The 41,232-nt window shown below is 33.7% G+C and carries 24 protein-coding genes and 11 pseudogenes; 7 read left to right on the plus strand and 28 right to left on the minus strand.

What is annotated here, in order from left to right:
• Window positions 1–487: 487 nt before the first annotated feature.
• Complete coding sequence (locus FIM44_RS06955; RefSeq protein WP_140579535.1) at window positions 488–1,561, plus strand: tyrosine-type recombinase/integrase; 1,074 nt, start codon at window positions 488–490, stop codon at window positions 1,559–1,561.
• Window positions 1,562–1,640: 79 nt separating this feature from the next.
• Here FIM44_RS06955 and FIM44_RS06960 read toward each other — a convergent pair.
• The 8 genes and pseudogenes from FIM44_RS06960 to FIM44_RS08500 all read right to left on the minus strand — a co-directional run bounded on the left by FIM44_RS06960 (window position 1,641) and on the right by FIM44_RS08500 (window position 10,237).
• Window positions 1,641–2,323, minus strand: a pseudogene (locus FIM44_RS06960) (CAAX protease).
• Between the two features lie 72 nt (window positions 2,324–2,395).
• The gene (locus FIM44_RS06965; RefSeq protein ID WP_140579536.1) at window positions 2,396–3,658 is read right to left on the minus strand and encodes a type IV secretion system protein; all 1,263 of its coding nucleotides are present in this window, start codon (window positions 3,656–3,658) and stop codon (window positions 2,396–2,398) included.
• A gap of 1 nt (window position 3,659) precedes the next feature.
• Window positions 3,660–3,938: pseudogene (locus FIM44_RS08700) on the minus strand (hypothetical protein).
• A gap of 52 nt (window positions 3,939–3,990) precedes the next feature.
• Window positions 3,991–5,391: a hypothetical protein gene (locus FIM44_RS06970; RefSeq protein WP_140579537.1), complete on the minus strand. Its 1,401-nt coding sequence runs from the start codon at window positions 5,389–5,391 to the stop codon at window positions 3,991–3,993.
• Window positions 5,392–5,394: 3 nt separating this feature from the next.
• Window positions 5,395–7,560 carry a competence protein gene (locus FIM44_RS06975; protein WP_140579538.1) on the minus strand — a complete coding sequence of 722 codons (2,166 nt, stop codon included), beginning with the start codon at window positions 7,558–7,560 and terminating at the stop codon, window positions 5,395–5,397.
• A gap of 116 nt (window positions 7,561–7,676) precedes the next feature.
• Window positions 7,677–9,075, minus strand: a pseudogene (locus FIM44_RS06980) (hypothetical protein).
• A gap of 6 nt (window positions 9,076–9,081) precedes the next feature.
• On the minus strand, window positions 9,082–10,098 hold the full coding sequence (locus tag FIM44_RS06985; protein ID WP_140579539.1) for an ArdC-like ssDNA-binding domain-containing protein: 1,017 nt from the start codon (window positions 10,096–10,098) through the stop codon (window positions 9,082–9,084).
• Complete coding sequence (locus FIM44_RS08500; RefSeq protein WP_194148160.1) at window positions 10,091–10,237, minus strand: hypothetical protein; 147 nt, start codon at window positions 10,235–10,237, stop codon at window positions 10,091–10,093. Before FIM44_RS08500 ends, FIM44_RS06985 begins: the two co-directional genes overlap by 8 nt.
• Before the next feature lie 156 nt (window positions 10,238–10,393).
• On the opposite strand from FIM44_RS08500, the pseudogene FIM44_RS08955 reads away from it, so the two are divergent.
• From FIM44_RS08955 to FIM44_RS07005, 4 genes and pseudogenes are all read left to right on the plus strand, one after another.
• Window positions 10,394–18,825, plus strand: a pseudogene (locus FIM44_RS08955) (helicase-like domain-containing protein).
• A 266-nt stretch (window positions 18,826–19,091) separates the two neighbouring features.
• Window positions 19,092–19,748, plus strand: coding sequence for an AAA family ATPase (locus FIM44_RS06995; RefSeq protein ID WP_140579540.1), 657 nt, complete (start codon window positions 19,092–19,094; stop codon window positions 19,746–19,748).
• 78 nt (window positions 19,749–19,826) lie between these two features.
• The gene (locus FIM44_RS07000) at window positions 19,827–20,111 is read left to right on the plus strand and encodes a hypothetical protein (RefSeq protein ID WP_079296630.1); all 285 of its coding nucleotides are present in this window, start codon (window positions 19,827–19,829) and stop codon (window positions 20,109–20,111) included.
• Between the two features lie 31 nt (window positions 20,112–20,142).
• Entirely contained in the window at window positions 20,143–21,315 is a 1,173-nt protein-coding gene (locus tag FIM44_RS07005) for a hypothetical protein (protein WP_140579541.1), read from the plus strand.
• A gap of 24 nt (window positions 21,316–21,339) precedes the next feature.
• Here FIM44_RS07005 and FIM44_RS07010 read toward each other — a convergent pair.
• Window positions 21,340–23,252: pseudogene (locus tag FIM44_RS07010) on the minus strand (relaxase/mobilization nuclease domain-containing protein).
• Between the two features lie 110 nt (window positions 23,253–23,362).
• Window positions 23,363–23,515 (minus strand): annotated as a pseudogene (locus FIM44_RS07015) (relaxase); the annotation flags it as partial.
• Window positions 23,516–23,797: 282 nt separating this feature from the next.
• Here FIM44_RS07015 and FIM44_RS07020 point away from each other — a divergent pair.
• Together FIM44_RS07020 and FIM44_RS07025 are read left to right on the plus strand one after the other, a co-directional pair.
• Entirely contained in the window at window positions 23,798–24,112 is a 315-nt protein-coding gene (locus FIM44_RS07020; protein ID WP_000073112.1) for a hypothetical protein, read from the plus strand.
• Window positions 24,105–24,386, plus strand: a complete 282-nt coding sequence (locus FIM44_RS07025) for a type II toxin-antitoxin system RelE/ParE family toxin (protein ID WP_000921942.1) — start codon at window positions 24,105–24,107, stop codon at window positions 24,384–24,386. Before FIM44_RS07020 ends, FIM44_RS07025 begins: the two co-directional genes overlap by 8 nt.
• A 241-nt stretch (window positions 24,387–24,627) precedes the next feature.
• Here the strand turns inward: FIM44_RS07025 and FIM44_RS07030 are convergent, their stop codons facing one another.
• The 18 genes and pseudogenes from FIM44_RS07030 to FIM44_RS07115 form a co-directional block, all read right to left on the minus strand.
• Window positions 24,628–26,376, minus strand: coding sequence for a type IV secretory system conjugative DNA transfer family protein (locus FIM44_RS07030; RefSeq protein ID WP_194148159.1), 1,749 nt, complete (start codon window positions 26,374–26,376; stop codon window positions 24,628–24,630).
• Window positions 26,377–26,935: pseudogene (locus FIM44_RS07035) on the minus strand (hypothetical protein). It lies immediately after the preceding gene.
• Entirely contained in the window at window positions 26,936–27,226 is a 291-nt protein-coding gene (locus tag FIM44_RS07040; RefSeq protein WP_000159819.1) for a hypothetical protein, read from the minus strand.
• The gene (locus FIM44_RS07045) at window positions 27,223–27,678 is read right to left on the minus strand and encodes a hypothetical protein (RefSeq protein WP_000795431.1); all 456 of its coding nucleotides are present in this window, start codon (window positions 27,676–27,678) and stop codon (window positions 27,223–27,225) included. Before FIM44_RS07045 ends, FIM44_RS07040 begins: the two co-directional genes overlap by 4 nt.
• Window positions 27,675–28,615 (minus strand): annotated as a pseudogene (locus FIM44_RS07050) (CpaF/VirB11 family protein). Before FIM44_RS07050 ends, FIM44_RS07045 begins: the two are co-directional and overlap by 4 nt.
• Window positions 28,615–28,913: pseudogene (locus FIM44_RS07055) on the minus strand (hypothetical protein). The pseudogenes FIM44_RS07050 and FIM44_RS07055 overlap by 1 nt, the downstream one beginning before the upstream one ends.
• Window positions 28,910–29,173 (minus strand): hypothetical protein, encoded by a 264-nt coding sequence (locus FIM44_RS07060; protein ID WP_140579544.1) that lies wholly within the window; start codon window positions 29,171–29,173, stop codon window positions 28,910–28,912. Before FIM44_RS07060 ends, FIM44_RS07055 begins: the two are co-directional and overlap by 4 nt.
• The gene (locus FIM44_RS07065) at window positions 29,166–29,459 is read right to left on the minus strand and encodes a hypothetical protein (RefSeq protein WP_140579545.1); all 294 of its coding nucleotides are present in this window, start codon (window positions 29,457–29,459) and stop codon (window positions 29,166–29,168) included. Before FIM44_RS07065 ends, FIM44_RS07060 begins: the two co-directional genes overlap by 8 nt.
• Before the next feature lie 69 nt (window positions 29,460–29,528).
• On the minus strand, window positions 29,529–30,791 hold the full coding sequence (locus tag FIM44_RS07070) for a DNA type IV secretion system protein ComB10 (protein ID WP_140579546.1): 1,263 nt from the start codon (window positions 30,789–30,791) through the stop codon (window positions 29,529–29,531).
• A pseudogene (locus FIM44_RS07075) lies at window positions 30,791–32,322 on the minus strand (TrbG/VirB9 family P-type conjugative transfer protein). Before FIM44_RS07075 ends, FIM44_RS07070 begins: the two are co-directional and overlap by 1 nt.
• Before the next feature lie 63 nt (window positions 32,323–32,385).
• Complete coding sequence (locus FIM44_RS07080) at window positions 32,386–33,333, minus strand: VirB8 family type IV secretion system protein (protein ID WP_238699650.1); 948 nt, start codon at window positions 33,331–33,333, stop codon at window positions 32,386–32,388.
• A 116-nt stretch (window positions 33,334–33,449) separates the two neighbouring features.
• Window positions 33,450–35,483: a type IA DNA topoisomerase gene (locus FIM44_RS07085; RefSeq protein WP_140579548.1), complete on the minus strand. Its 2,034-nt coding sequence runs from the start codon at window positions 35,481–35,483 to the stop codon at window positions 33,450–33,452.
• 2 nt (window positions 35,484–35,485) lie between these two features.
• On the minus strand, window positions 35,486–37,909 hold the full coding sequence (locus FIM44_RS07090; RefSeq protein ID WP_140579549.1) for a VirB4 family type IV secretion/conjugal transfer ATPase: 2,424 nt from the start codon (window positions 37,907–37,909) through the stop codon (window positions 35,486–35,488).
• On the minus strand, window positions 37,902–38,168 hold the full coding sequence (locus tag FIM44_RS07095) for a virB3 type IV secretion protein (RefSeq protein WP_120898679.1): 267 nt from the start codon (window positions 38,166–38,168) through the stop codon (window positions 37,902–37,904). The genes FIM44_RS07090 and FIM44_RS07095 overlap by 8 nt, the downstream gene beginning before the upstream one ends.
• Window positions 38,169–38,471, minus strand: a complete 303-nt coding sequence (locus FIM44_RS07100; RefSeq protein ID WP_140579550.1) for a virB2 type IV secretion protein — start codon at window positions 38,469–38,471, stop codon at window positions 38,169–38,171. It lies immediately after the preceding gene.
• Window positions 38,468–39,991 (minus strand): toprim domain-containing protein, encoded by a 1,524-nt coding sequence (locus FIM44_RS07105; RefSeq protein WP_100974470.1) that lies wholly within the window; start codon window positions 39,989–39,991, stop codon window positions 38,468–38,470. Before FIM44_RS07105 ends, FIM44_RS07100 begins: the two co-directional genes overlap by 4 nt.
• Window positions 39,992–39,997: 6 nt before the next feature.
• Window positions 39,998–40,291 (minus strand): hypothetical protein, encoded by a 294-nt coding sequence (locus tag FIM44_RS07110; RefSeq protein WP_100974471.1) that lies wholly within the window; start codon window positions 40,289–40,291, stop codon window positions 39,998–40,000.
• Between the two features lie 20 nt (window positions 40,292–40,311).
• Window positions 40,312–41,090, minus strand: a pseudogene (locus FIM44_RS07115) (hypothetical protein).
• Between the last annotated feature and the right edge of the window lie 142 nt (window positions 41,091–41,232).

Below are 41,232 nucleotides of genomic sequence, written 5' to 3' on the forward strand. Positions count from 1 at the left end.
AATAAAAGAATAAAATCTAAAACGCTAAAAGCGTTTTTTACAATCAAACTAAAGAGCTTGGTTATAAAGCGATAACTTTTTAAAGAATAAAGAATGGAATTTTTAAGCTAAATCTAATCTACAAAATGATTACTTTGTTATTGTACCAAAAATCTACAAAACTAATCTTAAAGAATGCTTTATTTTCAATTAAAGCTCACATTCTTTTTTCTATTTTTCCTTTATCCTTTCTTTTTTTTTTGAAAACACTAATAACTACATGATCTAATATTACTTATTAAAAACAAAAACTTCTTTCCCTTTATTACAATATAATTATGCGGAAAATTTTTTCCACTTTCTGTTTAATTATCGTATTCATGGGAGCTCAAAAGCTTAAAATAATCTTAAATTTTTAGGCTATTTAATTCGTTATTGTTGCGAAAAAAGTCTCATTCTTAACCCTACAAGATGATTTTTATGGATTAAAAATAATTAAGGGAGAAAGATGAGTGATTGTAAAATGAGTAGGGTTAGTAGGGAATTGTTTAATAATATTAAGTCATTTTTACACCATAAGCTTAAAACAATGATACGCATTCAAAGCGTGAATGATTTACAATTGGTCTTAAAATGGCAGGATAGAGTTTTAGAGTGCCAAAGTCTTATCGCATTGAAAGAACTCAATCGCAAGCTTTATAATCAAGGCATTAGGCATACGATTATGATGCAAGGCTTGTTTTTGTTCTTTGAATATTTTGATAATAGAATTAAGCTCAAATCCTTGCACAATCTAGCAGAAGAACAAGTTATAGACTTCTTATTTGGATTAGCCAAAAACAGGAAGTCAAGCTCTATGGCTAAATATGTGATGTATTTAAGACAATTCTTTGATTATTTAGACAAAAAAAGAAACTATAGCTTTGATTTTGAACTTAAAAATCTATCGTTTGCCAAGAAAGAAACGCATTTGCCTAAACATTTGAATAAAAATGATTTTAAGGCTTTTATCCAAGCTCTTCTAAAATACCATCCCAAAACCAGTTTTGAAAAACGCAATCAGTGTATTTTACTGCTTATCGTATTAGGGGGATTAAGGAAGTTTGAAGCCTTAGATTTGGAGCTAAAAAACATTGCTTTAGAAAATAACCACTACCGCCTTTTAATCAAAGGTAAAAACAACAAAGAGAGATATGCTTATATTGAAAAAGAGTTTTTGCAAGTTCCTTTGAATGCGTGGCTAAGCGATACTAAACGATTAAAGAGTTTTAAGGGGCGTTTTGTGTTTAAGAAAGCAAAAAATAACACCACACAAAAAACTTGCTCTTTAAAGGGCTTTATCGCTAAAATTTTTAAGCTCTCTAATATTGATGTAAAATCTTATGGATTAGGTTTGCATCTTTTTAGGCATAGTTTTGCCACTTTTATTTATGATGAAACACAGGATTTGGTTTTAACTTCAAGAGCGTTAGGGCATAGTTCTTTGCTTTCTACTAAAATCTATATCCATACCACTCAAGAACACAATAAAAAAGTGGCTCTTGTGTTAGGGGGGTTATTAAGAAATGAAAAAAGCGAGTAGGTTTTTAAAAAATTTGATTTATTTTGATTTTTGGGTTATAATGCACTTACATTCAATGGGCTAACCGAAGCCCACCTTTTCACAAACCACTTAAATTTTCCAAGTCTTTATTTCCGATGCTTTTAATTAAATCATCTAAAAACAAGACGATTTTACTTGGTTCTACACTGATATTCATAGGCATTTTTGCCCTATCATTGTCTTTTAACCCAGTGAAATAAGTCGTAATGCGTGGGCGGTTGTTTGGTTTGGTTTTGAGTAAATTTTCCCAATGATACGTGCGATTTCTAATCGTCCATAGCAAGTTTAAAGCAATATGAACCTTTGAGGCACTAGATAATGGATTTTTTTATTGTTGATAAATAATGCATTTTTATTATTGGGGTAATAGGATTTGAAATTGATGTGCTTTAAATCTAATATTACCCCCTCTAACTTATAACAAAAAATAAGCCTGATCACTGCCCCTAAAGACATTTTAGATAAGATTAAAGAATGCGTGATTTCTTTTTTCTTTTCTTTTTGCTCATTCATTAAATTTGTTAAAGAATTTTCATTAAACACCCATTCGCTCCCTTTCATTTGAGTCAAGCAATAGTCTAAAGCGTTGCGTAAATAAATTTCTAAGTTAGAGATTTTAGGCGTGATAGAAGCAATGAGTTTTAAATTTTCTTTGTATTGCTCTAGGCTGTTATAAGTATCTAATCTGTCTTTGGATAGAATAAGCGTAATATTATTCTTGAAATATCGTAAATCTTGCATAATTTCTCTTAAGGTTTTTTGAAAAATTATAACTAAAAATAATTTTCAAAAATTGCCCTAAAATGGCCTTTATCATTTGCTATCTCTATGAGACTTGGGAAGTTCAATCGTCTCCACGCCCACTCTAACACCAGGATGTCCTGGCATGTCTCTCATGTTAGCCGTGGTGCTGTTTATCGTAGATTTTGCGTCTTTATAAGCTTCTAGCGTTCTGCCAAACGCTGAACGACCCACACTCTTAAGACTTCCAGCTATGGATCCAGCTCCAGCACTAGCCATTTGCACGCCCTGATATACAAAGCTTTTAGCATCCGTTAGACCACCTTGTGTGCCAAAGATAGCGTTAATCATTTCGGGGACTTTTTGAATGAATGTCAGTGAAATTCCTATTGCTACAATAATGCCAAATTTAGCCACTATTTCATTGCTCCCTCCCACTTTGATTGCGTATTGTAATGCAAAAGAGTTGAATAACACTAATAGCAACAATAAAGGCATGTAAAAAGTCAATGAAATAATCTTTTTCACATAAGACACTAAAAAACCTCTAGTCTGCTGAAAAAAACCTAGCGGTAACATAAAAATAACTAAAGACAAGTAAATAATTTTTTCTAAATAAGTCATAAAAACATAACAGAAAACTTTGAACAACAAAAACAATTCTAATCCTAAAATAGCCAATAACAAAACAGCTGCAATAAGAGTTTTTGGTGATAGCCCATTATTAATTGTGAAGTCTTCATATAGCTTATTCAAACTACTTAAAATTTGTCTGACATGGAATGAAATGTTAGCGTTAGTGATGCTGTGGTGCGTGTCTATATTCTTGTGTTCTCTTGCACTATTTGTTTGATATTCCTTAACCACATTAGAAATCCCAGCATTTAGCAAGTTAGCAGGCGTGTCAAAAATTTCTGTTACATGATTTTGAAAGGCAAAACTAGAGCGACCATTACCGCTACTAGAACCATCAGATTTAAAAGCATAATGATACAAAGAAAGGTATCCTACAAACACAAAAAGCATTAAAAAGGTTTTGATTTCAAATAAATCATTGTTTTGATAGCGTTTAAAGGAATGCAAAAGGATCAAAAGCACTCCTAAGACCATACCAAAAGGTTGGACAACATTGGCTAAAGGCTCGCCAATTCCCTTTAAGATCTTGTTAGAAAACGAAATAAAAAACCCAAGAATCTCGCTGTAAAGCCCATCTGCTTGTATAACTAAAGAATCTTGCTTATTGTAAAGTAAGTAAGCACCCGTTCCTATGACAGCTAAAGCACCAAGCACTAAAGGATTAGAAAGAAACGGCAAGGCAAGTAGTGGAGCGGCCATGTTATTTAATCTCCAACATTCTTCTATTTCTTTCACCAGCAGCTATTCTCATAGCAGCCGAGCAATCCACTTTATCGCCTCCTTTTTCAAAGCATTCGCTATCTTTTTTCAAAGCTTCTTCTATATGGTTTTTATAATATTCTTCCCTTTCTTTCACTTATGATAGATAATGAGCATGTTTCAAATCTTCTATTCTGTATTTTATAACATCCCAAAAAACCACCACTAAAATCCCTAAAATCCCTAACAAAATCCATGAATTTAATCTGCTTTTAAACATACAAAATCCTTTGTGAAATATTTGACTAATTTTAACACAATAACCCTTTATTTCAATACGGATTAAACGACTGAATATTATCAGAGCTTGGAGCTTCATTATTGCTATTTGAATTCACGCCACTTGCCTTTCCTACACTACCATTAGGGAAACCATAAGCGTCCAATTTAGCCCTATAGACTTTTTCTATTTCTTGTTGTTTTTGTTTAAGATTTTCTTGATGCTCTTTGTTATCTTTTAGAGCGTCAGTAGGAATAATATCTTCAAAATAGCCCATTTGTTGCTTGAATGCATAGCTTTGCATTTGTGCCATTAAACCTAGTGTCTTATTCATGAAGCTTAAATTTTGAGCGATTTCTAAAGCAGTTTCTACGCTTAATTGCTGAAATCGGTGTTTGTAGTCATTGAACACTTTAGCGGCTGCTTCACCTTTTTTACCAGCAATATCCCTACTATAATCTAAATTAAGCTCATCAAATTGCACTTTTAAGCGATTAACATTGAGTATGTTAGGGATGCACTCGCTTTTGCCATTTCTGTTTTCTTTTTTGCAATAACCTTTTTTAACATTCTCATCGTTAAACCCAAAAGTTTTAACACCCAACTCATTATCCATTTGACTAAACGCTCTATCTTGGGAAGCTACAGCAAGCTGTTTGACTTTAGCATACACATTTGAAGCGATTTGTCTTTTCAATTCTTCTTTTTCAGCTCTAAGTTTTTCATAAGCCGTATAGTCGTTATTGAGTAGAGCTAAAGTCATTTGGCTGTCTAATAATTGGATTTTTCTAGCCGCTTCTAAATTGCCTTTTTGAATGCAAATGTATTCTAATAAAGCTCTGCCTTTAAGTCCGGCTCCTAAATCGGTCGCTGTGCCTATTTGAGTGTTGCCTATGGCGTTAGCAAAATCCTTTAGAGCCTTTGTGTCAGCACTTTCTTTGCCCTTGCTCGTGAAAAATTGGTGTAAGTTTTTCTCTGTAGGACTTGCGTCCTGACTGACATCCCAATTGAGTTCAGGGCATTTTTCAGAGATTCGTTTGGCTGCAATTTGATTGCGTATATCATAGTTTTGCGCATTTTCTTTGATCCTTTCAGCATTGGCTTGAACTTGTTTGGCAAAACTTTGGATTTTTTCTACATACTGCATGGAATTGGGGACGCTTAAAATACTGCCTGTTAGAAATTGATTGGTTTTGTTCAAAACATCATTCACTTTGTTGATGGAATTAAGCGTCTGATTAGACCTATCTAATGTGTCTTGAGCGAGCTTGATCCTTTCAGTGATAGTGGCTAAATGTTTAGCCCACTTGCTTTCATCCCATGCTCTTTTAGCACCATTCCAAGCGTTCTGCGTAGGGTTATCCACAATCATAGCCACAGCGTTTAGGTGGTTTAAAGCAATCGCCAACAACAGAATAAGGGATTTTTTTAAAAAAGTCTTTAACGCTTTCATGCCTTATCCTTTAAAAGGCCTATAAATCAGTCTTTGAGCGCAAGAAATTTTATTATCATGCCAACGATACCAATTCTTACCAATTTTTGTTTTTTCACTCCAAATGTTATATTGAGAGCAAAAGCCTTCATTCTGATTAAGGTAGTAATTAGACCAATCAATATAGCCTTGCGATTGCTTAAGTTCATTATCCTTGTAATAGCCTTGATGGATTTCTACATACTTCAAATAATCATTACTCAAATTCAATTCGTTTTTTAAAACGCTTTGAGTCCTGTTGATGGTGGTTTGAGTGATGGTAAGATTATAGGTTGTGGGGCTTTCATTATCTTGGGCTGGGCGTAAATAAGGTTGAGTGGTTTGAGTGGTAGTGGTTTTGTAAGTGGCGCTCCAATCGGTGATGCTAGGATTAGTATGGAAATATTGCGGTTGGCAACGATTGACTCCATAAGGTTTTTGGCATTGTTCTTTCTCGCCATAATTTTTTCTTTCTATCTTAAAATAATGGTTTGTGGTCGTATCGCTTAAGACTTTAGAGCTGGACACACCCATCACATAAGGACTAACAACCGCACCACTTTTAATCCCTGCTTCAAAATTACAAGGCGTAACTTCTACCCATTCGCCATTAAGCTTGTTATAGCTTTTTAACATTGTAGGTCTTTTGGCTTCTAGTTTAGCGTCATTGTATTCCCATTGACCGCATGCAAATTCTTGATATTGTGAGCTCAATTGGGTAGCGATCCCACGATTTAAAATCTGTTGTTTGTTAGGATTGTTTGGATTATTGTAATACTGATCCACGATGGGCGTTAAGGTTTGTGTTTTATCATTTTTTTCATACCTAACAATCCTGTCTTGCACCCTTGCATAATCGCTGCAAGGCACAGCGACATGGATTAGATTATCCATCCCACGAAACACGATTTCAGTTTGGAAGGTCTGAGTTTTCCCCATACCATAACCTTTATCGCTCGTGGTCTGTAAGGCGCATTTGCTGTCATCTTTGTAAAGTTGCATGGCGTATTGAGCGCCTTGCAAATCCACACAACCACCGATATTTTGCGTTTTATTTTCCCTATCTATATAGTAGTATTGCGTTTGCTTGATAGCCTTACCGGCTTCAAAATCGTATCTATAAGCGCATTTAATGTCATCTCTTAAAGCGTTCATAGAAATACAAGAACCATCTTTAGCAATAACATCTAGTTTCATCGTGTTGTTGGGGCTTAATTCAGGCACTTTACAATACTGGCTGGAGTAATTGTTTTCTTGCGAGTTAGGATTAGTAGCGTTATTAGAACTACTGCCATTAGTTGGGCTAGTGGTGTTAGTAGGATTATTGGAATTGTTTGTGTCTCCATTACCAAAAGGAATAGGGAAAAGCCCCCCATTCCCTAACCCCCCACCACTTGAGCTACCATTATTAAAATGGTCATACCCTCCTGTGTTGTTGTTAGTAGAGCCATGATTAGTGAAATTGTTCTCATAACCCCCTACAGAGCCACCGCTTGAAGAGCTAGAGCCATTCACTCCATCCACACCTAACACGCCATCTGTATCAATACCACTGCCCACGGCATTATGATTTGAATTGTTTCCATTTGCACCACTACTCCCATTTATCCCATAGCCATTACTCCCATTTGTGCCATCTTTACCATTGATAGCGTTATCATTGGGGCTGTTAGGGTTGTTGCTAAAAGGCGTGTTAGCATACATGGGGTCATTGGTAGCGTTCGTTTGAGCGATGTTTTCTAGCTTTTGGTATTCTTCTTTACTAATACCTAAAATTTTAGCCACTTCTTCAGCATTCTCGCCTTTTAAAACAAGGAGAGTGGATTTTTTAATCTTGGCGTTAGGAAGTATCTTTAAACTAGTTTTAGCAGGGCTAGTCAAAGGAAACGATTGATTGTCTCTTAAAAGATTGGTGATTTCTATATCTATGCTGCTAGTTGCATTGTTTCTAAAATAAAACCCATGAGCTTCTACTTTAAACACCCTCTTGCCTAACACCACCCTGCTCTCTATCGCTCCATTAGGCAAATTAGCGTCAATTTCTTTAGTGGTGATAACACTCAAAGCGTAAGCTGGACTAAGCAAACCTAATAAAAACGCTCCCAGAATAAAGCAGGAAAATAAAAAATGGTTATATGAATAAGTTTTCATTTGTTTTTGTTCCTTTATTTTAATTCCATTAAAATCTTTAATCGCTTGAACTCGCATCATTAAGCGTAAATCACGACATTTGACATTGCTTAAAAAATTTTTGTGTTGATTTTTCATTAGCGCTCCATTCCAACATTTTTGGATTTAGTTTTTTTTTGAATACAAATAAGCGCTATACTCACTAGCATTACCGGTAGCGACTTTATAGGGAGTTTTGTTGTCGTAAGCTTGTGCACTAAATTTTTTGCCAACATAATTGCCATTAGCGTCCATTTGATTTTCAAACATGTCCGCTACAAGCTTGTTGTAGTCGGTATTTGAAGTTAAATCCGAATTTGAAAGCGAATGATTTTGTTTAGAGTTATTAGTTTTATTATTAGGCTCTTTTACATTATTTTGTCCTACATTATTTTGAGTGGTGCTATTTTCATTAAAATGAGATAATTTAGAATTATTTTGTGTTAATTCTTCACTCATAGAGGCGTTTTCTTTGCTCGCTTCTTTGCTTCCAAACTCCCATGATTTGAAAGTTCTTGCGTCTATTTCATTGTTTTCTAAAGCGGTGTTTAAAGCTTGTTCTTCGTTTGCATTTAAAGGCTGTAGTATTTCTTTTTCTTTTTTAGGTATTTTAAGTTTTTCAGCAATGTTTTCATTAAAAATTCCCAATGAATGATTATAAGTTCTAACTAAAAAACCTTCTGTTTTATTGATGGGCAAGTGTGCGATATTGTTTCTAATGGCATACTCAGTGGTCTTATTGATATTTTTATTGTGCAAAACCGCTTCTATTAGGCATTCTTGTAAAAATTCCTTATGACTAGGCATTAGATTGCTTTTTTTATTGTTGATTATCAATAAAAGCACTTGTATTTCTTCATTAGTCATGCCGTTTTTAGCTCTGTCTTTTAGAAATTTTTTAAATTCCTTATCGCTAAATCGCTTGTTAGAGCCTTTTTCTTTTTCATTAAAATGATTTTTAGCTTCTTCAACACGACTTCTTAAAACACTAACGCCTAAAGAGTGGTTAAAACCCAGTGTTTCTTTTGGTTCTTTTTCCTTGCTTTCCAGTTCTTCTTCTTTTGAAGTTTCTTTTTTGTCAAGGGGAACAAGTTCGCCGTTTTCCTTATTATCTTCATTGTTTTGCCATCCACTTTCTCTTTTTTGATCTCTAATAGGAGCAATCTCTTGTTTTTCTAATTTTTCTAAAGATCCAATGAATGCGTCTAATAATTCGCTTGAGTTTTCATCATTGTCAAGGTTGGGATCATAATCTCTATTGGTCTGATAAAATTCTAGTTGCTCTTTAAAAGAGAGGCTGTTTAACTCTTGCATGAATTCTTTGACTAACTCGTTATCTTGGGCTTTAATCATCTCATTTTTATCCTTAGCGAAAGCCAAATCTTTCATAAAGGCTTTCATCATGTCTTTAGACTTATCATTAGAACCAAACATCTCATACCAATACAGAAAAATGCTTTTAAGGTCTTTGAGATTTTTTCTTGCTTTGTCTATCATGATGGGTTACCTTTCAATACCGCTAGAAGCTTTATTTTTCTTTTGATAATAGCTTTGAGATTGAGAGCGTGTTTGGGTTTGTTGCTTTGTTTCATTTGCTAATTGATTGTATTTTTCATTTTTAAGCAGAGTGTAGCTACGCATCTTTTCTAATAAAGCTTCATTCCTGTTATCTGGAGACAAATCTCTGTGCAAATCTTCATAAATAATGTTTGTCTTGTCTCTTTTTTCTTGCGAATAATCTTTTTGATGGAAGAGCCTAGTCTTATAGGCATAGTTTGAGAGCTTGTCCAAGTTTAAAGGTTTGATTTTTTCCTTGTTAATGCTTGGAAACATTTCTACATTATAAACAAACTTGAATTGCGCTTGGGTCTCAATGTCTCTGTAGGCAGGTTTGAACACCTTTTGGCCATTTTCAATGACAGGAAACTGCTTGTGTTTAGGTTTTTTAGTGTTTTCATCAATCACTAATTCGCCATTATTATCCACTAAAGGCACAAGCTCTTTGTTTTTGATAAACATCAAACGAACAGGCGAGATTTCTTTATTTTGAGTGGCTTTAAAAATCGCATCTCTTTCTTCTTTGCTCGCTCCAAGCATTTTAGCTTCCTCTAAACTCACCCATGCATTACTTTTAAACCCCAAGCGGTTCTTTTCCATATCTAAAAGCATGTCGTTAAGATTGCAATAAGGTTCGCCGTTTAAAGCGTTATGTCCTCTTTCTTTGTTAGCCACTATTTCAGGCTTGTCCCAAAAAGGCGAGTTTTTTTCTTTCAAACCTTGAATAATCCTTGTTTTAAGATAATTGATTTGACCGGATTTAGCTTTAAGTAAAGCTTCTTTGCTTTCTGAATTATCTTGGGTTGCTTGGGTTCTTTGTGCGTTAGTTTCTTCTAGATTGTGTGAATAGTTTGAATTTTGTGGTGGCTCTTGCTTAAGCCCTCCCCTTTCTAATAAGATGTTTTGCAAATAATCAATCATGCCATTGATTTGCTCATCGCTTAAGTTGTTAAGATTATTCATCTTCTTCTCCTTGTGGGTTAGATTTTGCAAAATCTCTTTGAGCGATGTATTCTTCGTGTTGGGCTTCTATGCTCAATTCATCGCAAAACCCAGCTTCATAGAAGGCGTCTTGTTTTAATGTGTTTTCATTTTCTTGCATAATAGCTCCTTAAAAATATTGATGAGAAAAAACTTGCCATAAGTAAGGTAAATGAAAAAAGGCACATGGATTTTAAAAAATGCTCTAATTTTGAAAAAAATGTGCGTTTCTTTATTTCTCAAATTTGGTTTTACTTATAAAAATCTACTCTAAAGGATTACACATGCAAAAAAAAAGAAAGCTAAAAACCCACAACCGAATTTGTTTAGCATCTTAGATAATAGTGATATTGCCATAAGCAACCCTACTGAAGAATCAGGCAAGGCCAATGAAATACAAGAGCCACTCCCTTATGTCGTGAAAACGCAAATCAATAAAGCAAGCATGATTTCTAGAAATCCTATTGAATGGGCAAAGTATTTAAGCTTTGAAAAACGAGTATATAAGGATAATAGTAAAGAAGATGTCAATTTCTTTGCCAATGGTGAGATAAAAGAAAGTTCTCGTGTTTATGAAGCGAATAAGGAAGGGTTTGAAAGGCGCATAACTAAAAGATACGATCTGATTGATAGAAATAGAGAATTTTTTATAAAAGAAATTGAAATTCTAACCCACACAAACAGCTTAGAAGAATTGAAAGAGCAAGGTTTAGAAATCCAATTGACCCACCATAGTGAAACGCATAAAAAAACCTTAGAAAATGGCAATGAAATCGTTAAAGAATACGACTACCTTAAAGATATTTACCAAGAAGTAGAAAGAACAAAAGATGGTGAATTGGTAAGAGAAATAATCCCCAGTATTTCTAGCGCTGAGTGTTTTAAGCTCTATAACAAACTGCCTTTTGAATCAATAAACAATGAAAACACCAAATTGAATACTAACGACAATGAAGAAGTTAAAAAACTAGAATTTGAATTAGCTAAAGAAGTGCATGCTTTAATCCTAGAGCAGCAATTGCTTTCAGCAACAGATTATTATTCTTGGATAGATAAAGATGATAATGCGTCTTTTACTTGGAAAATGCATAGGCTTATCAATGAAAATAAACTCAAAGAAAACCATCTCAGTGCAGATAACGCTAATAAGATTAAGCAATTTTTCTTTAATAATGGTTTTATTTTAGGCTGGACTAAAGAAGAACAAAGCGCTATGCAAAAAAACAGAGATTATTCTTTAAGAAGCCCTCTTTTAAGTTTGGAAGAAATCGCTCAAGCAAAAATTGAATTGCAAAAATACTATGAAAGCGTTTATGTTAATGGCGATGGAAGTAGAAGAGACATCAAGCCTTTTAAAGAAATCTTAAGAGACACCAACAATTTTGAAAAAGCTTACAAACAGCGTTATAACAAATTGGTAAGCTTGAATGCAGCAATCATTCAAGCTAAAGAGAGCAGTAATGAGCGGCAAATTTCTAACGCAAAGAACAATAACACTATTAACAATACAATAGAGACTAATACTTCTAACAATATTATTCAAAATAATAATAATAATCATCCAAATTTAAGCGTTGCTGATGTAGAATTAGAACAACAAAATTTAGGAGAACCAAATGGAAAAGAAAGAACAAATCGCGCAGATGAGCCGAGCAGAGCTAGAGCAGGAATTCCGCAAGAAATTCACCGCAGAAGCGAACCTAGAGGACAGCAAGAGGGAATGGAGCGATCGAGTGATGAAGAACTTTCACACCAAGACCCTAGTTTATTTATTGAGCCTAGAGAGCAGGGAGAAACAAGAGGAGTTTATAGATCTAGCGACCAACAGGCAGTTTCAGAAAAATCCCATAGAGAGCGAGATAGAATACATGAACATGTATCTAGAGGAGATGGAGTATCAGCAAAAGCAGATACAAGAGCAGATAGTAATGGAGCATCAAGTCCAGCAAGCCGAATGGAAAATGGAGCAAGAAGCGAAGAAAAGGGGGATAATCCCAACGATGAGAGAGGAGTATCACAGGCACCGCAATCCCCATCTCATCAACAAAATAGCTCCAGAGATTTGGGGCTTCCTCTCTCTAGAGAACAGCCAGGACAGACTGGACGCTTACGCCTTTTTGATCATGGACAGATGGGCTCATTATTTCCCACAGACCATGAAAACCAAAGATCAAAGAACGATAATGAGCTTGATAAAAGCAGTGATAGAGCAAACGAAAATGGAGACAAAAGCCCTAGACAGGATGGAAGCGCAAATCAAGAGGGCGCAAGGAGTGAGCGATATGGAATTGCTCAAGGAAGCTCAAATCAATCAGTATTACCACTTGCTCAAAGCCGATTACATCATGCAGGACTCAGCGCACCAAATGGACTTGGAAACCTTGAAGAAAACAGGGATCAAAAGAGAGGACTTTTATCAAATTTAGACCATTTAGAAAGCCTGCTTAACGCTATTAGAAACAACACCATAGCGAGTGAGCCTGACTTTAGATCCAGGCTCTTAGAAGCCATTCAAAACAACGAGCCTTTAAAAGATAGCCTTGTGGGGGCACAACTCCTTAAAGACCCTACGACTAAAATCTTTTATGACAAATTCCAATTAAAAATCAGCCCTAAAAAAGTCTTAGAGATTTTAGAAAATCGCCTTAAAAAATCCATTGAAACAACGAATGAAACGCTAAACGCATTCAACGCACTGGATAGTCAAGCCATTGATTTAAACGCTATCTCTAATAGCGTAGGATTAAATCCCACACAAGAGAGCAAAATAACAGACAATAGCGTAGAGTTGAATAACGCTCAAGAACAAACCGTGCAAGAGCAAGACACGCAAGAAAACGCACCAACCACGCTAAAACAAGAAACAAAAGAGCAAGAAACACCAACCGCACCAGCCATCCCCCTTAATCCTAAAATAGATTTTAAACCGAGCGAAGAAGTTTTAATTAAGGGAGCTAAAACCCGCTACAAGGCTAACATTAAAGCCATTGAGCTTTTAAAAGAATTGCAAGCCAAATAAGAGATCTTAAAAGGCGATTATTACGCCACTTTAAAAGAGCAAGAAATCCTAGCGCAATTTAGCGGATGGGGTGGGTTAGAAAGCTACTTTAAAAAGGCTCAACACCCTGAGGAATTTAAAGAATTAAACGCCTTACTCACTAAAGATGAATTCAGAAGAGCTTATTTGAGCGCAAGAGACGCTTACTACACCCCTAAATTAGTTATTGATAGCATTTATCAGGGATTAGATCAATTAGGGTTTAATAACGACAACCATCAAAAAGAAATCTTTGAACCCAGTTTAGGCACAGGCAAATTCATCGCTCATGCGCCAAGCGATAAGAATTACCGCTTTATGGGAACAGAATTAGATCCTATTAGCGCTAGTATTTCTAAATTCCTTTACCCTAATCAAGTCATCCAAAACACCGCTTTAGAAAACCACCAATTCTATCAAGACTACGATGCGTTTGTGGGCAATCCTCCTTATGGCAATCATAAAATCTATAGCTTTTATGACAAAGAATTGAGTAACGAGAGCGTTCATAATTACTTTTTAGGGAAAGCTATCAAAGAATTGAAAGATGATGGCATAGGGGCGTTTGTGGTGAGTTCTTGGTTTATGGATGCTAAAAACCCTAAAATGAGAGAACACATCGCAAAAAACGCCACTTTTTTAGGAGCGATAAGATTGCCTAATAGCGTGTTTAAAGCAACAGGAGCAGAAGTTACGAGCGACATTGTGTTTTTTAAAAAAGGCGTTGATAAAGCAACCAATCAAAGCTTCACTAAAGCTATGCCTTATTATGACAAGATCATTAATAGCTTGGATGATGACACCCTTTTTGCCTTGCAAAACAACCGCTTTGATAGTTTTATCCCTAGCGATCAACTTAAGATTGTCAATGCGATTGCAAGCCATTTTGGTTTCAAACAAGAAAAATTGCAACGCTGGTATGAAAAAATAGACACCGCTAACTTTGGTTACAGAGAACAAGACTATAAGATCATCAAAGACTTCATGGATAAAGTTGGAAAGAACAATATCAATCTCAACGAACAAACCCTAAATGAATACTTCATCAACCACCCTGAAAACATTCTAGGGCATTTGAGTTTGGAAAAAACCCGCTATAGCTTTGAAATCAATGGCGAACAAATTTACAAATACGAGTTGCAAGCTTTAGAAGATAAAAGCTTAGATTTATCCCAAGCGCTTAATCAAGCGATAGAAAAATTGCCTAAAGATGTCTATCAATACCATAAGACTACCCTTAAAACAGACGCTCTTATCATTGATGCAAATAACGAACGCTATCAAGAAGTTCAAAAGCTAATTAAAAATTTAGAAAGGGGGGAATTAGTCAAGTGGGATAATCTTTATTTCCAACTGGAACAAAATAATGAAATAGGCGTCTTTTTAAAACCCACTAAAATCAACTCTAAAATCCAAGATTCACGACTAAAAGCCTATTTCAAAATTAAAGACGCTTTGAATGATTTAACGAGCGCGGAATTAAGCCCCTTAAGCTCTGATTTGGAGCTAGAAAGTAAAAGAGTTAGGCTCAATCTTGTTTATGATGCATTTGTCAAGAAATTTGGCTATCTCAATGAGAATAAAAATCGTAAGGACATCAAACAAGATTTGTATGGCGCTAAAGTCTTAGGATTAGAAAAAGACTTTGAAAAAGAAATCACTCTTAAGTCCGCCAAAGCTCAAAACATTTCCCCAAGAAAACCCAGCGCCAAAAAAGCTCAAATCTTTTTTGAAAGGACTTTAAACCCTAAAAAAGAACTTATTATCACTAACGCTAAAGAGGCATTAATTGCAAGCGTCAATCAAAAAGGGGGTTTGGACTTGCATTTCATTAGAGATCATTTCACAACCCAAAGTTTAGAAACCACGATTAAAGAACTTTTAGAGCAAAAACTGATCTATAAAGACCACAAGGATAATGGCGACTATATTTTAGCCAATGATTATCTAAGCGGTAATGTTAAAAGAAAACTCAAAGAAGTTAAAGAAGCCATCAATCAAGGCGTGGAGGGATTAGAGGCTAATGTGAAAGATTTAGAGCTGATTATCCCTAAAGATTTGAAAGCCACTGAAATCATGGCTAATATCAACAGCCCTTGGATACCCACTCAGTATTTAGAAGAGTTTTTAATAGAATTAGCCGCTAACCATTATGAAAAGCAATACGGCGGCAAAATGACAGATTACCAACTAGGCAATCTCAAAGAAGACATCAAAGTAGAACACCTAAGCGGTGCTTATGAAGTTTTTGCCAGAAACAATGAATTAAACGAGCTTTATGGTATCAGGCATAAAGACAGAGTGCATTCTTATAAAGTGCCTTTTGAAAGTCTTTTAAATAAAGTCTTAAACAACAAGGATTTGAGCGTTAAATACGCCCAAGTTGATCCTAATGACCCTAAAAAAGAAATCTTTATCACTGATGAAGAGCAAAGCAATCTCGCTAGACAAAAAGCAGAAGAATTGAAAGAAGCTTTTAAAGACTGGATTTATAAGGATTATGCAAGAAGAACCCATTTAGAGCAAATCTATAATGACACTTTCAATAATTCTGTTTTAAAAACCTATGATGGCTCACAATTAGAACTAGAGGGCTTTAACCACCATATCAGCTTGCGCCCCCACCAAAAGAACGCTATTTTTAGAACCATCCAAGACAGGGCGGTGTGTTTAGACCATCAGGTTGGAGCAGGCAAGACTTTGTGCGCTATAGCCAGTTGCATGGAACAAAAACGCATGGGGTTAGTGAATAAAACGCTCATTGCCGTGCCTAATCATTTAACCAAGCAATGGGGCGATGAATTTTATAAGGCTTACCCTAACGCTAATGTGTTAGTCGTTGATAGCAAGGACATCACTGAAAAAGAAAGAGAGCTTTTATTCAATCAAATCGCTAACAACAATTATGACGCTGTGATTATCGCGCACACCCATTTGGAATTATTGTCTAACCCTAGAGAAATCATAGAAGAATTGAAAGAAGAAGAGCTAGTGAATGCCGAAAAAAAACTTTGAAAGGCAAGAATTAGCCTATAAAAATAACCCTAGAGAAACTAAAAAACCCAATGAAAGAGCCTTTAAAAACAAGCTGGATAAAATCCGCGCTAAATACGATGCGATTTTAGAAAAACAAGGCTCTCATATTGATATTAGTCAAATGGGGATTGACAATTTGATTGTGGATGAAGCCCATTTATTCAAAAATCTAGCCTTTGAAACTTCTATGGAAAAAATTGCAGGGCTTGGTAACCAACAAGGCTCTAATCGAGCCAGAGATTTGTTTATTAAAACGCGCTACTTGCATCAAAACGATAAGAAAATCATGTTTTTAACCGGCACGCCTATAGCGAATTCCTTGAGTGAAATGTATCACTTGCAACGCTATTTAACCCCTGATGTGTTAAAAGAAAGAGGGTTAGAATTCTTTGATGATTGGGCTAAGACTTATGGGGAAGTGGTGAATGATTTTGAATTAGACACTTCCGCTCAAAGTTATAAAACGGTTAATCGCTTTTCTAAATTTAGCGATGTGCAAGGTTTAAGCACCATGTATAGAGCTTTTGCAGATATTGTCTGTAATGATGATATTTTAAAGCATAACCCCCACTTTGTGCCTAAAGTGTATGGGGATAAACCTATCAATGTGGTGGTGAAAAGAAGCGAAGAAGTGGCTCAATTCATTGGCGTGGCGGATGAAAATGGCAAATATAATGAAGGCTCTATCATTGATAGGATGCAAAAATGCGAGGGTAAGAAAAGCAAAAAAGGGCAAGACAATATCCTTTCTTGTACCACAGACGCTAGAAAAGTGGCTTTGGATTACCGCTTGATTGACCCTAACGCTAAAGTGGAAAAAGAATTTTCTAAAAGCTATGCTATGGCAAAAAATATCTATGAGAATTATTTAGAAACTCATGCCACTAAAGGCACACAACTTGGTTTCATAGGGCTATCCATACCCAAAACCCATAGCCAAAAAGTGAGTTTAGAAGCGCTAGATAACGCTCACGAAACTGAAAATAAAAATCCCCTAGATGAAACTCAAGAACTTTTAGAGAGCTTGTCTAGTTATGATGAAAAGGGCAATCTTATCGCTCCTAGCAAGAAAGAATTGGAGAACGAACTCAAAGAGAAAGAGGCTAGAAGCGTCAATTTAGATGAAGAGATAGCTAAAGGCTGTTCGTTTGATGTTTATAGCGATGTTTTAAGGCATTTAGTCCAAATGGGTATCCCACAAAATGAAATCGCTTTCATCCATGACGCTAAAACCGAAGAGCAAAAGCAGGATTTGTTTAAAAAGCTCAATCGTGGCAAAGTCAGGGTATTATTGGGCAGTCTTGCTAAAATGGGCGTAGGCACTAATGTGCAAGAAAGATTAGTCGCTATGCATGAATTAGATTGCCCATGGAGGCCTGATGAATTGTTGCAAATGGAAGGGCGTGTGATAAGACAAGGCAATATTTTGCACCAAAACGATCCTGAAAATTTTAGAATGAAAATCTATCGCTACGCCACTGAAAAAACTTATGATAGCCGTATGTGGCAAATCATAGAGACTAAATCTAAAGGCATAGAGCAATTTAGAAACGCGCACAAATTAGGCTTGAATGAATTAGAAGACTTTAATATGGGGAGTTCTAATGCGAGCGAGATGAAAGCAGAAGCCACAGGCAATCCCTTGATTATTGAAGAAGTCAAATTGAGAGCGGAAATTAAAAGCGAAGAAGCAAAATACAAAGCTTTCAATAAAGAGCATTACTTCAATGAAGAGAATTTGAAAAACAACACTTCTAAATTGGATTATCTAAAAACAGGAATTGAAAGATTTAGAAACGCTTCAAAGCTCTGTAATAATCCCCACTCATACAGAGATCAAGCTCTATGATTTGAAAAATGAAGAAAGTAAGGATTATGAGCTTATCAAAGTTAAAGAAGTAGAGCCTTTAAAAGAAAACGCCTCCATGAGCGAAGAATTAACGCACAAGAAACTCAAAGAACAAAACAAGCAAATAGCCGAACAAAATAAAGAAAAGCTAGACGCTATTAAAAAGCAATTTGCAAGCAATTTGAACGGCTTGTTTTTCAATGAGGAAAGAGATTGTAAGCTTTTAGAATACAAGGGCTTTGTGGTGAATGCTTATAAAACTAAGTATCAAGTGGAGTTTAGTTTAAGCCCTAAAGACAATCCAAATATTGCCTATAGCCCTAGCAATATGGTTTATAAAAACGATACTAGCCAACTGTTTAGCTCTTATAATTTCTGCGGTGAGATCAAATTTGATGGGTTTTTAAAGAGACTGGATAACGCTATCACTAAACTCCCTGAAAAAATCAAGGAATTAGAAAACCCCATTGAAACCACTCAAGAAAATATCGCTAAATACACCAGATTAGTGGAGCAAAAACCTTCTTACCCACGACTAGAATACCTGCAAACTTTAAAATGGGATCATAAAACTCTAATAGATGATTTAGCTAAAATGAGCAAAAACAGAGATTATAAGCCTGTGTTCAACCCTAAATCTAAAGAAGTCTTAAAGAATTTGAACGCTGAAAAAAGAGCGAGTTTAGTGGATGAGAGTGTAACAGAAGGGATAAAAGAACAAGCTAACCAAGAAGCGCATAGGCCAATGAAAAAAGCGGCTAATGATGATTACGGCATGGAGATGTGAGTTTCACTAATGCTTTCAATAACATGTGTTTAAATAATGTTATTGAATTTGGCGTAATGCCTTTTAATATTCTTTTTCTCTAAACTTTTCCCTTTTTAAAAACACTCTAAAAAACCACCACTAATAAAATTCTACTAACCATTTCAAAAAGAACTAATAGATAACATAACTATTTACAATAACATAGTATTAAGTTTTTCTATTTTATATACTTTTAAGCTATTTATCTTTAAAATATGTTTAACAAAATGATAAAGGAATAAGCGATGATAATCACCATAGCCAATGAAAAAGGAGGGAGCGGTAAATCCACTTTGTGCTTGAACTTGTGCGTTCAATTATTGCTAGACAAGAAAGATATTGCCGCATTAGACACTGATAGCCAAAAGAGTTTGGAAGTGTTTAACAATATTAGGAGTGAAACAAGTTTGCCCAATTTCACGCTCTTTAATCGCACAGGCAATATCACAGACACCTTAAAACAGATGACGGATAAATACGAATACATCCTTATTGATACTAAGGGTGAACATTCCAAAGAAAGCCAAAAGGCTATGCTATTGAGCGATTGGGTGCTAATACCCACCACGCCAAGCCAACTAGACACAGCAGTGTTATTAGACATGCTAGAAAGGATTAGAGACATCCAAGCGTTGAATGAAAACTTGAAAGCTTGTATTGTGATGAACCGCATCCCTACTATCCCCACTCTTAAAGAGAAAAAAGCTCTCATTGATTTTATCAACCAAAATAACGCTAATGAAAGCGTGTTTTTAATGGATAATCTATTAAGCGAAAGGATAGCTTATAAGCGTTCAGTGAGTGAAGGTATGGGCGTGATGGAATACAATGACAATAAGGCTAAAAACGAATGGTCTCAATTCTATGATGAATTGAGCGGGTATTTAGGGGGCAAAAAATGAAAGGGTAGAATTAGTTTAATTCTAAATAACGCTTAATTGTGTTATGATATTAAAAACAATCTACTTTAAAGGATAAATATGGAATTTAAAAACACTAAAAAAGACAGGCTAAGCGATTTAGAAAATCGCTTTGAGAATGCCAACAAGCATGAAACAAACCAACATGAAAAAGAAGACAGGAAAAAAGCCCACACGCTCTATATTTCAGAGAAAGTGATGCATAGCGTAGAAGAGTATTTGAATGAATTTGGAGCGTTCAGAGAAAATAAAAGCGTGTTTGTTCAAGACGCTATTGTTTTTTATTTAGAATACAAGAAAAAAGAAATGAAGCAAATGCTTTTAGATAAGGCGAGCAAGTTGTGATTTTATGGTGTTTTCATACCAAGGAACTTAAATGGAAAAAACAAGACTTTTAAAATTGAGAGCTTTAGCATGTTTAATGGGATTAGGCGTGAGTGGGTGCGCGTTTGTAGATAAGCAAATTTTAAACGACCACTTGACTAAGGCTAAAAATAACCCAAAATATGATTGCCAAAAAGAAATGTGGTCTTTCCCTAAAAAATATAATGGAATAGAGCAATGCTTAAAGGCTCAAGAAGAACTTATTGAACCAATCATCACTAAAAAGATCGATCAGTATCGATGCGATGATTTCACTAATGAAGGCTTAAAAGATAAGTGCTTTAAAAGAAACGATGCCTACTTAAACACTCTTTTAACGCCCATCATTCAAAAACAAGAGCGTCGTTTTAGCTGCTCTGACTTCCATAACCCAGAACTAAAAGAACAATGCATGGATAAAACTACGCTTTATGAAAAACAAAAAGACCGACAAGAAAGACTAATTAATCTCGCGCAATTAGAAGCGTTTGAAAAAGAATACGCACAATATAAGTCATACATTATCCCTTACTTCACCAAAGAATGCGTTAAAAATTCGCCCCATTTAGCTAACAAGGAAAGACTATGCCAAAAAGAAGTGCATGAAAAATTTCACGACCCTTATTCTAGCTCTAAAGAATTGAGCGTTAAATCAGCTATTTCTTTTTGCATTAAAAAAGTTGATGCTAAATTAGAAAAAGCCGCTCTGATGAATGGCGTTTATATAAGCCCTTATAAAAAATCTACCCATTGCCAAAGAACGCATTTGGAAAATAAGAGCTTGAAAGAAATCGCTTTGGACATGAACCCTAAATTAGAAAAGCAAAGCCCTTTTATTGATGCAAACAAGTTGGCTATTCAATCTGCGGGGTTATTGAGAAAGAATAAAGATGCCTTAATCGCTTTTGCTGCAGATATTTGCATGGAGCGTAACGAACATAAAAAAGAAGAGTTTATCAGCCTTAAAGATAGTTGCACCCAATCGCAAGCCAAATTCTATAACAACAAAGAGCGCTTTGACAAATTCATACAAGATTACCAAAAAGACTTAAAAACTTGTCTTTTAGACACTTCTAACACTAAAGAAGAAGTGGAGCAAAATTTTTCACAATGCCAAAAAGAGCAATTGAGAGACGATAACAAAGGCTTCACTTTAGAAGAATTGGTTAAAAAATACGCTAAGTAAAGTTATTTAATTTTATGGATGGTTTTAAAAATCCATTTCATAGTTATTGTTAGGGTTTATGGGTTCATTGGTAGTTTTGTTAAAATCTTTGAGTGGTATTTTTTTGAGTGCGTTTGTGTTTTCTTGCGTGTCTTGTGTAACGGCTGTAATTTGATGGTTATTTTGCAAGTTTTTTAAAGCTATACTTGCACTTTTTAATAAGGTTTTAAAGCATTGTAATTCTTTCTGTAAAAAATTAAGCGATTTTTCACAGCGTTTAATGATTTTATCCCTTTGCCCTCTTTCATAAATGGGCAAATCATTTTCATTAGCTTGCGTTAAAAATTTCAAATCTTTTGATAGCTCCATAGCTCTAGTTTCTAAGAATTCTTTCCGCTTCTTAGTAAAACAATAATTTTCCTCTTCAAGTCTTTTTAAATGTTCTAAAAGATTGAGCCAAACTTGTTTGTCTAATAAATTGTCTTGTGGGTTAGAATTTTTAACACTATCATCTATCTTTTTCATTTCAAACCTAGCAATATTAACAAGTAAAGCGCTATCTTTAAAAAACTTAGCTACTAAAAACATATTGCCTTTATCAATCAAGCTTAAATTTTGATAATTCATATACCTAAAAAATTCAAAAGCTCTTTGCGAAATACTATGTCTATCGCTTTTAAAATCTAAAGCAATTTTTTCTAAATTTTTAACAATGCTTTTGCTTATAAAAACTTTGCTCATGCTTTTTAGTTTAGTGTAAAGTTCAAAGCGTTTTTTTGAATGGGATAAATCAGCTTCTAAATCTTTGCTAAATTCTTCCTTTAAGACTTTTAAATCTTTATAATCTTTTTCTAAATCTATAATCTTTTTTTGTGTGGCAAAAAGTTTTTTGGTGGTATAAAGATAATCTTTTATTAAAGGGCTTTTACAGACAACCAATTTTTGAGTTTTTTTATAAGTGTTTTTAGGGGTTAAAGACTCTTTATTTAACCATTTTATTTCTTTAAGTTGTTGGTTAAGTTCTTTTTCATTTGTTGGGGGCGTGAATTTTTCTTTTTCCCAATGTGTTTTTTCCAATAAACTTTTTAGATTATCTAAATGATCAGATAGGGCATTTTCTCTTTTTTTCAAGCTTTCTATTTGAGAAGTCGCACTGCCCAAAACTTTATAGAAATAGTTTTCATGCCTAAAACTCTTATTGTTTCTAACCTGTTTTTCTAGTGCATCTAACTCTGTTTCTATGTCTTTAATCGCCCTATAAATATTAGGCGTGTTAGAATATTGCAATTCGCCTTTTGAGTTAGCAAATAAATAATCTTTAAATGTTTCTCTTAGTGTGGTAAAACTCTTTACAGCTGTCTTTAGAATTAAAGCGTAGTTGCTTATTGGTAATTTTGTTAGTTTTGTTGATAATCACATGCGCATGCGGATTGTTTTGGTGTGTATGGAGTTTCATTATAATAAGGATAATCATAACCTAGCGTGTTAGTGAGTGTTTGATACACGCTTAATTCCAAAGCTTTTAAATTTTTTTCATTACAATTTTCATCAATGCTAAACACTAAATGTAAAGCGCAATTTTTAACACGGCTCTTATTTTCTAATAATTTTTCAAATTGCTCATTCCATTGCTCTGCTATATTATTATAATTAACTTCATTAAAAAATTCATCTCTCACTAGCTCACCATGTTTAGCGATATAATCCATCGCTCTTTTTGAATGCAAGCATGTCATGTTGCCTATGTTTTTGATGACCACTTGTTTTTATGGCTCTCTTAAACGCATGAATTCTTCTTGTGTCAGTTGGGTTAAATCTTTAGCAAACTTTTCCACTTCTTTATAGTAGCGTTTAGCATAAGTGTATTGTATCTTAAGCGTCTTTTTGGGCTTGATGATCTCATAATCAAAAAGCTCATCGCTTTCAAAGTCTTTACTATAACTTTTTTCTAACGCCATTTTATTGTAATTTTATTCTCCCAAAAACTTTGTCGCTTGTTTTAATTTTCTTAGCTCTTATTCTACATTATTATTCCCCCTTTTTAAAGTGCAGGATAACACTTCAATTCCTGGGTTAAATCTTTAGCAAACTTTTCCACTTCTTTATAGTAGCGTTTAGCATAAGTGTATTGTATCTTAAGCGTCTTTTTGGGCTTGATGATCTCATAATCAAAAAGCTCATCGCTTTCAAAGTCTTTACTATAACTTTTTTCTAACGCCATTTTATTGTAATTTTATTCTCCCAAAAACTTTGTCGCTTGTTTTAATTTTCTTAGCTCTTATTCTACATTATTATTCCCCCTTTTTAAAGTGCAGGATAACACTTCAATTCCGTAAAAATTGAAGTCAATTTGACCTTACAGGTGGCTAAAACACGCGCTTTTAAGATATTCTTAAATCAAACTTAATCAAAAAAACTTATTTTAAAACTTTCAATATATTGCAAGTTGCGCTAAAATGAAAACGAGTTGCGCTAACTATCTTTTATTAAAAAGGAGTTCAATATGTCAAATGTTATTACAGATTACTCGCAATACAATGAAAAGCAACTGCACAATTTCCTAAACTCCATTGAAAAACAATTGCTTAAGGCAGAAGGAGACAAAAATAAAGCGATAAAAAAAATCCAAGAGTGTGAATTGCAAGAACAAATGATCAGACAGGTTTTAGCCCAAAAACATTCTCAAGAAAAAGAACCCACACCAAGTTTGTTAAATACGATCGCCTCAAAAGATGACCCAGAATGCGATGTTTCGTTTGGAGACTTCAATGATTTTTTGCAAATAGCAAAACAAGAAAGAGAAAGGCATAATGCTTAAAGTCAGAACTAAGAAAGATTTTCTTAAAGACTTTAATAAGCATATCTTATCCGGGCGTATTACAGAAAGCGATGTTACGAGCGTTGTTGATCGTCTCAAAGAGCAAAAACCGCTCCAACAAAAGTATTGCGACCATGCTTTGAGTGGCAATCTTAAAGGGTTGAGAGAATGCCATGTCAAACCAAACTTGTTATTGATTTATGAAATCAAAAAACAAGAAAACGAACTTGTTTTATTGCGTCTAGACACTCATAGCGAGCTATTTAAAAAGTGATCAAACACTAAAAAAATTATCTACAACAACAATCCGTGCTAATTTTTAATTCAAGTTGCGCTAACTTTAAAATAAACATGCTAATTTCTAAAAACAAGCTATGCTAAGCTACACTACAGAAATGTTAATCTTTATGTTAAATCTTACTCATGCAAGTCTGTGCTATAAATCAACGCATTCCTTTTAATAACAAGGATAAAAAGTTGTAGAAAGCGATTTTTAAAAAGCAATTAAAAAATACTCATACATCCTTTTTTAACTCATCAAACACTTCTTCATTGGGCTTGACTTCCCAGTTAATACGAGAGAGTAATTCTTTGTTTTTGAAATAATAATTCGCTTTTAATTTTAAGGGTTTGGCCTTATGACCGCTCACTAAAATGATCACTTCATCTTTATCAATGTTCATGATGTCTTGCGCGCTCAATAAGTCCCACGCCTCTTTACCTATACTAGAAGTCCCTCCGGTAATGAGTTGTCCTTTTTCTGTAGAGTGGCTTCGTGTTTTTCTAGTCATCTTACCGACTTCTTCGCTCACTTGTTTAGCATATTCTAAATCATCCATTTTGAAAATTACTTTGTAAGCCACGGTGCTATTAACAATTCTTGCATCTTCTCTACCATAATATTTTTCAATAAGAGCGTTGGATTGCGTGATAAAAATTAGAACCACACCATAGCTCCTACTTAATGCTGGCATTTCTAATAAAAAAGGCAATTTACCAAAACGCACAAATTCATCTAAAAAGAGATAAACCCTTTCTTCAAATTTCTTACTCTCTTTCAGTAAAAGATTTTTAGCAATACTTTCCAAAAGGATACGGATAAGCGGTGCGAGTGTATCAATATCTGTTTGAGCGATTTTAATATAAAGTGAAATATTGTCAGCCCTTAAATCCTCGTATTCAAAACTCATGCTATCTGTAGCGCTTTTAACTTGATAGCTTGTAAAGACTTGCATAAAACGGCTATAAACTGATTTAATGCTCGCAAACTCTTTATCATTCGCCTTAGCCCATTTGTTCGCTTCGTTTCTAATAATAGGATCTAACATGCCCTCTTTCATTATAATATTGCCTTGATCGTCTTTTTCTAAATGATTCACAGAGCCATCATAATTTTTAGGATTTTCTGGGTCAGTATAGACTTGTTCGGCTACTTGTTTATACCATAGCAATTCCACATTGACATTAGGTTTCATTTTTTTAACGCCATTTTCTACTTTAGCCATATAACGCCCATTCTCTTTAACAAAACCATTATCGCTACTTTGACATTCATATAATTCAGTATAAAATCGGCTTTGTGGATTGATTAAGGGGACATAATTTTTTATAGGAGCGCTTGCAATTTCAAAAAAGGCGCTAGTGTTATGCACACACAAATCATAAAGAGCGTAAAAGACAAATAAATTTTTAGCTTGCTGTGTCCAATGAGGGTCTTTATTTGCCCCATCTTCAGCAAAAATAGTATTACCCACTTCATCTACAAGCCTTCGCTTTCTGTTAAAATCTAATTTTTCTACAATGCGTTTGTCAAACGGATTGAATTTAAGCGTGTTATCATTTCCTAAGGGATCAAATACAAAAATTTTATTTTTTAAAACTTGCTGTCTGTAACCAGCTGTCAAATCAAACAACTCCCCTTTAATATCTAACACCACACAAGAGCTAGGCACGCTTAAAAGATTAGGCACAGCCACAGCTGCGGTTTTACCACTTCCAGGAGGAGCGATAATTAAAGTAGAAAGCGGAGCATCATAATAAGTAGGCTTAAGCGAATTTAAACCTTTATATAGCCCCACACAAAAACCTTTGTTAAAATTTAAAGTCATAGGATAACTTTTAGAAGACCCTAGCGTAAAGACATCTTTGCAAGCCTTAGGAAGAGTTTTAGTGTAATAATCTTTTTGAATGCTATTAAGCTTATGGAATAAATTGCTGGTTTTATCCTTAAATTTATCTCTTAATGTTTTGAATTTTTCTCTCATTTAAAATAATCCTTTTAGATATTTCATAAATAGCGTTAGTTTTACACTTAAAAATCCCCTAAATATAAAGGTTAAGACACAAATCACTACTAAAAAAGATAAGATCGTAAAGAAAACCTTAGGTCTTTTCTTGGCAAATTGATAAACTTCATAAAATATACACCCTATAAAAATTAGGCAATAGCGTAAAGCTAGAGACAACAAGCATTAGAGGTAAAAACAAAATTAAGAACAAGCCTTTAAAAATATTAAAAATCCTATATTCGTATTTAATAATATCTTTCATTTCAGCCCAAACTGCCTTGCCATGACTATCCATATTGCGCCCATTAAAAAATAAGTAGGCTGTCAAAAATAGCGGTAATAATGTGCAAAAGAATGAAAAATAAATCTCAAATTTAAAATGGGGAAAATTATGTAGATTAAGAATAATCTTTTTTAGATAGTTATAACTCGCTAAAAAACTAGGAAAATCTAAGAAATAATGCGATACGCCTAAAAAAATAAAAGGAATGGCTAAAATAGAAATAATATAGCAATAAGGCTTATAAATTTGCATTTATTCTACTTTGATTTTACTATCTAATAAACTCATAAAATGCATAAAATCATTCTCAAAACTCTCATCTTTCATAAACTCTTCAAACTCCTCTTCGCTTTTCACCCAAACTTCACTAATATATTCCATTAAAAGAGTGAAATTTTCTTTTAGATTTTCTTGTAATATTTTTGCTTGATTTTCATCTTTTAGAAAATGGGGAGCGTTGATAATACTTTGAGAGCTTTTAATAATAGATGCCATTTTTTCTAAATAATTTCTAATCAAATCAATATCAGTTTCTTTGGTCATAAATTCATCCCTTTTAAAATTTTCTTATCCCCTTTTAAACAATGCGCTACGATGAAAGCACTTTTTTTAATAGCTAGGTTTAAAATTTTTGTTTTTTCACTCCAAGCTTTCAGTTGTATTTCAATATCTTGCAATAAGCCAAAATGGATAACATCTTCTCCTAAAAGTGCCGCATTATTCAAATGGTAAGCAATCTGGTTAAAATTAGAACAAGTCGCATTCAATGAGCTATATAACATCGCTAAACTGCCTAAAGCGCTTGTGATTTTTTGCTGTTTGTAGAAACTAATTTGGCTATTTAAAATAAGATTTTCTACAATTTTGGTGTAAGACTTGTTATGCCTAGTTTTTAAATCCTTTAAAATTTGGACACATCTAACATCCAATAAAAATTCCATCCTTTTAGCGCCCCCTTTTTGTTTGGATTTTCTGTAAAGTCTTGGATTTTTCATAACATCAACTCCTTTTTAAATTCGCTTTTAACATTTAAAACATCATCAATTATCCTATCGCTACCTTTTTTTTGATTTGGATAACATAGTCCATACCAGTGCAAAAATAATCTAAAAGCGTTTCTTTAGGCGTAGGCTTACCGCCTTTATTCAAGTTTATATTCTGACAAATAGCTATAAAAGCATCTACTACACTATTAGCGTGTAAGGTGCTTATCATTCCGCTATGCCCAGTATTTGCTAAACGCAAAAATAACGCAGTGTTATGCGTGTCAATTTCGCCTAATAACAATCTATCAGGAGACATTCTCATAGCCGCATTTAAGCCATCTTCATAAGTAAAAAATCCGCTCCCACTTTTATCTACTAAAATATTAACTTGGTCTTCATTACTGATTTTCAACTCAGGACTATCTTCAATAGTAACCACCCTTTCGTTTTTGGGAATATTTTCAATCAAAGAATTAACAAAGCTAGTCTTACCACTAGCTGTGTCACCACTTATTAAAATGTTTTTACCTGCACTTACTAAGTTAAGTAAAAAATCATAGGTAATGTTTTTAGCCAGACATTTCTCACTTAATTTAAAGGCGTTAATTTCAAACTTGAAATTGCTAGGAACTCTGATATTGATAGAAATATTAGAACTAGCAATAATACTAGGGTGTAATGCGTTAATTCTAATTTGTGTGTAAGGCAAAGAAGTGTTTAACTTAGGCGTTTTTAGAGTGAATTTTTGGTTTTTAAAAATGGCTAATTGCTCACAAAAAACTAACAAATAATCATTAGTAAATTTTTCATTAAAACACCTCACTTTTTCCTTTGGGCGGTGCAAGAAATACTCTTTTTCTTTATTAAAAACCACTTCATTTAAATTAGGCTGGCTTAAAATAGGCATAAAGTCATCAAGGTAACTTTTCAAAAGATTAGAAATCATTATGGCTCTCCTTGATGGTTATCAAAATCCCTTAACATTTTTTTTGAAGTTCAATGCGCTCTTTTTCTCTTTTATCTTCTATCCTTTTAGCTAAAGAATAGAGATGGTGTATTTTGGAAAGCCTTCTATTATTAGCTTTAATCTCCAGGTTTTTTTCACAAATTTCGTGTTTTTCTAGTAAGTATTCTTGGTAAATTTTATGGCTTGTGAGTTTTAGATTAGATAACTCTTTTTCTAAATCCAGTTTATCTAATTCGTTAAGCTCTAATTTTAATAATTTATCTAGTTTTTCTTTCATAATTGTTTCCTTAAGTTTTCTAGTTCTTTTAATAAACTATTGAGTTCTTGCTGTTTTTGTTCACACAACCTATAAGTCTCATCAAATTTTTTTTGGATTTCAACATTTTTGCTCACATAGGAGGCATAAAAATATAAATCCTTAATTTTAGAATTTCTAGGCTTTTTAGGTTTTTTATCTTTTTTAGGTGCTTCTAAAATGGGCCGCTCTTCATTTAAATGAGCAAGTTTTTTATCGCAATTAAAATTTTCATCAATCATTGTTATAAGTCCTTTCTATATCAAAAATAATTTCAAGCAGTTTCTCGTTTTGGATAATCTTTTTTGAAAAATGCTCTTCGGTATTTAAAATTTCTGAAACCAGCCTTTCAGTAATCCTTGCTTGCATTCTGGATCTTAACTCTTTGGTTTCATTTTCTAGGCGTTTATCCATAACTTTTCTTAATTCCATTTGCGCCTCTACTACTTTTTTGCAAAGCTCCACATATTCTGCATCTTTGCTTTCTTCTAGAGTGTTCAATAATTCTTCTTCAGGGTTGAGCTTCATTGGTAATCCTTATGTTTAATATTGTATTTTAATTTTACACTATTTAGAATAAAATTATTATTAATAATACTATTTTGTATCATTGTTTTGCTCCTTTTCTTCATTAAAAAATTTCGCTAAGACTTCATTGTTTTTAGGGATAGGAAACCAAATATCCGTATTAGGACTGATAAAAATATGGCTTCCCTCTCTAATAGTGATAATGGGCTTAATCCTGATTTGATCTCGCATGATTTGAGCGATAATATTATTTAGGCTGATACCAGTTTGCCTCGTCATTTGCATCATCATGTAATCTCCAAAATAGTTTTGGTTAAAACCACCCCTTTTGTTTTTCATCGCTTCGGTAAGACCGCTAGTAAGACCTATGAGTAGCCCATTTGACAAGGTGCTTAAGGATAAAGGAATACCATAGCGTTCCCAATATTTGTTATGGAGTGTGCCTATCATGCCGTTATATCCCTTGACATCAGCCCCCTTAGCATCGCTTAGTATGATATTGACCCCTTGTGGCGTGATTATCCTATTCCAAGCAATTTCTAAGCGGTATTCTCCTATTTTGTTATTAGAGTTGTAATAGCCTATGGCTCTACTCCCTTTGGGGATTAAAACCGCTCTACCCATCGTTGCGTATATATCACTCTCCACTTGAGCGATTATCTTACTCCCCCCTATTTCACTGCTAATAGGAGTGATCAGAATGGCTGGGATCATTCTGTCAGCTGTAATCGTTCTCAAAAGTTTGTTTTCACTGCTCGCTACATTTTTTCTTTTAAAATTTTTAAAACCGCTAGAACCGTATTCTTTTTCAAGTTCTTGTTTTTCTTTAGATTTTGTATTAGAAACACTATTTTTTATAGAGGTTGGAGGCTGCGTTTCTTTTTGGCTGCTGATACGAGACGCTAAAATCACAAGGCGGGTTTTTTCTTCTTCGTTAGCGGTATTGTAGTTGGAAGGATTGGAGACAACAGTAGGTTTGGTTTTAAGTATATCTTTTGGTAAGTTTGGTAAATTATTAACTTGTTTTTGAGTGGCTATAATATTGCAATCATCATCTATTAAATTACCCTTACTATCTGTTATCTGACCCTTACAAGATTTTTTAATTCTTTCTTCTTTAATTTCTTGTTTAACGACATTGTTCTGTGGTAGGATTTTCTTTTCATCCGCTTTTTTGTAGAGATAGTCAGAGATTGGAAACTTACCTTTAACATATTTTTTCACTGCTTTAGGCGAGCTATCATAAAGGAAAAACCATGCGCAAAAAATAAGCATCAAAACAATAAAGATACTTACAATCGGTGCGTTTCTAATTACTCTAAAAAAGCCCATTATTTTTTAATCTCTTTAATAGGGTTTGCTTGATGTTGTTTTTGGGGTTATTCAGCCCCTTTTTATTCTTCTCTAAACCATCAGTGGTTTTTGGTCTTTCTATGTAGGGGATAGGCACGTAATAGTGGGTTTTGATTGTGTGTTTTTTGAGCTTGTTTTTCAAATCTTTTTGCAAAGGCTTGGGAGCTTTTATGATGTTTTTAACCTCTTCTAAAGTCTTAACTTCTTCTTCATTTAAGGCTCGGCATTTTTCATTTGGAGTTTGGTTTTTGATTTGAGCTAACAACTCCGTTACGCTAATGGCATTTTTAGGTTGAGGCGTAGTGTCTTCAATCAAGTGGATGTTGTTTCGTTTGGCTTTCATGGTTTCATCTTGCTCTAAAAGCCTTTTTAAACGCATGAAGTCCTTAGATTTTTGGTATTTGTGCTTATCTCTTCTTACGCACACATATTCCTTACCGCTCCTTAAAGTCCATTTTTTAGAAACATCTTCAGCAATAATGTAATTCCCTACCACACGGCTATTGATAGGATTATCATACCCATCTACAACCTTATAAGTGTAAGGAAATTTTGAAAAGGCTTGATCTCTGTCATATCTAAAATAAGTGTATTTGCCATCATCAAAGACATCTAGTGCCTTTATATCAAGCGCGTCATCGCTGGGTTTTTTATAAAGCCACAAACTCCACCAGGTGCGTTTGTGTTTGGGTTTTTGCAAATAACCACGATTGATTTTAGCTTTTTCAATGAAAATGTGATTGACTTCATCTCCAATTCTTATAAACTTGCCATCATCAATTTCCTGGCTCTCGTAATTGATTTTTCTGTAGTCAAGCTTTTGTTTGTCTTGTTTATTGGAGCTATTTGTATTTGTTTCTGTTTTAGCTAATTGTTCTTGCTCTCTTTTTTCTAGCTCGTTTTTAGACAAAATATTGAGCTTACCGATAGCCCTTTTATTAGAGACAAACACTGAAAAATAGCTTTGAAATTTGCTAGTGTAAGTGGTGCTAAACAAGTAAAAAGTATAAATTGTTCCGCTCGCTCCGACTACGGTTAGGTTTGTATCCACCCCTATAAGCAAGGGTTTGATCACTAGCATGTTTGATAAATCGTAATGATCATTAGTGGGGTAAGTGAGCTCAAATCCGCTAGGATCGCCTAAGCTCACATAGATAATAGGATCATTATCAAAAATAAAAGTGGTAGTCATCGCATAGCGTAAGCGGATTTTGTTGGTGTTGCCTGCCACATATAAGACATTGAAATTATTGTCTTGCAATTTTCTATTTTTAGAAAAATACACGCTCTGTAAGGCTTTTAAATCCATAAGCTGTTTGGCTTTTTCTTTGTTTTCTTGTTCTTTGAAACTTTCTAAACTATCAGATTTTGCTGGAATAAGATTGTTGTTTTCTTTGCCATGTGCAAAAGAACTTGTAGGATCAGTTTCATTTGTATTGTTTCTAAAAATATCCTCTTCAGCACTAAGTAAAGCGCAATACAAAAATAGCGATAGAGTGAATTTTTTCATTATTGTTCCTTAACATCTTTATATTGGCTCATATGAGGGTCTTTTTTCTCGGTATGGATAATCCTATTTATAGCGCTTTAAGCTCTCTAATTCTCCACTATGATACAAGCTCACTTCAATGTCAATATAGGCTAAATCTTTATCTAAGTAAATATTTGCAATCTTTACTTTTCTTGTGAGTAAAGGATTAGTGTAAATGCTGTCATAATGAGCGATGAGTTTTTCAAATTCATACCATACTTCATTGGAACTTTGCTCTTTAATGGTGTTTTGACGCATTTTTTCATGTTGCTCAATATGAGTAATGCTTTCCCTGTTTAGCACATACGCTCCCACTAATGAACGAATAAGAGCTTTATTGGCTGTAATGGTGCTATCTGCCTTTTGAACTAAAGCAAAATTTTCTTTATTGTTAGAAAATTGCACTAAATACGGCTCTTTTTGTTTTAACGGCAACAGAACAATCAGTAAGATAATAAACAACGCTGTTGTGCCAAAGAAGAAACACGCTACATAAAAGATATAATCGCCTAATTTTTTCTCTAAATGATAGATAACGCTTGCATCTCTCACTTCTTCAAAGAGCATTGTAGGGGCAATGCTTTTATCAAAGCCTATTCTGGAGAAAAAGTTTTTAAAAATTCTTTCTTTTTTTTCTTGGATTGGCTCGTTTTGGGGTATTTCTTTTTCCTCTGTTTCTATCACAGGCTCTTCTACAAATTCTTTAATTCCATTGATGGTGGTTTGAGTGGGCAATGGCAAAGAAAACAAATCGTTAGGCTGGTTTTCTTTAGTGTCTTGATTTTCTTCTTTAAATTCTGTGTTGTTGTCTGCTTTAAGATTTTCTTTGTTTTCTAATTGCTTTAATTCATTTTCAATTTCTCCTAAAAGCAAAGTTTGTTCTTCATTCTCTTTTAGATCGCCCCACAAATCCATGCGTCTTTTAGTTTGTAATTCTAAATTTTTTAAACCGCCATGAAATTGTTCTAAAACTTCGCTTCTTTTTGACATCAACTAGCCTATGGATTGATTTAAGTGCAAAAAGGCACAAGGGCTTCTATACATTTCATATTGTTTGTTAGAACATCCACTTAGTGCTAACAAAATTATTCCTATTAAAAATATTCTCATTTCTTTGTCTTTTTGTGTTTGTCAATCCATTTAGAGATAGCGAATTTGTCATTCAATATTTTATTGGTGGGCATTGCCAATTTACACTCTTCACAAATTTTTTTAACCAGATCCAGTTGTTTTTGACTGGGTTTTTCTTTAACATGCTCTGCAATCCAATCAGAACATTTTTCCTTGTTCTGCAAGATTTCTTGACTGGGTTTTTGTAATTTTTTATCTTTACAAATTTTTTCTATGAGTTCAAGTTGCTTATCAGTAGGCATGTTATTGTCAGCAGATTGCGTTTGATAAAACTTGGCGGTACTTTTTAATTTGCTTATGACTTCAAGCATGAACTTTTCATAACTAGCTTCACCTCTCATAATTAAATCCAAACATTCTTCAAATTGTTTGGTAGTGTTTCCTAATTTGCTCTTATCCTTGCTGGTAAGAGCGATGAAATCCACTTCTTTATCTTTTTTGAAAAATGAAATCACTTCTAATCCTTGACTAGTAGGGGTGATGGCGTTAGTTTTTGTATCAATGCTAATATATTTACGCTTCAAAAGAAGATCTAAGAAGCTCGCATAAGTGCTAGGACGACCAATCCCCTCGCTTTCTAATAAGGGAATAAAGGCGCTTTCTTTATAAGGTTTAGGACTGGGTTTTTCTATTTTTTTAATAAAAACTTCTTTTAACGGGACACTATCATTTTCTTTTAATGAAAAGTTTTCTATTTCACTTTCTTGTTCTTCCTTGTTAAGTTCTTCTTTGCCTTGAATGAGTTCTTCAATCTCTAAAAAACCTTTTTCTTTTAAAAGTTTGAAAGAGAGCTTAAAACTCTCGCTTTTAACTTTAAAGATACAATCATATTGATTGTATAAAGCGTTTCTACTTTGAGAACAAATTGTATTGGCATAAATAAGTTGATACAACTTCAGCACTAATTCTTCGCTTATTTTAGCGTCACTGCACACTTTTTCTAAGTCTTTTAAAGCATGCGGATGTGTAATTCTTATGGCTTCATGCACTTCAGCTTGTGAGTTTTTGCCAGCCTTATACTCCCTGTATTGATAAACACTCGGATAAATAGGTTCAAAAAACACTTCATGTTCTTTGAGATACTCAGGACTTAAAAATTCACTATCAGTTCTGTGATAAGTGATGAGACCAGCTTCAAAGAGTTTTTGAGCAAGTTGTGCGATTTCTTTAGTGGGTATTTTTAAGGATTTGCTCGCTTGGGATAAAAGTTTAGAGGTGGTGAAAGGTTTTTTGGGTTCTTTATTGGATAGACTTTCTTTTACTGAAACTAGAACACTCATAGAGCCTAATCCGTCCTTTAGATCTTTTAAAAATTGAGATGCTTCGTTTTTGTCTTTAAATTTAAAATCCACTAGTTCGTTTTTTTCATTCGCCCTTACATGCTTAATAATCACTTCTTTTTCATTGCACACAATATTAGCTTGGATTTGATATTCTACTTTTTCTTCAACATCCAACTTATCAAAATCCCTTATTTCTTGATCTCTTTGGCAGATTAAAGCTAGAGCTGGAGTTTGCACTCTACCAGTGCTCAATTCACTAAGATTTAAACTTTTTCTTAAATAGCTTGTTAGAGCAAATCCAACAACCTGATCGCTTGCAATCCTGCCTAAGAATGATTGGTATAAATTAGTGTTAGAACGAGAAAATAACACCGCTTTTTTTAAGCCCTTTTCAATACCGCTTGGTGTGATCTCATGAAATTCTGCACGATAAATTTCACTAGCTACATTTTTAATTTTTTCATAAAATTGATAGCCAATACCATAGCCCTCTCTATCAGGGTCAGTAGCGATATAGACTTTTTTGTCCCTACAAGCATTGATTAAAAAATTTATTTTATTAGCCTTGTCTTTTTTGATTTCAAACTTACAAGCAAAATTATTTTCAATATCTACGCCTATAAGGTTAGTAAAATGCCCTATAGTTGCATAAACTTCCGCACCTGTTAGTTGTTTAATCTTTTCAACCTTATTAGGGCTTTCAATGATAATCACGCTATCTTTCATTCCTACTCCTTTGTCAAGTAAATTTCTTTATAATTCTTTGGATTATCCTTTTTAAGCGTTTCAAGTTCAAAAACGCTAGACGCACTAGAGTTATACGCTCTTAAAAATTTTTTACTGGTGCTGTTTAGCTTTTCTAAATTGATTTCTAAAAATACACTAGATTGAGTGAGAAGGTTTTTCACTAATACTTGCCTAGCGTTTAACGGCGTTTTGTTTAAAAAGGATTTTTCAATAGGACTTAATAAAATGCCATAGCTCTCTAATTTCTCAAAATTGTTTGTAGGATAGAGTATGACTTGAGCGGCGTTTTCTATAATGGACTTTGCTCCCTCTACGCCATCAAGTTGGTTAATGTCTTGAAAGGCTAAAGTTAAAACCCCATTGAGTTTTCTAGCTTGAGCGAGTGTGTCTTTGATTTTAGCTAACATGATGGGATTTTCAATAACAGATTTTGCTTCATCAACGAATATATAAAAAGGCTTGTTTTCTAATTTAGCTCTATTCATGACTTTGTAGAATAGGTATAGCACTGCCAAGTTGAAATCTTTTTTACTACTAGAAAGAGCATCCATATCAATAACAGAAAGCTTTTTAGCAAAGTCTAAACAATCAGTAGAATGCTTGTATAAGTCTTTTGAACTCTCTTTTTCTAAAATGTCTTTGCTATCTAAATAGTCTCTTTCTGGCGTGTCTTTAAAATCTCTTAACTTAAAAATAGCACCCCCTTGTTTTGTGATATTGTTATAGCAAACTCTGATTGTTTTGGATAAAGCGCTTAAAGTCTTTTTTTCTTTTTCATCTTTAGTATCTTCATCAATATTGAGCATGAATGCCAACCAACTCACTAAAAAGGTGCAGTTAGCGCTTGTATCTTTTAAAGAAAACGGATTAATGTAAAAATCATTGCTATCGTTGTATTGACCATCTAAAAACTCAGTCATCACACGCATGCCATTATTTCTGTCTAAAGCCAAAATACTTAAATCTTCATACTTAAAACAATTGGTGATTAAAAATTCAATTAAAGTGGTTTTACCAGCCCCTGTGCCACCAAAGATGATGGTATGCCCTGATACCATATCATTTTTTCTTTTTGCCTCATAAGCATGGAAATTGAATAAATAAGGCGATTTGTCTTGGTTTCTAAAAATAGTTAAATGGCGATCACCCCATGAATTTCTAGAAAAACCACAATTTTGTTTTTCTAATATGATTAAAGAAGCAATATTTTGACTAGACAACAAACGCTTTCTAAAATTCAAGCGATTACGATTAGGAAAAAAGCTAAAAAACATAGGCAACATGCCAATACTCTCTTGTGTGCTTACAATACCTTTTTGTTTAAGCAAGTTGGTAATTTCTATACAAGCACTATCTAAATCGGTTTTAGTTTTGGCATGAACTAAAATGTTTAAAGAAATCTCTTGCATCAAAACTCTGTCTGTTTTAATAAGGTCATTCAATTCATCAATTTCAACTCTAATGCTCTTATTCGCTCTTTTTCTTTTAGTTTCAATCCTTTTTTCAGCCTTTGCTTTAGGAATATTGTCAATGTTTAAAATCACATCAAATTCTAAAGATAAATGCAACACTGAAGAAAGAGCAGTGCTGACAATTTTGTCTATATCATAAGTCTTAATGCTGATGAAACGCTTGAAAATCTCTTTACCATTATGAATGTGAGTGAAAAAATCTTTTTTAAAATGCACATCAGAATTGATCATGCCATCATGCAAACGACCTCTAGCAAAAGTGTATTCACTAGGAACACCATTGATATATTCCGCATAAAAATTAAGCAAACTATTGGCGTCTATTTTTTCTACAAACAAGCCAGAAAGCATGTTTTTAACATTATTGATAATGCTGTCTAATATTTTAGATTTATCTAATAGATTAAAATTATCAAAGCCTATGAAATAGTTTTCTTGATATTTAATTTCATCTTGTTTATTATTTTCTTGAATATTTTCTAATTCATTGGTAGTGATTTTTTTCTTAAATCGTTCCAAATAACCTTTAATGCTATCATTCTTAGTTTCAAAAATTAAGTAGTAGAAATTTTGATAAATATCCTCAACCCCCTGCTCCCATAAATTGATAACCTCTAATGCAAAAGGATTGCTTATCTCCTCTTGAGTATATTCATGGTGCATGAAAATCTTACGCCTTTTAGCTACGATTTTAAAATGCACTCCATCTACAATCTCATTAAGAGCTAAAATGCGTTCATTAAATTTTTGCGCTATTTCTTTGTCATCTAAAGACAAATAAGAAATTCCCTCTAATTTAAGAGCGCCTACAAGGTTTGATTTTTCACTTAAAAGATAATGCTCATTGTAAATGCCAACAATGTTAGTTTCTTCTTTCATGCTATAACGCTTAGGAACTAGCGAGCATAAAGAATTAAAAACTTTCTCAAGCATAATAACTTCTAGCTCCTGTTCTTAATGTGAAAAGCGCATGCAAAATGGCTGTTATATCTTCATCAAAAAATTCTAAAATGTAGAATACAAACACACAACTAGCCATTAAACCCATAGCATAAAGTGGTTGGAATGAAAGTAACCATGCCGACATTAAGAAACTAACAATCCAGCTATCCAAGTTTAATCCCAAAAAAGTTTCTCTTTTGCTGATTTCTCTAATATTGATACTTTCAACACAAACAATATGCAATGCCATCTAAAATAACCATTGACTTAAAGTTTTAGCATTAGAGATAGCAGCGGTTATAATGATAATCCCAACGCATTTCCAACCAATTTCTCCAAGCCTATCCCAATTTTTATAGGCGTAAATGCAAGTCCCAACAATGATTAGACCACCGATAGCTTTGATAAAGTCATTGCTTATGAAATCCAATATTTGAGTGAATTTTTGTTTGTAATCTGGCACCGCCAATAAAAAACTAGGCATTAACATTGCCAAACTCATCATTCTACGAATTTGCTTAAACATTCTTATTCCTTTATGTTTTGTTTTCATCTTTCATGTCCTTTGTTTTGAGATTGATTGTTGGTGTAATAGACAGAATTAGCTACATATTTAGATCCAAATCCATGATCTTGTTGGTAACCATGAAACACTCCTTGTGGTAGTTTAGGTTTTGGCATTAGATCTTGTAGTTTTTGTAATTGGTTAGCCAAGATGCTTTTTTGTGATGGTGTGGTAGTAGGGTTTTGCATTTTTTCTTTGGCATCAAATAAAAAATCTTGTAAAGTCCTATTGCTAATTTGCTTCAATCCTAATGCTTTAGCGATTTTCAAATCATCGTTCGCATCTTTGCTGATAGGCGTATAGATGTTTGGAATTTCTTTAGTATGAGCGTAAAAAATTTTTTCCAAAATAGCGTTGAATTTTCGCCCCTGTTCATCATGATCCATTGCTAAAATAACATTAAGACTTAAATTAGGAATTTTTGGTTCTTTTAGGCGTAAGGCTAGAGCGGGCTTAAAAACGGGTCTAGGGATAAGATTGTTTTTATCTCTTACGGGCGAGAAAATGGGATCATTAGGGACTTTTTTAGGGTCATTATCGTGTTTAGCTAACTCTTTAGCACGCCATTTTTCATATCTTTTTTGAAAATTTATGTAATTTTCATAATCCTCTAATTGCTTGTTGTAGCGATCAATTTCTTTGTGGTATTCATTGTATTCCTTACACTTATAAGTGTTGATGATATTAAGAAATTTATCTACAAATTTTTGCATTCTTTCTTCTGTGAAATTACCAATAGTAGAAATAATAGCTGTTTGATTGGGATCAAACCTTTGCATTTCTAACACGCTTAAACCATCAAAAACGCTTTCAGCTACAATGATATTTTGAATATTTTTAATATTTTGTGGGAATAAAACTTCAAAACCCTTGATAGAACCTGCTTGCATTAAGTGTTTAGTGGGATTAGTAGCACCTTGCATAGTGAAAGGTTTGGATAATCGCTTGTTATACCCACCCTGTATTAAATTTCCATTATCATCTGTCAAATAGCAAGGCACGCATAAATTTGCATGTTCATCTTCTTTAAGTAAATGATTGTAAGGTTTTAGTAAAGTTTTATCCAAAGAGCGACTATCCAGCAAGGTGTGAAACAAATCTGAGCTTTCTATATCGTAGTAACGGAGCTTTTCAAATTGTTTCACTACTTTTTGACGCTCTGCTTCTTGTTCTTTGGTAATGATTGTATAAGGCTTGGAATTGTTATATTTGTGGTTTGGCTTATCGCTAATTTCTAAATCATCTCTGTTTTTGATCAAATCATTAAAATCTAGCCCACGATTTTTACAAAAGGCGATAATCGTGCCTTTATCTTCATCGTTATGAGTGTTGAAATAATGATAACTCCCATCAGGCTTTCTTGAAACAATAAGTGTGCCTTTAATGGTATCATGCTCATTGTAAAGAGCCGGGTTATTTTTGCTTGATTTCTCTACTTTGTGTTTATAACCATTAGAGAGCAAAATCTCATCTAATGGTAAGAATTGTAAATTAGTGATATAAGCCATAGTCTTTCACCCAAATCTACTTTTCTTAATCTCTTTGGCTAATCTCATTTCATAATGTTTGGCTCTCGCACCATACAAAACACGATCCATTGCTTGAATGAGAAATTTCATGACTTCAATCGCGGTCTCTACTTCGTTGATTTCAAATAATAATTTCATAGCGATTTCAACTTCCCTATGCACTGATTTAGGTATATCTTTCACCAAAAGATTTTTGTATTCTTTGTTTGTAGGATCAAACCCTTTAGGGATCACATATTTTTGTGAAATTTTTAAATCTTTTTTGAGTGGGAATTGCATTTTTTTGTCCTTTGTTTTCTTTATGATGCTAAAATTTCCTTATCTATAGATAGTTCTTCTAATGCTCTATAGATATTCTTTTTTACAATTGCTTGTTGGTAAGAGCATTTGATATTTGGAATTTTTTTGCCAACAAGTTGATCATAAGTCAATCTATAAGAAAGACAAGGATTATTAACCGACGCAAACTCCAAGAAAATATTGTTAAAGTTTTGCATTTGAAAACGCTTAGGGATATTCAAAAAGAATACACCGTGCTTGTTTTTGAGCTTGAATGCTCTATCTTTTAATTTCTTGAAGATTTTTTTCAAATACCCACAAACTCCTAAAAAGAAGCTATTAGGTAAATTGCTCTCCCCATTCAAACCTGAATGTTCGTAGCTTTCTATTTTAGTGAAGTCATGCATAGACAAAAAAATATAACCTTTTTTGTTCTTAAAAGCAGTTAGAAATCCTATTCTCTCTAAAATTTGAAGATTATGTCTTAAGGTTCTATCGCACCATTGCAAGCGAGTTAAGGCATAATGGCGGTTTAACGCGATTTTGGAACTTCTAGAATCTATAACGATTTCACTTAAAAGTTCCATGAGTTTCTTACAGCCTGTGCCACCAAAGAAAGTTGTATTGCTAGGAAAGTTTAATATTTTTTAAAGAGTTTACATTCAACATAACCAAATTTGTCAAATCTGAAAGGAATAAACCTATCTTTTGAATGCTTGGAATAAACTACATTGTTCACATGCATTTCTTTTAAGATATTCGCATCTAAAACTTTTCTTTTAAAAACTCTTTTTTGCATGGTCCTAATTCCTAGATATTAATTTCTTAGAGATTAGAAAATAATTGCATTCTCAAAGAATAAAACTTTTTTCTTAAATCCATGTTTAATTGATGCGGACTCTTTTCTCACCAAAGATATTAAACTTTTTAAAAAATTGGAT

Source organism: Helicobacter pylori, from assembly GCF_006440215.1.
GTDB lineage: Bacteria > Campylobacterota > Campylobacteria > Campylobacterales > Helicobacteraceae > Helicobacter > Helicobacter pylori_CS.

Coding starts and splice junctions, on each gene's coding strand:
- FIM44_RS07005 (WP_140579541.1), top strand. CDS start 20,143: ATGGAAAAAACAAGACTTTTAAAATTGAGAGCTTTAGCATGTTTAATG.
- FIM44_RS06975 (WP_140579538.1), bottom strand. CDS start 7,560: ATGAAAACTTATTCATATAACCATTTTTTATTTTCCTGCTTTATTCTG.
- FIM44_RS07000 (WP_079296630.1), top strand. CDS start 19,827: ATGGAATTTAAAAACACTAAAAAAGACAGGCTAAGCGATTTAGAAAAT.
- FIM44_RS08500 (WP_194148160.1), bottom strand. CDS start 10,237: ATGCAAGAAAATGAAAACACATTAAAACAAGACGCCTTCTATGAAGCT.
- FIM44_RS06965 (WP_140579536.1), bottom strand. CDS start 3,658: ATGGCCGCTCCACTACTTGCCTTGCCGTTTCTTTCTAATCCTTTAGTG.
- FIM44_RS07065 (WP_140579545.1), bottom strand. CDS start 29,459: ATGAAGCTCAACCCTGAAGAAGAATTATTGAACACTCTAGAAGAAAGC.
- FIM44_RS07070 (WP_140579546.1), bottom strand. CDS start 30,791: ATGGGCTTTTTTAGAGTAATTAGAAACGCACCGATTGTAAGTATCTTT.
- FIM44_RS07100 (WP_140579550.1), bottom strand. CDS start 38,471: ATGAAAACAAAACATAAAGGAATAAGAATGTTTAAGCAAATTCGTAGA.
- FIM44_RS07045 (WP_000795431.1), bottom strand. CDS start 27,678: ATGAAAAATCCAAGACTTTACAGAAAATCCAAACAAAAAGGGGGCGCT.
- FIM44_RS07095 (WP_120898679.1), bottom strand. CDS start 38,168: ATGGCATTGCATATTGTTTGTGTTGAAAGTATCAATATTAGAGAAATC.
- FIM44_RS07060 (WP_140579544.1), bottom strand. CDS start 29,173: ATGATTGATGAAAATTTTAATTGCGATAAAAAACTTGCTCATTTAAAT.
- FIM44_RS07040 (WP_000159819.1), bottom strand. CDS start 27,226: ATGACCAAAGAAACTGATATTGATTTGATTAGAAATTATTTAGAAAAA.
- FIM44_RS07025 (WP_000921942.1), top strand. CDS start 24,105: ATGCTTAAAGTCAGAACTAAGAAAGATTTTCTTAAAGACTTTAATAAG.
- FIM44_RS07105 (WP_100974470.1), bottom strand. CDS start 39,991: ATGGCTTATATCACTAATTTACAATTCTTACCATTAGATGAGATTTTG.
- FIM44_RS07090 (WP_140579549.1), bottom strand. CDS start 37,909: ATGCTTGAGAAAGTTTTTAATTCTTTATGCTCGCTAGTTCCTAAGCGT.
- FIM44_RS07080 (WP_238699650.1), bottom strand. CDS start 33,333: ATGTCAAAAAGAAGCGAAGTTTTAGAACAATTTCATGGCGGTTTAAAA.
- FIM44_RS06995 (WP_140579540.1), top strand. CDS start 19,092: ATGATAATCACCATAGCCAATGAAAAAGGAGGGAGCGGTAAATCCACT.
- FIM44_RS07020 (WP_000073112.1), top strand. CDS start 23,798: ATGTCAAATGTTATTACAGATTACTCGCAATACAATGAAAAGCAACTG.
- FIM44_RS07085 (WP_140579548.1), bottom strand. CDS start 35,483: ATGAAAGATAGCGTGATTATCATTGAAAGCCCTAATAAGGTTGAAAAG.
- FIM44_RS07110 (WP_100974471.1), bottom strand. CDS start 40,291: ATGCAATTCCCACTCAAAAAAGATTTAAAAATTTCACAAAAATATGTG.
- FIM44_RS06955 (WP_140579535.1), top strand. CDS start 488: ATGAGTGATTGTAAAATGAGTAGGGTTAGTAGGGAATTGTTTAATAAT.
- FIM44_RS06970 (WP_140579537.1), bottom strand. CDS start 5,391: ATGAAAGCGTTAAAGACTTTTTTAAAAAAATCCCTTATTCTGTTGTTG.
- FIM44_RS06985 (WP_140579539.1), bottom strand. CDS start 10,098: ATGAATAATCTTAACAACTTAAGCGATGAGCAAATCAATGGCATGATT.
- FIM44_RS07030 (WP_194148159.1), bottom strand. CDS start 26,376: ATGAGAGAAAAATTCAAAACATTAAGAGATAAATTTAAGGATAAAACC.